The sequence below is a fragment of the Pseudoalteromonas sp. SG43-3 genome (assembly GCF_014164385.1).
GTDB classification, from domain to species: Bacteria; Pseudomonadota; Gammaproteobacteria; order Enterobacterales; family Alteromonadaceae; genus Pseudoalteromonas; species Pseudoalteromonas distincta.
Genome location: NZ_JACJFC010000020.1, coordinates 1 through 57,671 on the forward strand (window position 1 = coordinate 1; position 57,671 = coordinate 57,671).

At 38.5% G+C, this 57,671-nt stretch carries 41 protein-coding genes (1 of these 41 running past the window's edge); 15 read left to right on the forward strand and 26 right to left on the reverse strand.

Annotation, left to right across the window (positions count from 1 at the left end; all coding sequences use genetic code 11):
- Window positions 1–324: 324 nt before the first annotated feature.
- From mrcB to H5157_RS16495, 4 genes are all read right to left on the reverse strand, one after another.
- Window positions 325–2,667 (reverse strand): penicillin-binding protein 1B, encoded by a 2,343-nt coding sequence (gene mrcB / locus H5157_RS16480; protein WP_024596271.1) that lies wholly within the window; start codon window positions 2,665–2,667, stop codon window positions 325–327.
- Window positions 2,668–2,817: 150 nt separating this feature from the next.
- The gene (locus H5157_RS16485) at window positions 2,818–4,047 is read right to left on the reverse strand and encodes an ammonium transporter (protein WP_024596272.1); all 1,230 of its coding nucleotides are present in this window, start codon (window positions 4,045–4,047) and stop codon (window positions 2,818–2,820) included.
- A 9-nt stretch (window positions 4,048–4,056) separates the two neighbouring features.
- Window positions 4,057–4,395, reverse strand: a complete 339-nt coding sequence (locus tag H5157_RS16490; protein WP_004587162.1) for a P-II family nitrogen regulator — start codon at window positions 4,393–4,395, stop codon at window positions 4,057–4,059.
- Between the two features lie 211 nt (window positions 4,396–4,606).
- Window positions 4,607–5,830 carry a diguanylate cyclase domain-containing protein gene (locus tag H5157_RS16495; protein WP_002958922.1) on the reverse strand — a complete coding sequence of 408 codons (1,224 nt, stop codon included), beginning with the start codon at window positions 5,828–5,830 and terminating at the stop codon, window positions 4,607–4,609.
- Window positions 5,831–6,193: 363 nt separating this feature from the next.
- Here H5157_RS16495 and H5157_RS16500 point away from each other — a divergent pair, with 363 nt between their 5' ends.
- Window positions 6,194–7,711 (forward strand): S10 family peptidase, encoded by a 1,518-nt coding sequence (locus H5157_RS16500; protein ID WP_182725093.1) that lies wholly within the window; start codon window positions 6,194–6,196, stop codon window positions 7,709–7,711.
- 39 nt (window positions 7,712–7,750) lie between these two features.
- Here the strand turns inward: H5157_RS16500 and H5157_RS16505 are convergent, their stop codons facing one another.
- From H5157_RS16505 to H5157_RS16520, 4 genes are all read right to left on the reverse strand, one after another.
- Window positions 7,751–9,982, reverse strand: a complete 2,232-nt coding sequence (locus H5157_RS16505; RefSeq protein WP_182725094.1) for an ATP-binding protein — start codon at window positions 9,980–9,982, stop codon at window positions 7,751–7,753.
- The gene (locus H5157_RS16510) at window positions 9,969–10,778 is read right to left on the reverse strand and encodes a phosphate/phosphite/phosphonate ABC transporter substrate-binding protein (protein ID WP_182725095.1); all 810 of its coding nucleotides are present in this window, start codon (window positions 10,776–10,778) and stop codon (window positions 9,969–9,971) included. Before H5157_RS16510 ends, H5157_RS16505 begins: the two co-directional genes overlap by 14 nt.
- A gap of 87 nt (window positions 10,779–10,865) precedes the next feature.
- Window positions 10,866–11,531 carry an START domain-containing protein gene (locus tag H5157_RS16515; protein ID WP_182725096.1) on the reverse strand — a complete coding sequence of 222 codons (666 nt, stop codon included), beginning with the start codon at window positions 11,529–11,531 and terminating at the stop codon, window positions 10,866–10,868.
- A complete protein-coding gene (locus H5157_RS16520) occupies window positions 11,532–13,055 on the reverse strand; it encodes a CYTH and CHAD domain-containing protein (protein ID WP_024596277.1) in 1,524 nt (507 codons plus the stop codon). It abuts the gene before it with no gap.
- Between the two features lie 307 nt (window positions 13,056–13,362).
- On the opposite strand from H5157_RS16520, the gene H5157_RS16525 reads away from it, so the two are divergent.
- Window positions 13,363–13,968: a TIGR04211 family SH3 domain-containing protein gene (locus H5157_RS16525; protein ID WP_002958928.1), complete on the forward strand. Its 606-nt coding sequence runs from the start codon at window positions 13,363–13,365 to the stop codon at window positions 13,966–13,968.
- A gap of 32 nt (window positions 13,969–14,000) precedes the next feature.
- Here H5157_RS16525 and H5157_RS16530 read toward each other — a convergent pair whose 3' ends face one another.
- The 5 genes from H5157_RS16530 to H5157_RS16550 all read right to left on the reverse strand — a co-directional run bounded on the left by H5157_RS16530 (window position 14,001) and on the right by H5157_RS16550 (window position 19,958).
- Window positions 14,001–15,062 (reverse strand): DUF21 domain-containing protein, encoded by a 1,062-nt coding sequence (locus H5157_RS16530; protein ID WP_182725097.1) that lies wholly within the window; start codon window positions 15,060–15,062, stop codon window positions 14,001–14,003.
- Between the two features lie 55 nt (window positions 15,063–15,117).
- Window positions 15,118–16,470 (reverse strand): magnesium transporter, encoded by a 1,353-nt coding sequence (locus tag H5157_RS16535; RefSeq protein ID WP_007584828.1) that lies wholly within the window; start codon window positions 16,468–16,470, stop codon window positions 15,118–15,120.
- 315 nt (window positions 16,471–16,785) lie between these two features.
- Window positions 16,786–17,535, reverse strand: a complete 750-nt coding sequence (locus tag H5157_RS16540) for an RIO1 family regulatory kinase/ATPase (RefSeq protein ID WP_182725098.1) — start codon at window positions 17,533–17,535, stop codon at window positions 16,786–16,788.
- A 133-nt stretch (window positions 17,536–17,668) separates the two neighbouring features.
- A complete protein-coding gene (locus tag H5157_RS16545) occupies window positions 17,669–18,184 on the reverse strand; it encodes a MarR family winged helix-turn-helix transcriptional regulator (protein ID WP_231388420.1) in 516 nt (171 codons plus the stop codon).
- 106 nt (window positions 18,185–18,290) lie between these two features.
- Window positions 18,291–19,958, reverse strand: coding sequence for a methyl-accepting chemotaxis protein (locus tag H5157_RS16550; RefSeq protein ID WP_154903671.1), 1,668 nt, complete (start codon window positions 19,956–19,958; stop codon window positions 18,291–18,293).
- Window positions 19,959–20,479: 521 nt separating this feature from the next.
- On the opposite strand from H5157_RS16550, the gene H5157_RS16555 reads away from it, so the two are divergent.
- The 8 genes from H5157_RS16555 to pelG all read left to right on the forward strand — a co-directional run bounded on the left by H5157_RS16555 (window position 20,480) and on the right by pelG (window position 35,147).
- Window positions 20,480–23,185: an endo alpha-1,4 polygalactosaminidase gene (locus H5157_RS16555; RefSeq protein ID WP_182725099.1), complete on the forward strand. Its 2,706-nt coding sequence runs from the start codon at window positions 20,480–20,482 to the stop codon at window positions 23,183–23,185.
- A gap of 305 nt (window positions 23,186–23,490) precedes the next feature.
- The gene (locus tag H5157_RS16560) at window positions 23,491–26,199 is read left to right on the forward strand and encodes an endo alpha-1,4 polygalactosaminidase (RefSeq protein WP_182725100.1); all 2,709 of its coding nucleotides are present in this window, start codon (window positions 23,491–23,493) and stop codon (window positions 26,197–26,199) included.
- The gene (locus tag H5157_RS16565; RefSeq protein WP_182725101.1) at window positions 26,199–29,480 is read left to right on the forward strand and encodes a tetratricopeptide repeat protein; all 3,282 of its coding nucleotides are present in this window, start codon (window positions 26,199–26,201) and stop codon (window positions 29,478–29,480) included. Before H5157_RS16560 ends, H5157_RS16565 begins: the two co-directional genes overlap by 1 nt.
- Before the next feature lie 14 nt (window positions 29,481–29,494).
- Window positions 29,495–30,010, forward strand: a complete 516-nt coding sequence (locus H5157_RS16570; RefSeq protein ID WP_076925174.1) for a protein PelC — start codon at window positions 29,495–29,497, stop codon at window positions 30,008–30,010.
- Window positions 30,007–31,305: a PelD GGDEF domain-containing protein gene (locus H5157_RS16575; protein ID WP_182712257.1), complete on the forward strand. Its 1,299-nt coding sequence runs from the start codon at window positions 30,007–30,009 to the stop codon at window positions 31,303–31,305. The genes H5157_RS16570 and H5157_RS16575 overlap by 4 nt, the downstream gene beginning before the upstream one ends.
- Window positions 31,302–32,285: a hypothetical protein gene (locus tag H5157_RS16580; protein WP_024597303.1), complete on the forward strand. Its 984-nt coding sequence runs from the start codon at window positions 31,302–31,304 to the stop codon at window positions 32,283–32,285. The genes H5157_RS16575 and H5157_RS16580 overlap by 4 nt, the downstream gene beginning before the upstream one ends.
- Window positions 32,278–33,795 (forward strand): GT4 family glycosyltransferase PelF, encoded by a 1,518-nt coding sequence (pelF, locus tag H5157_RS16585; RefSeq protein ID WP_182725102.1) that lies wholly within the window; start codon window positions 32,278–32,280, stop codon window positions 33,793–33,795. Before H5157_RS16580 ends, pelF begins: the two co-directional genes overlap by 8 nt.
- Window positions 33,783–35,147, forward strand: a complete 1,365-nt coding sequence (gene pelG / locus H5157_RS16590; RefSeq protein WP_024597305.1) for an exopolysaccharide Pel transporter PelG — start codon at window positions 33,783–33,785, stop codon at window positions 35,145–35,147. Before pelF ends, pelG begins: the two co-directional genes overlap by 13 nt.
- A 275-nt stretch (window positions 35,148–35,422) precedes the next feature.
- Here pelG and H5157_RS16595 read toward each other — a convergent pair whose 3' ends face one another.
- The 3 genes from H5157_RS16595 to H5157_RS16605 form a co-directional block, all read right to left on the reverse strand.
- Window positions 35,423–36,424: a D-Ala-D-Ala carboxypeptidase family metallohydrolase gene (locus tag H5157_RS16595; protein WP_182725103.1), complete on the reverse strand. Its 1,002-nt coding sequence runs from the start codon at window positions 36,422–36,424 to the stop codon at window positions 35,423–35,425.
- A gap of 11 nt (window positions 36,425–36,435) precedes the next feature.
- A complete protein-coding gene (locus H5157_RS16600) occupies window positions 36,436–37,761 on the reverse strand; it encodes a murein L,D-transpeptidase (protein WP_182725104.1) in 1,326 nt (441 codons plus the stop codon).
- Window positions 37,762–37,971: 210 nt separating this feature from the next.
- Window positions 37,972–38,949, reverse strand: a complete 978-nt coding sequence (locus H5157_RS16605; protein ID WP_154903681.1) for a DNA topoisomerase IB — start codon at window positions 38,947–38,949, stop codon at window positions 37,972–37,974.
- 312 nt (window positions 38,950–39,261) lie between these two features.
- Here H5157_RS16605 and H5157_RS16610 point away from each other — a divergent pair, with 312 nt between their 5' ends.
- Both H5157_RS16610 and purU read left to right on the forward strand, forming a co-directional pair.
- Window positions 39,262–41,148 (forward strand): hypothetical protein, encoded by a 1,887-nt coding sequence (locus tag H5157_RS16610; RefSeq protein WP_182725105.1) that lies wholly within the window; start codon window positions 39,262–39,264, stop codon window positions 41,146–41,148.
- 206 nt (window positions 41,149–41,354) lie between these two features.
- On the forward strand, window positions 41,355–42,185 hold the full coding sequence (purU, locus tag H5157_RS16615) for a formyltetrahydrofolate deformylase (RefSeq protein ID WP_024597310.1): 831 nt from the start codon (window positions 41,355–41,357) through the stop codon (window positions 42,183–42,185).
- 99 nt (window positions 42,186–42,284) lie between these two features.
- On the opposite strand, the gene H5157_RS16620 is transcribed toward purU, so the two are convergent.
- Window positions 42,285–42,935 (reverse strand): response regulator transcription factor, encoded by a 651-nt coding sequence (locus H5157_RS16620; RefSeq protein ID WP_002958948.1) that lies wholly within the window; start codon window positions 42,933–42,935, stop codon window positions 42,285–42,287.
- A gap of 104 nt (window positions 42,936–43,039) precedes the next feature.
- A complete protein-coding gene (gene acs / locus H5157_RS16625) occupies window positions 43,040–44,980 on the reverse strand; it encodes an acetate--CoA ligase (RefSeq protein WP_024597311.1) in 1,941 nt (646 codons plus the stop codon).
- A 442-nt stretch (window positions 44,981–45,422) separates the two neighbouring features.
- Between acs and H5157_RS16630 the strand changes: the two genes are divergently transcribed.
- Window positions 45,423–46,589, forward strand: coding sequence for a DcaP family trimeric outer membrane transporter (locus H5157_RS16630; protein WP_182725106.1), 1,167 nt, complete (start codon window positions 45,423–45,425; stop codon window positions 46,587–46,589).
- Between the two features lie 219 nt (window positions 46,590–46,808).
- Window positions 46,809–48,932, forward strand: a complete 2,124-nt coding sequence (locus H5157_RS16635) for a TonB-dependent siderophore receptor (RefSeq protein ID WP_182725107.1) — start codon at window positions 46,809–46,811, stop codon at window positions 48,930–48,932.
- Window positions 48,933–49,122: 190 nt separating this feature from the next.
- Here the strand turns inward: H5157_RS16635 and recA are convergent, their stop codons facing one another.
- Both recA and H5157_RS16645 read right to left on the reverse strand, forming a co-directional pair.
- Window positions 49,123–50,166, reverse strand: a complete 1,044-nt coding sequence (recA, locus tag H5157_RS16640) for a recombinase RecA (protein ID WP_002958952.1) — start codon at window positions 50,164–50,166, stop codon at window positions 49,123–49,125.
- Between the two features lie 67 nt (window positions 50,167–50,233).
- Window positions 50,234–50,722, reverse strand: a complete 489-nt coding sequence (locus tag H5157_RS16645) for a CinA family protein (protein WP_024597314.1) — start codon at window positions 50,720–50,722, stop codon at window positions 50,234–50,236.
- A 21-nt stretch (window positions 50,723–50,743) separates the two neighbouring features.
- On the opposite strand from H5157_RS16645, the gene mutS reads away from it, so the two are divergent.
- A complete protein-coding gene (gene mutS, locus H5157_RS16650; protein ID WP_182693730.1) occupies window positions 50,744–53,329 on the forward strand; it encodes a DNA mismatch repair protein MutS in 2,586 nt (861 codons plus the stop codon).
- A gap of 91 nt (window positions 53,330–53,420) precedes the next feature.
- On the opposite strand, the gene rpoS is transcribed toward mutS, so the two are convergent.
- The 6 genes in view from rpoS to truD are tightly spaced (at most 41 nt apart) and all read right to left on the reverse strand, a layout consistent with a single transcriptional unit that may run on beyond the window.
- Window positions 53,421–54,395, reverse strand: a complete 975-nt coding sequence (gene rpoS / locus H5157_RS16655; RefSeq protein ID WP_002958955.1) for an RNA polymerase sigma factor RpoS — start codon at window positions 54,393–54,395, stop codon at window positions 53,421–53,423.
- Window positions 54,396–54,430: 35 nt separating this feature from the next.
- A complete protein-coding gene (locus H5157_RS16660; RefSeq protein ID WP_182695077.1) occupies window positions 54,431–55,255 on the reverse strand; it encodes a peptidoglycan DD-metalloendopeptidase family protein in 825 nt (274 codons plus the stop codon).
- Window positions 55,256–55,296: 41 nt separating this feature from the next.
- Window positions 55,297–55,875: a YqaA family protein gene (locus H5157_RS16665; RefSeq protein WP_002958957.1), complete on the reverse strand. Its 579-nt coding sequence runs from the start codon at window positions 55,873–55,875 to the stop codon at window positions 55,297–55,299.
- A gap of 9 nt (window positions 55,876–55,884) precedes the next feature.
- Window positions 55,885–56,523 carry a protein-L-isoaspartate(D-aspartate) O-methyltransferase gene (locus H5157_RS16670; RefSeq protein WP_002958958.1) on the reverse strand — a complete coding sequence of 213 codons (639 nt, stop codon included), beginning with the start codon at window positions 56,521–56,523 and terminating at the stop codon, window positions 55,885–55,887.
- Window positions 56,513–57,277 (reverse strand): 5'/3'-nucleotidase SurE, encoded by a 765-nt coding sequence (gene surE / locus H5157_RS16675; protein ID WP_024600608.1) that lies wholly within the window; start codon window positions 57,275–57,277, stop codon window positions 56,513–56,515. The genes H5157_RS16670 and surE overlap by 11 nt, the downstream gene beginning before the upstream one ends.
- Window positions 57,258–57,671, reverse strand: the 3' portion of a protein-coding gene (gene truD, locus H5157_RS16680) for a tRNA pseudouridine(13) synthase TruD (protein ID WP_182725108.1). The gene runs 639 nt beyond the window's last position; 414 of the gene's 1,053 nt are visible here — the last part of the coding sequence; its start codon lies beyond the right edge, outside the window — the gene reads right to left on this strand; it ends in the stop codon at window positions 57,258–57,260. Before truD ends, surE begins: the two co-directional genes overlap by 20 nt.

Consider the following 57,671-nt stretch of genomic DNA (forward strand, 5'->3'; position numbering starts at 1 on the left):
CAAACACTTAAAATGATTTTAGCGTATTTATTTGTATAATATAAAAATTTAAAGTGTTAATTTAAAGAAATAAAAAAAGAATATCAACCAGCAATAATTTAAATAACCGCAACGTAAACAAAATATTTACAAAATCTTTTTTTAATCTCGAATAATGCTATTTAAAAATTAGTTATACTCACTAATTTTTAAATAATTTCTAAAAAATATGGTAATAAAACCAATTAAAATTTATTTAATTACTAATTCGAACTGCTAGATAGTTAAGCTAAATATAATAAAAACCGCTGAGTTAGCGGTTTTATTATTAAGGGCTCTGTTTTATTAACGAATACATTGTGGCCTAGGCTCGAACTCACTCGCCCTAAGCGGTAGCTGAATCACCTTGCCACATCCTGGTGGTGCCTGCTTACCCGTTTGTTCATTTACAAATGCCCAGCGTATTGATGGTGGACGCGTATCAGCTATTGCTTGTGGGTTAAGTGGTTTTAAGTAACGAATATATGCTTCTAATGCGCCTACGCTACCTGTTAAACCAGTGCTTTTGTTGTCATCTCGACCAAGCCACGCAACAGTCACTGTATTTTGATCAAAGCCTGCAAACCAACTATCACGTAAATCGTTGCTGGTCCCTGTTTTACCAGCGAGCTGGATTGACGGAAAGTGTAAATTTAAGCGTTTAGCAGTGCCATCTTTCGTTACGCGTTTCATTGCGTATTTGGTCATATACATTGCAGATTTATCAAAACGAGGCTCTGCATTTACTTTATGCTTATAAAGTACTTTACCAACAGAGTCAGTTAATGCCGAAATTGCAGTGAGCTTTTTATATTCGCCATCTGCAGCAATTGTTGTATAAAGCTGAGCCACTTCAAAACTCGACATTTCAACAGCCCCTAAAAGCAGCGATGGGTATTCGTCTATCGCCCCTGTTGCGCCTAAACCTTTCAATGTATTTACTACTTTATCAACACCTACATCGAGGCCTAAATTAACCGCTGGGATATTTATACTGTTACTAAATGCTTTATAAAGTGGAATTGCACCACGGTATTGGTGGTCAAAATTTTCTGGTTGCCACACTTTACCTTGCTCATTTGTGACCTGTACTGGCGAGTCATCAAGCAAAGTAGCTAAATTATAATGTGGCAATTGCAGTGCGGTTAAATACACGGCAGGTTTTACAAGCGAGCCTATATTACGTTTTGTGTCTAAAACACGGTTAAATCCTGAATATCGAACATCGCGACCAGCAATAAGTGCAGAAACACCGCCTTTTTCTACATTAACAGAGATCATGGCTGCTTCTAGTTTTTCAGTTCTAGGGCGATTTTCCAAGTACGGTAAACTCTTTTCAATCGACTCTTCCATTGCTGTTTGCTTTTGCAAGTCAAAATAAGTAAATACTCTTACGCCTGCATCAAGTGTTTGCTGATCAGGTAATAATTCATTTAACTCTCTGTTTACTAGCTCTAAATAGCCTGGGTATGATTTTTGTAAACTGGCTTTCATTGGCGCAATATCAATTGGGCGATTAAGCGATGCACGGTACTCTTTTGTGCTAAGTAACTTATTTTCGACCATTAGACGCAGCACTAAGTCCCTGCGCTCCATTGTGCGCTCTTTATAACGACGTGGGTTGTAATAAGATGGGCCTTTAACCATTGCCACCAGCAGAGCAATTTGATCGTACTCAAGCTCGTCTACAGGCTTTGAAAAGTAAAAGTCAGAAGCAAGCCCCATACCATGGATACCTTGGTTGTATGACTGCCCTAGGTATACCTCATTTAAGTAAGCTTCTAATATCTGATCTTTTGAATAGCGATAATCTAAAATAAGGGCAATAAAGGCCTCATTTATTTTTCGTACTAAAGAACGCTCACGCGTGAGGTAAATATTTTTAGCTAATTGCTGAGTAAGCGTACTGCCACCTTGAACGGTGCGTCCCGCTTTAATATTTGAATAAAGCGCACGTAAAATAGAAAACACCGACACACCATGGTGATCATAAAAATCACGGTCTTCAACTACCAGTAGCGTATCTTTAAGCATGGCTGGGAACTTATCTAGCGGTACAAATTCTCTATCTTGTTTAGAGTCGTTGCCAATTCGCGCTATTTGCACAGGTTCTAGGCGAGCAGAGTTTAAACGCCTGCCGAACTTATCTTTAATAGTCGCAACTTTTTGCCCTGCAAAACGAAGTTCAATAATATGTGATTCTTCAAGGCCATCATAAAATTCAAAATCACGGCGATAAATCTTGATGCTATCTGCTGTTTTAACAAACTGCCCTGTTCTGCTTAATCTATTAACAGATGAATAATGTAGACGCTCTAACTCAAACACAACTTCTTGGCTTGATAAAAATTGCCCCGGATAGAACTCCATAGAACGAGCATACACTTGCGCTGGAAGTTGCCATTTATTACCTTCAAATATACGTGTAGTTTTTGAATCTAAATAAATGAAATACATTGCCATTGCAATAAAAACAGCCAAGCTGAATTTCCAAAACACTGACCATGTTTTTCTCATAAAAGAGCGTTTAACAGTGGGATTCACTGTTTTTTTACTACCCTTTGATGTGCTTTTTTTTGTCGTGCTTGACGATTTACTAGCACGTTTAGCTGCAGGTTTGCTGGTAGGTGTTTTTTTATTGTCGGCCATTTAAGTGTAATTTATTCCAAGGGTTATTCACGAGTGTGAGCTTAGCATATTGGGCATATCCTAACATCCGAAAAGTTAACCCCCCCTGAAACAAAAAAAGCCCTACCGAAGTAGGGCTTTATGTAAACACACTATTATTTAAATAAACTATTAGCTATTTCTAACAGAAACAAACTCTGGGTAGGCTTCAATACCACAATCGTGTTGATCCATACCGTTTAGTTCTTCCTCTTCAGTTACTCGTATACCCATTGTTTTGTTAAGCACAGTCCAAACAATAAATGATGCTACAAATACAAAGGCAAGAATACACACTAAACCAATTAACTGATTGACAAAGCTTGCATCACCATTGGTTAGCGGTACTAACATAATACCTAATGCACCACACACACCGTGTACAGAGATAGCACCTACTGGATCGTCAATCTTAACTTTATCAAGTGCTATAATGCTAAACACAACTAATGAGCCACCAAGTAAACCTAGTAAACATGCCATTAATGGAGAAGGTGAAAGTGGGTCAGCAGTAATTACAACTAAACCTGCTAATGCACCGTTTAATACCATGGTTAAATCTGATTTGCCCCAAAGTATCTTACATACAAACAGTGCAGCAATAGCACCCATTGCAGCAGCTGCATTAGTATTAAGTAATATTTGACCTACCGCAGTTGCGTTTTCTTTATCCGAAAGTAGTAATTGAGAACCACCGTTAAAACCAAACCAACCCATCCATAAAATAAATGTACCTAGTGTAGCAAGTGGTAAGTTTGAACCTGGAATTGGGTATATTTCACCGTTTTTACCATATTTTCCTTTACGAGCACCTAGGATTAGTACACCCGCTAGTGCAGCAGCTGCACCTGCGCCATGTACAATTGCAGAACCTGCAAAATCTACAAAGCCCATTTCAGATAAGAAACCACCACCCCATGTCCAGTAACCTTCAATAGGGTAAATAAAACCAGTTAGTACTACAGCAAAGCCAAGGAAAGCCCATAGCTTCATACGCTCAGCAACTGCACCCGATACAATCGACATAGCCGTTGCAACAAATACTACTTGGAAGAAAAAGTCAGATTCTAAAGAATGATCAGCATCAGCAGCTTGTGTGCCAATTAAAGCGCCTATTGAAGGAATAAAACCACCTTCGGCATTGTCTACATACATAATGTTGTAGCCAACTAATAAAAACATCGTACATGCAATTGAATACAGCGCGACATTTTTAGTTAAAATTTCAGCTGTGTTTTTAGAGCGAACTAAGCCCGCTTCTAACATGGCAAAACCTGCTGCCATCCACATTACTAATATACCTGATATTAAAAAATAGAAGGTATCGAGTGAAAACTTTAGTTCTATTATTGTATTTTCCATGAGACCCCCTTAAATTGCTTCTTCGTCAAGTTCGCCAGTACGGATACGAACAATTTGATCTAAGTCGTACACGAAAATTTTCCCGTCACCGATTTTACCTGTTGATGCAATTTTAGTAATTGCTTCAACAACACGTTGACAATTTTCAGTACGAGTTGCAATTTCAAGTTTGATCTTAGGAATAAAATCTACTTGGTATTCTGCACCACGATATAACTCAGTATGACCTCGTTGACGTCCAAAACCTTTAACATCAACTACTGTCATCCCCTCAATTCCTAAATCAGCGAGTGCTTCACGCACGTCGTCTAATTTAAATGGTTTTATGATTGCACTAATCATTTTCATAGCGGCCCCCTCGGACTCTTTATTGTTATCCTGTTGGGTTAAACAATCCAACCTTTGTGCCACTATTTTTATATACTTTAAAACAATAAGTTAGTGAAAAACAGAAACTAAATAACAAAAAAAACGCACCAATTAGGTGCGTTAATTTAACAAGTTATCTACATTGGTGCGTGCAATATATTAATTGCATGCTTAGCTTTATATAACAGAGCTATACCACGCAGTTTCTTCCTTGGTTTTTAGCTTCGTATAATGCTTTGTCAGCAACACGCATTGCCTGCGTCAAGCTAGTGTCTTGAAAGTCTGCCAAGCCTATACTTGTAGTAATTTTAATTGATTTATCGCTGATAGAAAAATCGTAACTAGCCAGCTTTTTTCTAAATGCTTCAAAGTATTCACGACCACGTTCAAGCTCTATCTCAGGTAATATTATGGCAAACTCTTCTCCACCAACCCGTGCAACTGTAAACTTTGAAAACGTAGTACGGATTAATGAACCAACCTGCTTTAAAGCCTGATCGCCACCCTCATGGCCTAATGTATCGTTAATATTTTTGAAAAAATCGATATCTAACAATGCGAGAGTATTTTTCTGGTTTTTACTTTTAAGGAGCTTTTCTGCATATTGATAAAAATAGCGTCGATTATGAAGCCCTGTTAAATGATCCCTATGCGCGCTTTCTTTAATATCTGAAATTAACGATAGTTGCTCCATTGTTTGAAGTACTCGACAATGAAACTCCTCATTCATAAATGGCTTTGTTAAAAAGTCATTGGCGCCATATTTGATAAATCGCGCTGATAGGCCATGTTTCCCCGCGCCCGACAAGCCAATAATTGCTAAGTCGTCTCGGCCTCTAAAGTTACGTACCGCTTTAACAAGTTCAAAGCCATCCATAGAAGGCATAGCGTAGTCGGTCATAAGTAGCTTTATATCAGGATTAGCTTTTAATATTTCGAGTGCTTGTTGTCCATCGTGGGCATCTGTCACATCAAACAATTGCTTTTCAAGCATTTGCTTCATTAACGAGCGGCTCAGTAATGAATCATCTGCTACTAATGCTTTACAACCTTGGTTTCTTAGCAATTGCGCAACGAGTTTAACGGCGTAATGGTAAGAGTCGCGATTATCTTTAATAACATAATCAACGACACCTAATTCAAGCATTTGTTGGCGCTTGTACTCATCTATTTTTGAGGTTAAAACAACCGTAGGAATCTTTTTAGATAAAGTATATTTTGCGACTTCACCGTGAGGAGCATCTGGCAAGGTTAAATCAACTAACGCAAGCGTGTAGTCGTATTTTTCTACGTAAGTGGCACATTCAGCTAAAGACCAAGCAAAATCGATTGCCACATCAAGGTATTGTGCAGTTAAGTGGCGAAGTACCTGCTGCACTACTTTACTGTCTTCAACCACTAATACTCTTTGCATAAAGCTTCTCTTTACCTTTAATTAGTTTTACCACAAAACGACAAATACCACGCAATTACTGCAATAGCATTAGTCATAAACATCCGGTGTAGAGTGCACTTATGTGCTTGAAAGCGTAATCCGTTAGATTTTTTGGTGATAGCCTGTATAAAAAATCAATACAAGTAGGCCGCAATATACCTGAATTTTGCAATTAACTAAATAAAGAAAGTAAATCCAAAATAACTATAAAAGCGATTAATACGCGCCTTTCAATGTATTAATACCTTACTTAACCAGTATTATCGGCCACTAGTCTCAATACTTTTGTTATTTAACTCATTTTTATCTTTAATGATGTATCAACAATAATAAGGACACCTAATGAAGCTTAGTCGTATTATCAGTTTACCGATAACCGTTATTGCATTAATAATTAGTACAAGCACGCTTGCCGATAACCAACGTCGTATTGATGTAGACAGCAAAGTAGTTACCCAACATAAGGCTAAAATTAATGGCCAGCGTTTTAGTTATACCGTAGCTACAGGCACACAACCTGTATGGGATGATAAAGGCGACGCGGTTGCTACACTACAATACACCTACTACACACGTGACAAAGTTGACGACAGGACAGCTCGCCCATTACTTATTTCATTTAATGGCGGGCCGGGTTCGGCTTCTGTATGGATGCATCTTGCTTATACTGGCCCTCGCGTATTAAAAATTGATGACGAAGGCTATCCAATTCAACCTTATGGCGTAAAAGACAACCCATATTCTGTACTTGACATTGCCGATATTGTTTACGTAAACCCGGTAAATACTGGCTATTCTCGCGTACTTGAAAACGAAAAAGGCGAACTGCCTTCCAAAGCAAAACAAAAAGAGTTATTTTTTGGTGTTAATGCCGATATTAAATACCTTGCTGAGTGGTTAAATACTTTTGTAAATAGAGCACAGCGCTGGCGCTCGCCTAAATTTTTAATTGGTGAAAGCTACGGTACAACACGTGTATCTGGACTCGCTCATGAGCTTCAAAACAGTCAGTGGATGTACATAAACGGTGTTGTTCTCGTATCACCTACTGACATTGGTATTAAGCGCGATGGTCCGATTAAAGCAGCTAACCGCCTACCTTACTTTGCAGCGACTGCTTGGTATCACAAAGCACTTAACGCCGATTTACAAGCTAAAGATCTTGATGAGTTATTACCTGAAGTTGAAGAGTTTACTGTAAATGAGTTAATCCCTGCGCTTGCTAAAGGTGGCTTTATTAATGCTGATGAGAAGCGACGCATAATTACAAAAATGGCGCACTACGCAGGCTTATCAGAAAAGTTTGTTGAGCAAAATAACTTAGATATTCCAACTCAGTTTTTCTGGAAAGAGCTACTACGTGAACGTGGTCAAACTGTGGGTCGCTTAGATTCTCGTTATTTAGGAATGGATAAAAGAGACGCGGGTGAATCCCCAGACTACTGGGCTGAACTTACCTCTTGGTTACACTCTTTCACTCCTGCAATTAATCACTACTTGCGTGAAGAGCTAAACTATAAAACGGATGTAAAATATAATTTATTTGGTAATGTTCACCCATGGGATAGAACCGGTAATAATACAGGCGAAAACCTACGTTTAGCAATGGCACAAAACCCTTACTTAAACGTGATGATCCAATCAGGATACTTTGATGGCGCAACCAATTACTTTGACGCTAAATATACGTTATGGCAATTAGACCCAAGCGGTAAAATGAAAGACCGTTTGAGCTTTAAAGGCTACAGAAGCGGACACATGATGTACCTTCGTCACGCTGATTTAGAAAGCTCTAATAACGATTTACGTGACTTTATACAGCACGCTTTACCCAAAAAAGGGCAAGCGGCTAAATACTAATATACCTAAAACAAAAAATGGCTCTTTAAGAGCCATTTTTTATGTGCGTTTTTCATATCGTAAACAATAGCTTTTAAGTTGTGTGACTACAGCGTTAAAGCGCTCTTCCAGCTGCTGTATATAATCACCTTTAACTATTTCACTCTCTGCCTGTGTTTCTATCTGTTGGCATATATTTGCCAACTCAATAGCCCCCACAGACTTTGAAGACGACTTTAATGCATGAGCCTGAAAAGCTAAATCAACATAGTTTTTACTTTTAGCATACGCGTTAGCTAATTTAATTTGCTCCCCTGCTGTTTGTAAAAACGCATTAAATACCATGCAATGTACGCTAGGATCATCACCAAGCATTGCTTTTAGTAGCGTAATATCTAATTGATCAAAACTATCTGAAGCTATATTTTCACCATCTGATTTTTCTGAACGTGTATTGACCATAGTTTGAGAATGCTCCATCAATAACGACTTTAATTTAACAAGCTCAATAGGCTTTGTTAAAAAGCCATTCATTCCACAAGTATAACAATTATCTATGTTGTTTTTGGTAATGTTGGCCGTAATTGCAATTATAATCAGTTCATCAAAATGAGTGTTTTCGCGTATTTTTTTGGCTAACCCTAACCCATCGAGTAAGGGCATTTGAATGTCGGTTAGTAAAATATCAAAGCGTTTATTTTGTATGGCCTCCCAAGCTTGCTCACCGTTACTTACAAAAGTAGAGCACACTCCAAGCATAGTTAATTGCTGTTTTAACACTTGCTGATTTGTAACTTGATCTTCTGCCACTAAAACCTCAAGCGTAGGAAGCGTTACCGCATTTAAGCTTTGCTGTGTTATTTGAGGGGCTTGCACTTGTGCTGGCAAGTCAGTTTGATCAAAACTGTTAAAGTTTAGCGTAAAACAAGAACCTTTGTGCTGCTCGCTTTGTGCGCTCAAAGACCCTTGCATACGCTCTACCAGCTGCTTAGTTATCACTAAACCAATACCGGTTCCATTTACTTTACTGGTTTCAGCGCCTAAGCGGTCAAAAGGTTTAAATAGGCGAGAAATGTCATCTGGAGAAAATCCACATCCGGTATCTATTACATCTATTTCGCATTGTTTATTACTTAACACCCGACAATTAATATTAATACTGCCATTTGGTTTGTTGTATTTAATCGCATTTGAAAGCAAGTTAAGCATCACTTGTTTAAAGCGGCGCTGATCAATATAAATACTCAACCCTTCTAAGGACTCAAAACCGTGAGTTTGCAGTGTTATTGATTGCCCTTTAATAAGCTCAGTGACAAGCTCTACTGACTCTTCTAATATGCTTTTAATAGGCACATAAGAAAAACTAAACTGCATATTACCCGACTCAATAGCTGTTAAATCAAGCACATCGTCTATGAGTAATAGTAAATGTTCTCCAGCTTGATAAATGCTTTTCGCGTTTTCTTTTTGTACTTTATTTGCACTCTCATCATATCCATACAGCTGGGCTAAGCCTAAAATTGCATTTAATGGAGTTCTTAATTCGTGGCTCATACTGGCCATAAAATCTGACTTTGCTTTACTTGCAGACTCAGCTTGAATTCGTAATGCATTTAATTTTTGATGGTTATTCGCAACCTCATCAACCATATTATTAAATGCATTTATTACACTGCCCACTTCATTTTGTTGTTGTTTATCTATATGGCAATCAAAGTCGCCTTTGGCTAAACGTGAAAACCCAAGTTTTAGCGTCCTCAACGGCGATGTAACCCTGTAATCCACCAGCCAAGCCAAACCTATAAAAACGATAACTAAAATAATAAATTGTATATATATTAAGGTGTAATGAAGTTTTGAAGATTCGTTAATTTCATTAGTAAAATTAACAACCAAGCTAATATTAGCCAGCGGTTTGTCTAAAAATATCACCTGTTGAGATAACAGCATGTCGCCGTTTTCATTTGCTCTAACCCAATTATCAAGCGGATACAATTGGTTTTTTGAATCAACATCAACAATTTTAATACTTTTCCAATTAGGGCGAGTTTGAAGTTGACTGTCTATCTCTTCATATAGCTCTGCATATTGCCTAGTTAACAACGGAGTCGTTATAGAAGTCGATAACTGCGCTAAAGAACGCTGAGCAGCCTTTGAAAGGCCATCGTTTACCCAACGCGCTTGTTCAGGTAATGCGTAAAACATAAAAAGACATGCCATAAGCAAGCCACAAAGCAATACAACAATAAAGCTTTGCGCCCTTAAACTACGAAACCCTCTAATTTTCAACATAAAATGAGCGCAAGCCCCACTGAGTTAACTGCTGATACTCTGCTAAAGTTGCAATACTAGGTTTAATAATTGGGATACCTGCAAGTAAATGTTTATGCTCTGCGCTTTGCCCTATATCTAAAATAGCTTGTTGCACTTTTAACTGTATTGCAGCATCAACCCTTGGGTGGGCGACAATTGGGTGGCGACTAATTTCACGCGTTTTATAAAGAATTTTGAGTTTGTTTTGTAAGCTTTCTGGTTGTTGTTTAAATGTGCCCATTACACCACCGCCCGCCATTGTTGAGTGCAGTGCTACATTTAAATATACCGATGGATGAGTTTGGACATATACAGGCTTTATTGTTAGCCCGTATAACAATGCTAAATCAGCTCTCATTAATAATGACGCACCTAATGCGTTAGGTGCAGGGAATGCTATTTCAGCGCCCTCTAGTTGGCTTAAATTATCAATATCACTGTCTTTGTTTACGAGCAAAATACCTTGCAGCTTTCGCCCTGCATCTTTTATTAGTGGTAAATACCCCTGTTTTTCGTATGCTATAACACTATGCCATGGGTTCATGTATGCAAAGTCGTACTCGCCATTAGCAAAGGCTTTTTCAAATACAGGAATAGACTCAACTGTAATTAGCTTTATTGTTACCCCTGTTTGCTTACTTACTTGTTTTAACAAAGGTTGCCAAATAGTATTTAGCTTTTGCGGCTCGTATTGCGGCACTACACCAAAGGTATATTCTTGAGCTAATAAGAATGAGCTGTGTATCAAACATAATATAGCCACTAAATACTTCATCAATTCTCCAAATAATAGCGTGTCATTATTGCTTAAGCGTAGTTAAAGACTACTCAACACACCATTAAATTATTATATATTCGATATTTAGCATTGACCTGCTTTGATTACAGGTGGTTTTGGAGTGTATTTTTTATCTGTGAGCATATGATGCAAGTTCATAAATGTGATGTAAGTACTTTTCAATCCGACCTTATTGCTTAGCCAAGTAGGTATTGCCCCATCAGGCAAAGCATATACTTGGTACTCAATATCAAGGCGGCCTTTGTCCTCACTCAGCAGCCAGCGTGCATTTAAAGTAGTAATTCTTATAACGCCATTGTTTTTGGGCTGCTTATTAGGGCGAGCCTTAATAAGCAATTGGCTTTTATTTGCAGTCAACTGTGAATAACAAGAATAAGTAATGCTATCTCTATCTCTAACAGGCCAAGGAGAATTAAAATAACTGTACACTAAATTTTCTGATGGGCTTATGTGCTTAATAACCTTTACCTGAGATATATTTTCGAGCCATTGGGGTGCGGCATCGGTATCACTAAGTAATTCTAAAAACTCATTGGTGGATACGCCTTTCACGCTCATCTGCGCTTTTACTTCAAAGGTATTATCACTGTGGCTTTGATAATACACACTTACGCCATTTTTGTTTTTATACAAATGCCATATAGGCTCAGCATAAGTGTTAAAACTAACTAATAAAAAAATAACGAATAAACACTTTTGCAACTGAATTTTATTACAAAAGCGCATCATTTATTTTTGCCAGTAAGGTTCTATGTCAAGTGAAGCAAGGCGACTTTGCTCCATGGCACTGACCAAATATTCAGACTTTTGTTCAAGCCATGACTGGATTTTAGCAAGCTGTTCGTCCTCTTGCCCTGCACATAATTGCTTTAAATACTCAAGCGTACTTAATTCATAAATACCATGAGAAATATCAAGCCAAGGCAATCTAAACTCTAGGCGTTCTTCTTTATCAAATAACGATCCTAAACAGTTACCGCTCAGTAGGCTATTTTCAAGCTGAGTTCGTAGGTTTAAATACGAAGCGACATCGAGTGTTTGCTCCTTTGGAAGCAACTCGTGCAGGTTTTTCCAGTCTTTATTGAAAAGCCTATTGGCAATAGACGACACATTTTGCTCAGCCGCTTGAAGCTCTGCTTGCCCCCAGTCTTTACGCCATTGCTTATCGATTAACCAGGTAGTTAACGATAGTAATAAACGATTATAACGTGCGCTGTGAAACAGTGCATTTATATCGTCAATGCTTGGCTGTAACTCTTTTAAGTCTCCAATGACTTGAGCAAGTGCTGGCGCCGCATTAATTTTTTTATAAAAAGCATGGCGTTTAGACGTGTACGTTTTTAATTGAATCGCGTTTTCTACCCACGCTAATTCACTTAATAACCATTTAAGTTCGGTACGTAAGTGCTCTGTACTTTCTTTAGATACTATATCGTCGTATAGCCAAAAAGTATGGCGGATTAAACTGATGCCGTCAGTTACGCGTTTAAGTGTTTTTAAACTTGGCTTATCGAAATAGCATTGCTCGTGCTTTTGTACAAAGCGAATGCCAAAGTTCATGGCTTCAACTAAAGCACGCTCTTGAGTAGTCGACTTTGGTAATTGTACAAAACCAATAGATTTGCTTGGCATTAAAGGTTTTTCATCAGCAAGCCGATAACCACGCGCGGCCTTAGAATACAAACCTAAGCGTATGCAGTTTTGGCTAACTAATATATCTGCAAATGCAAACAGCTCATTACGACTGCCCTCAACTAGCTCAATTTCTAGCTCGCTAATAATTTCAATTTTACCCGAAGCCGCAATTTCACCTTTATCGAGTACGACTTCAATTTTAGCGCCACTTTCGGTTTCAATTAACCAAGTACGACGAATGAAGTTAGTACTAAATATTGGATACAAGTTTTTTGAGATGGCGCTTATTTGCATGCCATGAGGCCAAATATCAGCATCAAACGCCATTAAATTAGGGCGGCTTGATTCAATTGGTAAATTGTACTCTGGACGTTGGTGTAAACCACCTACCACTTCACCTGCAAGCTTTATAGTTTGCTCGCATTCGCTGTCAGAACAACGCGTTCGAAAGCCTATATCAAGCGCTCTAAGCTCTCTGCTTGGCGTATCGTAGTATGCATTTTGTAAGCTGCGAGACGGTTTATTCTTCACCGTTTTTGCAAATTGAGTAATTAACGAGGGGATCAGTGGAATAACGGCATCTGATACCAAAAATTTCAGTTCTATCTCAGTATCCATTCGGTTTGCGGATTACCTTTAAAATAAATAAGTGCTCAAAATAAACAAAGCGCCTTAACAATGCAAATTTTTTAACCTTATTTTAGGGCTTGATGACCTTTGCGGATTAAAATTCGTTCTATCTAGGAGCAATTTAATCACAGCGTGAGGCTTGTAACCTAGTGGACTCGATAACTACTCCTGCGTTACCGTACTGGGTTACAATATCAGTCTTGCTATTGATCTATTTAATCCATACTATCTAACTACTTATGTGAAATAAAAATCACGTTCATAACGGACGCAGTTAGATCAACAAGGTAGATAAATGCTAAAACATTGTTTATTAGGGCTACTTTTAACAGCCACCACATTCATGAGTTATGCACAAGAAGCACAACCTGCAAATTCAACGAATGCAAACACCGCTTATATTATCGATAATCTATACACTTTTATGCGCTCTGGGGCGAGTAAAAATTATCGACTACTCGGCTCTGTAGATGCTGGAACAAAGTTAACCTTGTTATCAAATGAAGAAAACGGCTTTATAAAAATTAAAGATGATAAAGACCGCGAAGGCTGGATAGAAACTAAGTTTATTACTAAAACAGCGGGCTTACACCAACAGTACAAAACACTAAGTAGCGAAATGAGCACTATGCAAGAAAAGCTACGTCAAGCTCAAATAGAACTTCCACAGCTACAAGAACAAAACCAAACTTTAACAGATCAAAATCTGCAGTTATCTGCTCAAATTACTAAGCTTAAAACAACGCTAGAGCAAGAGCGCACTCAAAAAGAAGCTGCTAGCTCAAAAGAGAAACGCCAGCTACTTACTTACGGTGGTGCTATTGCGTTTTTAGGCCTGTTTTTAGGTATTATATTAACGATAGTGCTGTCACGTCGTAAGCGCTACGAAGGTTGGGCGTAAAGCTCCATCCAACTAAATACAAAAAAGCCGCTTTACAGCGGCTTTTTATTCTCTGTATTTTCATGCAGTTCGAGTTTTGGTGCACTCATACCTTTGAGCAACCGACCAAATATATCAGCGCCGGTAATAATGCGTTTCACATCGCTCCACAATAATACCACATCGTGATCAATGGCCCCATCAAACGATTTATCTAAAGAATGATTAGCCCGTATTTTTAAAATCACTTCACTTAAACGCATCGCTTCATCAGCAACAATTATAGGTCTGTGACAATAGTGATAAGGGTCAAACGTATCTGGCTCAAATAACGCTGATCTTAAAAAGCCGTCAGCATCTACCACTAATAAAGGCCAACCGTCTTCATTGGTAATGATCACCCAGTTATAACCTGACTTATGTAGTTTGCGTAAAAACTCATTATCAGTTGTTAATGTAAGGTCTGGGAAAATAGGCAAATCAAGCTTAGTAGGCAAAGCAATAATCGAGTCTGGATCAATTACCTCACCCTCTTTGGTTACGCTTATTTCATCTAAGCTAAAAAAGTTAAGCGCGCCTATTCCCTCAACGTGTTGAACATCAGCTTCTTCAGCCTCTATGTGTTTGCGAATAATACCCCTGAGCTCACTTTCAGCAAAGTACGTAATCCCCTCTTTACCTAACCATGCATCGAGAATTAAAGCAGTTGGCTTAGCAACTATATAAAACAGAATCTGATAAAACTTAATTAACGGCGAAAGTTGGCTCGCCATTTTTAACGCATTACGCGAAAAATAGGCCTGCGGTGTTATTTCACCAATAATAGTAATTGCGATAGTTGAGAATAAAAACGAACTTGCGCCCATTAATACCGAATCAGAAAGTAGTGTAAGTAGTACGTTAATACCTACGTTGCCCCACAAAATAGTCGACAATAAAAAGTTAGAGTCGTTTCGAAGGGCCATTACTTTTATGGCCGCCTCGTTCCCTTTTGCACTTTCCATTTCAAGCTGAAGCCTACTTAGTGAAAAAAACGCTAAGTTTAAGCCCGAAAATATTGCCGATTGTGAAATACACAAAGCAATTGCACACCAAATCATGACTTCAAAGGTCATTGTATTTTCCTGTTAGTAATACCATTTCACTTAATTAAGCGAATTGGTATAAGGCTTATAAAAGCAATAAACTGCCTAAACCTAAAAAGGTAACAAACCCAACAATATCGGTAACGGTAGTTAAAATTACCGAACCAGATAACGCAGGATCAATTTTCATTTTGTCTAAAATAGACGGAATAACAACACCTGCTAGTGACGCGGCCACTAAATTCAATAATATGGCTACCGTAATCGTAATACTAAGCATTAAGTCGTTAAACCATAAAAAGGTAAGTAGGCCGATTACAAACGCCCATACCAAGCCATTTACAGCGCCAACACGCAGCTCTTTTTTAAGCAACGCATTACGGTTTGAATCTGTAACCTGTCCAAGCGCTAAACCTCGCACAATAACGGTTAATGTTTGACTACCTGCAATTCCCCCCATAGAAGCGACCACTGGCATCAATACAGCTAATGCTACAACTTGTTCTATCGTTGCGCCAAATAAACCGATAAACCACGACGCTAAAAAGGCAGTTGCTAAATTAATACCTAACCATATACCACGGTTTTTAGCACTTTTTCGCACACTTGCGAACAGGTCTTCGTCTTCACGTAAACCACCGGCTTTAGCGGCTGCTTCATCAGCAATTTCTTGTCGTAATTCATAAGCAGAGGCAATGGTTAATCGCCCAAGTAATTTGTTATCAGCATTAACCACTGGCAGTGCCATTTTTTCACTGTGGATCACCACTTCTGCCGCTTCATATAAATCATCATCAGCATGGAGCGATGAAAAGTCATGATTTGCCAATGTCATTAAATTATCGGTGTCGCTGGCTTTTATTAAATCATTTACCGCAACCTCACCTATTAAACTACCCTTGCGGCTTACTAAATAAATAACTTCACTGTATTGCGGTAAACCTTTGTGTAGCAATTTTTTAGCACCACCGGCTGTTAGCTTCTCCGATACTTTTAAAAAGTCAAAACCTAACCAGTGACCTAATTGCTCTGGCGGGTATTGCTGCGCTAAATCATATTGTTTGGTTTGCGCTTCATCGAGTTGCTTTTTTGCATACTCAACAAATCGCTCTGGTATAACTTCTTCAAGTTCCAGTAGCTCTTCTACATTAACTTCATCAAGAAGTTTAAAAGCCTCAGTGTCTTCTAGCGTTTGTAGCAACCACAAACAACTATCTTCACTTAAATTAACAAAAATTTCGTGTTGCGTGTCTTCATCAAGCAACTGCCAAATTTCAAGTCGTTGTTCTTTTGGTATCGCCTCAAAAAGTAATGACAGGTGCTCTGTTGAAAGCGTTAACTGCGCATCTGCTAATAATTTATTTTTGCGTTCTGTTGTATCGCATTGCAATAAATCATTTATGAGCTGTGGAAGTTGGTCTACCGGATACTCAATCATCTTAAAACCTTAAAATTTAAAAGCGCACATTATTTATAGTCTACTTGAACAATAAAAAATTGCAGAAAAAACGTGAACTTATTAAGCATGCGCAAGCTATTTTTGCGCATTGTATGGGCAAACTAAATGCAGTACTAATATTTATTTTAAAAAATTAAAAAAACAGTAAAAGGAATTATTTTTGAGGGATTAAACAACAAGTAAGCAAACTAAAGGGATTACTTATAATAAAAAAAAATCCCATATTAGCTAGGCTAATATGGGCAAAATCACACAATGAATTAGGTGTTTTTAAATTACGGTTTATGCTTTAAATTAAAGTCTATCAGTAATATTTCGTACTAAGTCAGAATCTACAAATTGAGTAATAAGTGCAGCGCCCCACGCATAGCCACGCTGTATTGGGTAACCTTTAAAAATCCAGCGTTTACGCACGTGATTAAAGCGCTCTAAATAGTCTTGCTTTTTTTGTGGCAGAGGCTGCTCACCCAATTTATTCCATGCTTTATATACGCCTGACATGTCAGATCCTCGCATAAAGCGTTGCAACCAACGTGGAAAACGAGAAAAGCTAATAGTGGACTGAAAATCAATAAAGTAAGGTTTACCGTCTGCGCCGCATAAAATATTACCCATATTACGCAAGTCTAAATGCACGATGCCTTTGCGATGCATTTTTGCTACTTGACGCTCAAGCTCACTAAAAAAGTTAACAGGTAGTGTTTTGTCTTCATGAATTAAAGCGCGCAGTGGCGTGCCTTCAATATAGTTATAAGCAACCGCTATCGGCGACAATCTACAAAAGCGGTTAGCAACTGCATCAAGCTCTGCTAAACGGCTCAACCCTTTATACTCTTGATTTACCGACATTCGTGCAAATGTTTTGCGGATAAACCAGGGGCTTTGGCTAAAATCTTTAACGATTAAATCAAATTCATTATCTTTATATCGATACACAATCGCGTTAGCAAAACGTCCCTTATGGACAACACTTAAGTGATGTTGCATAAAAGTATGTTCTGGAAATTGCTGTTGTAATTGTACTAACAAATTATTTTCAATCATAACAAACCTAACAAGATGATAACTTTAATTGCCTAGGCAACTATATTATCAAAGTTAGATTCTGCGCACAATCAGATCAACTAATTAGCACGCTAACTTTCTATTGAAACAGTATCGCTATTTTATTGATAATCTACTTTTGGGGGGAGTCTGGCAGTGAATCAAGATTATTTATAGCTTTGAATAGTAAGTCGATTATTTGGTTTTTTTCTGGCTCCGAAAAACCACTTAATGCTTGCGCATAGACTTCGTTCACTACAGGCATAATTTCAGGACAAAGAGCTTTACCTTTTTCACTTAAACACAAAATAGTTGAGCGCTTATCAAGCTCACATTGCGTTTTAATAATGAGTCCTTTTTCTTCAAGTCGGTTTAGTAAGCGGCTCATAGCGCCACGATCATAAACCATATACTCGCAAAGTCCTGCAAGCGTATTAACCGACTCTCTCGCAAGTAGTACAACCACAATATATTGCGCAGAAGTTAAGTCCATAGGAAGTAACTTGGCATCAACATGAATGGCTAATCTCGAACGTAAAAAAGAGACTAAACGCCCCAAATCTTGCTCTGGCGCTAACTCTTCTCGAGTACAACGTTTAATTGATGGCATGTTTTGCATGGTTATTCCACTGTATAAGTATATTTGCATGCTGATAGACCTTAACGCATACAAAAAATTCAATAATTTTTATAAAAAATCGCCCACAAAAATAAAGCCGCTATTAGCGGCTTTTAGTGTAGGGCTTTAAGCTTTGTTAAATTTTAAATTGGCCAACTAAGTGTCCTAAGCTTTCACCACGCCCAGCTAAATGCTGACCAACTGAAGAGGTGGTTTTACTTGAAATAGTTAGCTCATTAACTATTTCTTGAATAGCAAATACATTACGGTTTATTTCTTCTGTAACGCTACTTTGCTCCAGCGCCGCTGTCGCAATTTGTGTGCTCATGTCGTTAATTGATCTAACTGAGCTTGTTACAGCGCCTAAACTTTCTGAAATAGCACGAGAGGATTCAACAGAGCGATTACAACTACTTTGGCTTGCTTGCATTGCTGCAACTGCATCTGATACTAAATTATGTAGCTCACTCAACATTTCACTAATCTCTAGTGTGCTAACTTGAGTACGACTTGCTAGGCTTCTTACTTCATCGGCTACAACTGCAAACCCTCTGCCTTGCTCACCTGCTCGCGCAGCTTCTATTGCAGCATTGAGTGCAAGTAAGTTTGTTTGCTCGGCAATTCCACCAATTACGCTTAGTACACTATTAATCTTTTTAGATTGATCACTGAGTGAATCAACCTGTTCAGCGGCTAGGTTTATCTCGCCCATTAGATTGGACACCTCACTGAGTGAAATATCAACACACTCTTGAGCTTTAGCAACTTCTTGCGTTGCCGCTTGAGTTGACTCTGCCACTTGGTTTGTATTTTGAGCCACCTCATGAGAAGTAGCCGACATTTCGGTAATAGCCGTCGCAACAAGATCTGTTTCATGATTGTGATTAAGTAACTTGTCTTCAATTAATCGTGTTTGTGTATTTATGTCACCAGAAGCTGTTTTTACATCGTGTGTTACATCAACCACATTAGCAATAATGCCATGTAGCTTACTTACAAACATATTAAATGCTTCGCCAAGTTGGCCTATTTCATCGTTAGTATCAATGTCTAGACGCTTGGTTAAGTCGCCCTCACCTTTTGCAATATCGTCAAGGCTTTGCGCCATGCGCTGTATTGGTTTTACCATTGTATTTGCGGCAACTAACGCACATATAATTGTTAAAACAACCCAAAATAAAGCAATTAATAATAAGGTCATTACCTTATCATTCATGTGCTTTTGCATTGCTGTTTGGTATTTAAGTAGCTCTGCGTCTATATCATCCATATATGCGCCAGTACCAATCATCCAGTTTGTGCCTGGTATCATTGCTGCATAGCCCATCTTTTCAACTAAGCCTGTGGTATTTGGTTTTTGAAAATGATAGTTAAAAGCGCCACCGCCTTTTCTAGCTTGCTCTAATAAGCCCACTATTATTTTTTTACCGTTAGGGTCAGTCATCCCTATTTTGTTTTGCCCTTCAATAGCATCACCTAGTAATGCATGAAAAACACTAATGCCATTGGTGTCGTATATAAAAAAGTAACCACCTTGGCCAAATGTTAAGTCTCTTAAAGCGTTTTTAGCATCTTGCTCAGAACCATTTGCTAATTGATAGCGAACAATTTTGCTAGCAATTTCAATTTCGGTACTTAGTAACGTTTGCTTGTCACTTATTAACTTAGTTTGAAATGCTTCAAAATTTTGTTGCTGATTTTTATTCTCTAAATAATAAGAACTCAGCATTAAGCTGATTAAAAGTAGCATTAGCGGTAAAATAGCTAGTAACAGCAATTTGTTTTTCAAGCTTAAATTACTCATTTTTTCTCCGAGGTGAATAAAGGTGTGTGTGCAGCAACAACTAAAATCTAGCAAAACGAATATAGTTTGCAGATTTACTTATTTGCCCAAAATAACTTCGCTCATTTATATCGCTTTAAACTTATATTAAGAAAAGCATAGGTAAAATTAGGTAGGACCAAGTTAGTTAGAAGTCAGCTTAGCCATATTATAATCCCAACTCGGCATTTTAGACACCAATAACGCAGAGACCTTAGTCTTAATAAAAATAATTCATCCAACGTTTATCCATTATTTAAAACACTCTCTATAAATAATATCCACGTAGCCTTACTGCTTTTATTTAAGTCAATTAGTTTTAATTGCAGCGAGTTAGATTATTTGTAAGCGAGTATAAACATTGACCTCAAGGTTAAATTAACATGTAGAGATTAATTTTTTATTAACATATAATAACCCTATCTTCCTAGTACCAAATAACCAGATAGATTGAAACATATTGTTTTGAGCCACTGTTATGAATTAATAAAAATGAATTACTAATGAAATATATTTTATATCTTGTGCTTTTAATCTCTAGTCAAGTATTTGCAAAGCCTGTAAATAATAGTATTGCATTTTACTATTCATACCCTATGCCTCTAGCCGAAATGACCTTTTATTCACGCGTTGTAGTTCAGCCCGAACACGTCACTGAGCACGAACTTAATTGGTTTAAACAACGTAATATTGCTGTTTATGCTTATTTAAGTGTTGGCGAGTCCTTTAATAAAAATAAGTCATCACTTAGTATAAACCCCAACTGGGATAGTCATATTGCCGATTTAGCATCAGCACATTGGCAACAACATATTCAAAGGAGCGCTGAGACATTAAAAGCACGTGGTTTTAGCGGCTTATTTTTAGATACTCTAGACAGCTATCAACTTTTAGATGACAAGCACAGTAAACCCGAACAACAAGCTGGATTAGTCACCATAATAAGTTCACTCTCTGAGACTTTTGATAAGCACCTTATCCTCAACCGGGGCTTTGAGCTATTGCCTAAACTCGCTAATTTAGCCAACGACTTAGTGGCGGAAGGTTTGTATAGCCACTTCAACCCTAACGACAATAGCTATACACTGACTAACAAAAACGACCAAAATTGGCTAAGCGCACAATTAAAAAAAGCACAAAACTTAGGCCTCAACGTCCAAATTATTGATTATGCAAAGCCCGATAACCGCCTCGCTATGGCACAAAAGATTATAGACGCAGGTTTTAATCCATGGGTGACAGATGGCCACTTGCAAACATGGGGTACATCATCAATAAAACCGGTGCCTAGGCGAATATTAATTCCTTATAATAGCGATATTTCACCATTAGTTAAAAAATCTGTTCATTCAAAGCTTGCTACAATCATAGAATACTTAGGGTATATTCCTGATTATGTAGATGTAGCTAAAGAAAGCTTACCTAGAATAGATCCGAGTTTACATGCCGGCATTATTTCTTGGACTACTAGTAATATATTTTATAGTACTGAGATTATTAAATGGCTAGAAGAAGGTTTAGAAATAGTACCGGAACTAATATTAGGGGAATTACCTCAATCAAATAAATTACTAGCTAGTTTAGGCGTAGAAAATATAAATGTTGCGCAAGCTGGCCCTTATGAAGTTAAATACTTTGCCGATTGGCTAAAAGGTGAAACTACAAAAGCACCTGTAATTATCAGACCAAATTCCCTTAAGTTAACCTCAGACGCCACAGCGTTAATTAGCATTAGTTCAGCAAATGGTAAAATCCTAGCGCAAGGAAGTAAGACTAAACTAGGTGGCATAATAGTAGCCCCTTGGCTAATTGATAATTTACCACTGGAAGGCAGTAAATGGGTGATAGACCCTAAGAACTTGTTAACAAAAGTACTAAATTTACCCACAATATTAGCTCCTGATACAACGACTCTAAGCGGAAGGCGTATGTTAACTTTGCATATAGATGGCGATGGATTTAGTAGCATTGCGCACTTCAAAGGTAAGCCATACAACTCAGAAGTAATTCGCGATGAGGTAATAAAAAGGTACAAATTGCCATTAACCTCCTCCATAATACAAGCAGACATAGAGCCTAACGGCTTACATTCAAAACAAAGTAAAGAACTTGAGCAAGTTGCAAGAGATATATTTGAACTACCTTATGTAGAGGTTGCATCGCACACATATAGCCACCCTTACTTTTGGAAAGTGCTATCAGGGATACAAAACATAGATGAAGATGATACGAAATACGGACTTAATTTAAATATTCCTGGGTATCTCTCTGTCGATTTAGAAAAAGAAATTTCAGGGTCAATTCAATATATTAATGAACGACTGACGCCAAAGAATAAAAAAACAGTATTAATTCTATGGTCAGGCGATGCGGTTCCAGGACCAAAGGCTTTAGCCATAGCAAGAAAAGCTGGCGTGCTCAACGTGAATGGTGGTAATACTTCAGTAAAAGCTGATAACCCAACTCTTACAAATGTATCGCCAATTGGACGACCTGAAGGTGACTTGTTATACCAAATTTATGCACCCATTATTAACGAGAACGTATACACCAACTTGTGGCATGGGCCTTATTATGGTTTTAAGCGCCTAATCGAAACATTTGAAATTACAGAAAAACCATACAGATTAAAACCCTATAGTATTTACTTTCATTTTTATTCTGGTGAACTACCTGCTGGACTTGATGCCCTGAAATATAATATAGACTACGTACTTGCAAGACCGAATACGCCAGTACATTTAAGCCAGTATGCAAAAATAGCTAAAGACTTTTATTTTTCAGCTCTTGCTAAAAACAGCAATAACGAATGGGTTTTTAGCTCTCAAAGTATTCGAACATTACGTATTCCCAATGATTTTGATGTTCCTAATGTAGCTCAAAGTTCAGGAATATCCGGCGTCACTCAAAAGGGTAATTACATTCATATAACTGATGATTTAGCAAAGCTTAGCTTTGATCACAGCCAAGAAAACAATGTACCGTATTTAGCTTCAGCTAATGTCTCCATGGATAATTGGCAAGTGAATGGAGCTGTCAGTTTTAAAGCCTGGGTGCCTGCTAAAATTGATTTAGTTAATGGGCGTTCTTGTGAGTTTGTTTCTAATGATGGAAAGCGCTTTAAAGGTAAATCAAATGCTGATATCACACAGTTTAGTCTGCCAAAAGGTCAATTCTACGGTTACTTAAAATGTAAAAGAGCTGCTTGATGGTGAGTAATAAAAAACTAAGCTCTTATTGTAAGTAACATATTGATACATTCTTTTATCGTTTTTCTAAGTATAGGTTTGTAGGTTGCTCTTAATAACTCGAGTGGCAAACCAATGGGTTTTATTGTGGTGAGTTAATCAAACCAGCATGTTATTATACCCCTTGAGTATATGGTTGAATTAACATGTAGAAATTAACCTTCCATTAACATATAATAACCCTATATTACTAATACCAAATAGCTAGATAAATTGGACCGCATTACTTTGAGCCACAGTTATAAATTAATTGAAATGAATTACTAATGAAATATTTTTTATACCTAGTGCTTTTAATTTCTAGTCAAGTATTTGCAAAGCCTGTGAATAATAGTATTGCATTTTACTACTCAGCGCCGATGCCATTAGCCGAAATGACCTTTTATTCTCGCGTTGTAGTCCAGCCTGATCTTGTGACTGAGCACGAACTTAATTGGTTTAAACAGCGTAATATTGCTGTCTATGCTTATTTAAGTGTTGGTGAGTCGTTTATTGAAAGTAAGTCTTCACTCGCAGTTAACCCTAACTGGAATAGCCATATTGCCGATTTAGCATCAGCACATTGGCAACAACATATTAAAAGTAGCGCTGCGGCATTAAAAGCACGCGGCTTTAGCGGCTTATTTTTAGATACCCTAGATAGCTATCAGCTATTAGATGCTACACACAGTAAACCCGATCAACAAGCTGGGTTAGTCACCATAATAAGCTCACTATCTGAGACTTTTGATAAGCACCTTATCCTCAATCGGGGATTTGAGTTATTGCCTAAACTCGCTAATTTAGCAAGTGACTTAGTTGCTGAGGGTTTGTATAGCCACTTCAATCCAACCGACAATAGCTATAAAGTGACCAACAAAAACGACCAAGATTGGCTAAGCGCACAATTAAAAACAGCACAAAGTTTAGGCCTCAACGTCCAAGTTATTGATTATGCAAAGCCCGGTAATCGCCTTACTATGGCACAAAATATTATAGACGCAGGTTTCAATCCGTGGGTGACCGACGGTCACTTGCAAACGTGGGGCACATCATCAATTACGCCGATCCCTAGGCGCATTTTAATCCCTTATAACAGTAACGTAAAACCACTCATATACACTACCGTACACTTAAAGCTTGCGACCATGATTGAGTATTTGGGGTACATACCTGATTACATAGATATGGCAAAACGCGACTTACCTTTGGTTGACCCTAGCTTACATGCCGGTATTATTTCGTGGACCTCAAGCGACGCATTTTACACCCCAACACTTACCAATTGGCTTGAAGCTAATTTAGGTGTTGTGCCAGAACTTATTTTAGGCGAGTTACCACAGTCTACTAAATTACTATTTAACATGGGTATTGAGTCGTTAAACACACTACCTGAAGGTCCATATAAACAAGATAGCTTTGCACCTTGGCTCAAAGGAGAATCCACAACACCTCCCCCTATCGTTAAACCATATTTACTAAAATTAGCAACTAATGCGACTCCTTTAATTACAATAAAATCAGCTGATAACACGATAATTGTACAAGCGGCTAAAACTAAATATGGTGCAGTCGTGGTTGCTCCTTGGCTAATTGATACATTTCCGATGGAAGGCAGCAAATGGGTTATTGATCCACGTACACTACTAACTCAGGCTATGGAACTACCACCTATATTAGTGCCAGATACAACCACCGAAAGCGGCAGGCGAATGCTTACGCTGCATATCGATGGAGATGGATTTACAAGTGTTGCCCACTATGCGGGTAGGCCTTATTCAGCAGAAGTAATTCGAGATGAAATAATTAAACACTACAAACTACCGTTAACGTCCTCAGTGATCCAAGCTGACATTGAAGAAGGCGGTATTCACTCTAAACAAAGTGCCAAACTCGAAGACATTGCGCGTAGTATTTTTAAGCTGCCTTACGTAGAAGTTGCTTCACACACCTATAGCCACCCCTATTTTTGGACTGCTCTATCTGGGCGAAAAAAAATAGATGAAGACGACACTGATTACGGTTTTCATCTAGATGTACCTGGCTACAACACCATCAGCCTTAAAAAAGAAATTACAGATTCGATAAAATATATTGATGAAAAACTCACACCTAAAAATAAAAAAACAGTGATGATGTTATGGTCAGGCGATGCAACTCCTGGTCCTAAAGCGCTTGAACTGGCTCGTGATGCTGGTGTGCTAAACATAAATGGCGGCAACACTGATGTAAATTCCGATAACCCTAGCCTTACACATATATCACCTATTGGCCGCCCTGAAAGAGATTTGCTGTATCAAATTTATGCCCCCATATTAAATGAAAATGTTTACACTAACTTATGGCATGGCCCTTATTATGGCTTTAGACGCTTAACCGAAACATTCGAAATTACAGAAAAGCCATATAGGTTAAAACCTTACACTATTTATTATCACTTTTATTCAGGTGAAGTTCTTGCGGGACTAGACGCTCTTAAACACAACATAGATTATGTTTTAGCAAGACCAAATACACCTGTGCATTTAAGCCACTATGCAAAAGTAGCAAAGGATTTTTACTTTTCTGCACTTGCAAAAAACAGTAATAATGAATGGTTATTTAGCTCAAAGTACATTCATACTTTGCGAATACCTACCGATTTTGATGTGCCAAACATAGCTCAAAGTGAAGGTGTATCTGGTGTAACTGAAAAAGGTGACTACATACATATTATAAATAACATAGCTCGCCTTAGCTTTGATCATAGCCAAAATAGTAAAAAACCTTATTTAGCATCTGCAAATGTGGTTGTTAATAGCTGGCAAGTTAACGGGCCTGTTAGCTTTAAAGCGTGGGTACCTGCTTCGCTTGATTTAATTAATGCACGCTCTTGCGAATTTGTATCTAATTTGGGTGAGCGCTTCAAAGGTATTAACCGAGGTAAATTAACACATTTCAAAATACCTGCAGGTGATTTTTATGGTTACCTTAACTGCGACGGAGCCGCACTATAATGAATGCTAAAAAGCGCCCTCAGTTAATTTCAGTAAAAACAATATTAGCGATATTAGCCGTAAGTTGTTTTGCACTTTATGCATTATTTCCACATACCTTATTTTTTGAAGATGATGCACTTTCACAAGACTATACCTTTGAGAAGTCTTACCTTAATGCAGCGCTCAATACAGAGCCCGACAACGAAAAGCTACGCGCAAAATTAGTTGAGCTACATATAGGGCTTAGTGAGTATTCACAAGCTACTAACGAGCTTGAAAAGCTACCTAGAGGCGAGCGCAAAGCAACACTTGAAATAAAGCTGCTCTACTCATTATGGCTAGCAAGCGGTGCTAAAGTTGACGACCGCTTTGAAGAGTTATCTTTAAAAATTGGTGCTCATAAAAACTGGAACGAACAAATATTAACTATTGCAAAAGCAGTTGGGTTAAATGCAAAAGTTGCTCAGTACTATCAAAAAAATAAACAGCCTCTCCTTGCAGCCGATTACTGGTTAAGCGCAGGCGAACCAGACAAAGCATTCGCTATTTATAAAACAAATATAAATGCTGATATTGCAGCTAAAGCGATTGAAACTGCACTTGGTGCAAATAACCCGATACAAGCTTATGCATGGTGGAAAACCTATGGCGACCAAGCCAATATTAAACGCACACTTTATTTGGCTAACTTAGCAGGCAATACAGAAGATGCGGCTCAAGCCATTGAAAGTTTATTAAAGACCTATCCAAATAACAGCGAGTACTTAACACAAGCAATGCACCTGCGTTTAGCAAATGCAAATGCAAAAGGAGCTGAGCAATTACTTGCAAAGCTATTACTACAAAGCCCAGCTGACAAAGAGCTACATTTATTAAATTGGAAGATAAAGCGCTGGCAAAACAAGCCTAAAGAAGCACTTCGAGAGTTTAAATGGCTAATGTCTAACAAAGCTGTAACTCCTGCGATGCTTACCGATAGTATTAACGATGCCACCGCTTTATATTTATACCAAGACGCTAATGATATATACGAATATAAAGCCCAAAATAGAAATCTAAAAGGTAATGGCTTTGCTAATTGGATGCAAGCTAACGAATTTATTGGTAACACAAAGCAAGAATTAAATAATATTGAACGCTTTGAGCAAATAAATGGTAAAAGTGCATTATCACAATATTGGAAAGCAAAAGTACTTCACGATACTGGTAATTTAAAAGCATTAAGAGCTTTGTGGCCTACATATAAAGGGCCTAAAAATGAAGAAGATTTACTTTGGATTGCCCGCGCATTTTGGCTAGAAGATGACTTTTCTACAGCTCTGCAAGTACTAAAAAACAAACATGAAAGTTCTGACGATGAGTTTTGGAGCGCCAATGTTGACATGGCAATGCGAGTTAAGGACAAAGCTCATGAGCTATATGCATTAGAAAAGTTACAAAAAATAAGTCCTTTGAGCGTAGGCGACATGCTGCACTACCAACAACTGCGCTTTGAAGGTCGGCCTCAGGAGCTTCTTGATTATTTATGGAAAAGTGAGTCGCAAACTGACCGTCAATTGATTCAAATTGCATTATTAAGCACACAAGTAAATGATGCTAAATCAGTTGCACGTATTCATGCTGAACTTGATAAGCAGCGCTACAATAAAGCTCTCTACCCTGCTTGGTTAATTCTTTCAAATTGGTATCAAAACCAAAGTGATTTAAATTCAGCTTATACAACTTTAAACCGCGCCGCTAAATTAAGTGAATATGACTCTGATGTTGTGCTGGCACAAGGTTGGTTAGCGCTGCAAATGCACGACACCGTGATGATCAGCCGCATTTTAGCTCGCTATTCTCAAAGCGACCCTTCCTATGCGTGGACCCAGCTATTAGCAAGCTTATCTATTCACGAAAAGTCATATAACAGTGCTTACTTTTATTTGCGTAAATTAGCCATTGCAGATCCAAGCGATTTAACAACACTGGTTAACTTAGCCGATGTAATGAAGCAACTTGGTTATTATGCAAATGCTGCTGAACTTAATCACTATTTACTGCAACACTTACCTAAAGATAAATATGCATACAGAGGCTTAATGTTCCGCTGGGCGGGCGCGATGGCTGTTCCTCATTTAATGCAATTAAACACAATGGAAGAACTTGCCCCCGACACTATTGGTGAGCCCCAAACAAACTGGTGGTTAGCGCGCAGGGCTGCACAAAAATTAGAGCCATGGCAAAAACTACAACTTTATATGACCAACGGCGAATTTAATAAAGCGAAACAACTATTAGCCGAAGGCTCACTAAGCAAATTAGATGAACTAAACGCCCTACTCTATCTAAAGCAGCCATACGCAACAATGCAGCGTTGGTATGAAGAACTGACTGGTGAGCTTGACGAATCACAATTGAGCTTACTTAGAAATGCACGTGCATCCTACTTTAGGGCGCTTGAAATTAACCTATCGCCAGAGGCTGGTTTAAACAGTAGCCAGTACGATGTAAACGTTTATTTTCCTTATGCTAATGGGCAATGGAAATTAAGTTTAAGTAATCAGCAAAATCTTGATAACAACGGATTACTGTTTGCGATAGAAGATAAAATGACATTTGGTCGTTGGTATTTTGATGCAAAAATAGATTCTCACCAAGGCAGCTTAGTTAGCCGCCAAGGTCTTAGCTTAGACTCTCGTTATCAATGGGATTCGCGTACACAGATAGGTTTAAAGCTTGAATATAATGTTGAAAACCGCCAATCAGAAGCGCTACTTAGTTATGCTCAACTAGATAAAGCCACGGCTTATGTTAACTACAACATTGATGGTAGACAAAACGTACAACTATCAGCAGCAGCGATGTCTTTTTCTCGAAGAGACGATGGCAGCTCACTAATAAACGGCCAAGAATATAATGCTCGTTACCAATACAGCATTTTAAAAGACCGCCCAATTTGGAACGCTTATTTTAGTGCACAATGGCAAGACTTTGAACGTGTAAATGCATTAATAAATACAGACACAAGACCTCTAAGAGTTGACCTTCAACCATTTAGGCGCTTTGCACTAGGTACCTCATTTGCCTCAACGGGTTCGTTAGAGCCGCCTTATTTAGGCGCAAACCCTTCATGGCTATTCGATATAAGTACTGGCTATCAAACACTTAACGATACAGTAGATGTATCAGTTTCAAGTGGCGCAGGTTGGTCTGTACTAGGCGATGATTTATTTAAATTACAGCTGGGTTACCAAAGTAGTAATAAAGTGGGTAACTCAGATACACAATTACAATTAGGTTATTACGTACATTTTTAATGTTAGGAGAGAGTATGTTTCGTTTAATTATACCGTGTTTGGTATTACTATTATCAGCATGTACCACCAGCAGAGTTGCTGATGATGTAGAGCTTAGCCCTTTAAAAACAGTGGCATTAATGCCACTTGTTAATCATGCTCAAACACCGCTTGCAGGTGAGCGTGCTGAAGATATTTTAGCCAGTATTTGGCAACAAAATAAATTACCAACTCTTATACGTGCACCTCGCGTTAACACCAAAGAGCTTCCACCACTGGACGATCAATACCGCTTAGACAATGCTATGCAGTGGTTAAACACTCAACAAGCTGACTATGTATTAACAGGCAGTATTGAAGAGTGGCGCTACAAAGCTGGCCTTGATGGCGAACCCGTTGTTGCACTTACATTATCACTCACTGTAACTGGACAAACAACACCGATTTGGACCGGTACTATTGCTAAAAGTGGTTGGGGCCGCGATAGCATTGCAGCAACAGCACAAGATGTGATTGCCGATTTAATTTCTTATATAGAGGTTAGTGAGTGAAAACACATTTCCTTAGACCAAGAGACGTTCCTGAGCTACAAATATGGGCTGAGGTATTTATATTTACCGCGCTTGCTTTAGGGCTGCCTGTATTATTTAACGCACAGGACCCATTTTGGACTGAGGGAGGGTTTTCGTGGCCTGTACTTGGCCCACTTTTAGTTTCTTTACGCTATGGCTTTTCAAAAGGCTTTATTAGTATTTTATGTTTGCTTGTTGGCCAACTTTTTTTACTTCAAGCAAATATTTTATCACCGCAAAGCGACTTCAATATTAACGCTATGATTGGCTACATTATTGTAATTATGATCACAGGCGAATTTAGGGATGTGTGGGAGCGTACTAATCAACAGCAAAGTATTCAGCTTGAGTACGTAACAGATCGTCTTGAAACATTTACTCGTCAGTATCATTTAATTAATTCATCTCACGATAGAATTGAGCAAATGCTAGCTGGCCATACGTTAAGTTTACGTGAATCACTACAAGCAGTAAGAACCTCTATCGGGCTATTAAAAGAAAGAAGACTTGATAGCGCAGCACAAAAAATAATCGACTTGTTTGTTGAGTACGGTTCGCTAGAAAGAGCGGGGTTATATAAAGTTGAAAACGACAGTGTTTTAGAACCACCACTTGCCTCTATAGGTAAGATGAGTCAAATAGCTAAAAACGATCCTCTTATATTAGCGATGATCGAAGAAAAAGAATTAGTATCGGTAAAAGACGAAAAAGCATCATCGGGTATAAGTAAATACCATATGGCAATCCCACTTATCGACGTAAACAATACTATTTACGGCGCTATTTTGGTTGAAAGAATACAATTTTTTGCGCTTAAAAATACCACTCTTACACTACTTGCAGTTATGGCTGGGCATATTGGCGACCTACTGCGCCATGAAATAACAAACCCAGTAATGACTTATGAAGAGTATCCATACTTTATTCGCCAAGTTAAACGTGCGAATAAAGAAGCAAAACGATACAACATTCCATCGCAGCTACTAAAAATAAAAGCTAATAATATTACTGATAAATCCACTCAACTTATGAGTTATTTAAGTGAAGCCCGTCGTGGTTTAGACATTTATTTGTACGATAATCAAAATCAGGTATTACTGCTATTAATGCCATTAGCTGATGAGCTTGAAAAAGCAGGGTTTATCGCCCGAATGAACACTTGGTGTAAAGAGCGCACTGGTAGCACTTTAGCTGAGCTTGATATTGTTATTGAGCAGCAACTTGCACTACCTATAAGCTCAGATGACATAAAGAGATTGGTTTCACTTTCATGATTATAATTATTGTAGCGGCTATATTAGGGTGTATTTGTCAGTACTTTGCACTAATAGAAGTACTGGAAACACCTGATTGGTTTTTAGCTATATTATTGCATGCTATCGCTAGCATCTTTTTTGCTATTGTTAGTTATGTTTTTATACCTAAAAAATACAAAACGACTCCTTATAGCTCTTTGCTACTCATGTTTTTATTATTGTTTACATTACCAGTACTTGGAATTATAGGTGTTGTAGTAGCGCTTACGTTTGCTCTTTGTAAACCTCTCAAGAATGACGAGATAGAAATAGAGGAGCATAAAATACCTGAGCTTCCTTTTGAAGCCAGAGCAATATCAGCAAATCCAACCTATTCAATTGGCGGACTTAAAGCAATTTTGAAGCACGCTAATGAGCCAAATAAGCGTTTAAGTGCTGTAATGGCGGCTCGTCACATGAGTGACTCACAAGCTATTCCTATTTTAAAGCTAGCACTTAAAGATTTAGAAGATGATATTCGACTACTCGCCTACTCAACCCTTGATGGTAAAGAAACCAAACTTAACGAAAAAATCAGTTTGTATCAGCAAGAAATAGCAGTTACAACTAAGCAGCCAAAATTGAGTCATTTACAAAAACAGCTAGCCGAACTTTATTGGGAACTGAGCTATTTAGGCTTAGCCCAAGGCGCACTGCGTAAATACGTTTTAGAAAAAGCAGAAGCACTTGCATTGCAAAGTATTGAGCACGTAAAAACACCTGCAACTTTTATATTTTTAGGGCGCATATCTTTAGCCTTAGACAAATACGAAATAGCCCATGAGTATCTACTTAAAGCAACTGAGTTTGGTATGGCAAGGCGCCATGTATTGCCTTATAAAGCCGAAGTTGCCTTTTGTATGAACAAGTTTGACGACTGTAAACGCTACTTAAAAGAACTCCCAGAACAACCTAAGGGCAGTGAATTACGTCATTTGCAGGAGTATTGGCATGAGTAATAAAAATGCAGACATTTTACTGCTTTTAGAAGGCACTTACCCTTATGTACGTGGTGGCGTATCTAGCTGGGTTCATCAAATAATTGAAGGGTTACCTCATTATAACTTTGAGCTTGTTTTTATAGGTGGAGCACCAGAGCATTATGGCGAGATTCAATATACTTTGCCTAAAAATGTTACAAAGCTGCATGTACATTATTTAGTGGAAAATGACACTTCTGAAATAAAAGCCAAGCATGGCGTTAAATATAAAAAAGAACTCTTTGATTTTTGGCAGCAGCTACAAAATTATTTTAGAGATTGTGATGAGCCCATCCCAACTGAGTTATTAAAGTTTGCATTTGAGACTTTGGCTAAAAAAGACGGTATTAACGAAGCCGACTTTTTATATAGTGAATCATCGTGGCAAGTACTCACCAATTACTATTCAACTTTTTGTGATGAATCCTCTTTTATTGACTTTTTTTGGTCATACCGCAATTTATATAAACCGCTATTTAAAATAGCCGAAATTGCACGTGGACTTCCAAAGGTTAAACTTATTCACTCAATATCTACCGGGTATGCTGGTATTTTAGGATCTGGTGCCAGTGCAATAAGCGATACTCCCTTTTTGTTGACCGAACATGGTATTTACACCAAAGAGAGAAAAATAGATCTTATTCAAGCCAGTTGGATTAAAGAGTCTGAGCAAAGCCTAGGTAAAAACTTAAATACCGAGATGGGCTTTATTCGCCGTATGTGGATCAGCTTTTTTGAGCAAATCGGCCGAACAACATACCAAGAAGCAGATAAGGTCATTTCGCTATACGACGGTAACAGGCAGCGCCAAATAAAGGATGGTGCAGCGCCTGAAAAAGCATTTGTTGTACCTAATGGAATTAAAACAGTGCGCTTTATTGAAGCGCTTAAGCAGCGTCCAAAACAGATACCATCGGTTGTTGGATTAATTGGACGTGTAGTGCCTATAAAAGATATTAAAACCTTTATACGTGCGATTAAAGAGGCACAATCGATGCTGCCTGAAGTAGAAGGCTGGATCATCGGCCCTTATGAAGAAGACCCGCAATATTACAAAGAGTGTGAACTACTTGTAGGCAGTCTTGATTTACAAAGCAGTGTAAAGTTTTTAGGTATGCAAGATATTACCAAAATTTTGCCTAAGCTCGGAATTGTAGCTTTAACCTCGATTTCCGAAGCGCAGCCTTTAGTACTTTTAGAAGCAATGGCGGCCGGTGTGCCTGTACTTGCTAGTGATGTTGGCTCGTGCCGCGAAATAATCGAAGGCGGAACCGATGAAGATAAAGCATTAGGTAAAGCCGGTGAAGTTGTCTCAATTGCTTCACCTAGCGAAACAGCACAACAAATATCAAACATGCTAAGAAATGATCAAGTTTGGCTTGAGTATCAAAAAAGTGGTTTAGACCGCGTACAAAAATTTTATGACGAGAGCCACATGTTTGCCCGTTACGATAAACTTTATAAGGATACAATGGCATGGCCGGAATAGGTTTTGAGATACGAAAAATTCTCAAAAAAAATACCCTGCTCTCAGTTTTTGAAGCATACGGCTACGCGGGCTTAATAGGCTCAGGTCCTTGGCTGCTCTCTATTGTAGCGTTAATGCTAATTGGTATTTTAAGTTTAGGCGTTGTATTACCTAAAGTACTTATTATTCAGTTTTTAACGCTTGTTACCTACATGATGGCAGCTTCACTTATTTTAACGGGTGGCTTGCAGTTATTATTAACTCGATTTATTGCTGATTTGTTTTTTCAAAAAGAAGAGGCAAAAGTACTTCCTAATTTACTTGGTGCGCAACTTATAACAACAATAGCCGCATTATTGGTGGGCTTGGCTGTATGGCCTATGCTCCCTATACCCGTTGTTACTAAGATTATAATTTTAGGTGCCTTTGTAAGCTTATGTAATCAGTGGCTTGGCGCTATTTTTCTATCGGGTATGAAAGAATACCGGTTGATTTTGATTACCATGCTAAGTGGTTATGCCTTTATGGTATTGCTTGCATATTTATTAAGAGACTGGCAGTTAGACGGCTTATTTTTTGCGTTTTTTGCAGGCGAAGCTCTGCTCTTTTTTAGCTTTTTGTTTATGATTATTCGCCGCTACCCAGGTGAAAAACTTATAAGCTTTGACTTTTTAAGCAATAAAAAAGTGTATTACAGCCTATTCTTTTGTGGTCTGTTTTATAACATTGGTGTGTGGGCTGATAAAATCATTTTTTGGTATTCACCAAGCACATCAATTCAAATTATTGGCACGTTAAGAGCCAGCCCAATTTACGACTTGCCTATATTTTTAGCCTATTTGTCTATTATTCCCGGTATGGCAGTATTTTTAGTAAAAATGGAAACCGACTTTGTAGAAGAATACGACCGTTTTTACACAGCTATTCGAGAGGGTTCATCGTTAGAAGAGATTTACTATTTAAAAGATAATATGATCCAAACTGCACGTGCCGGTTTATACGATATATTTAAAATTCAAGGTATTACCGTAGCGTGCTTATTATTATGGGGCGAGCAAATACTTACCTTTATTGGTATTGATCCAAACTATAAAACGCTTTTATTTATTGATGTAGTTGGTGTGGGTGTACAAGTTATATTTTTGTCTATTTTAAATATTTTGTTTTATTTAGATAAACGCTCAACCGTCCTATTTTTAGCGGGGCTATTTTTGGTAATAAACGTTGTTTTAACTTTGCTATCAATCGCTTTTGGGCCGCAATTTTATGGTTACGGCTTTGCTCTCTCAACTATTGTTACCTCTGTTGTTGGGTTATTTTGGCTTTCTAAACAATTTGAAGATTTAGAATACGAAACGTTTATGCTGCAATAGCATAATATAAAGGCTGCTTATGCAGCCTTTATATTTAAAGCTTTTCGTACAAAATTAAAATAATTAATTATTGGAAAGCGGCTGATACACACCATGTTTATAGCTCATATAAGCGCCTCAGTTTAAAGCAAAAAAGACTAGCTCAGTAAATGTATAAAATGTTTATAAAACAAAGGGCTTATAAAAACCAAGCCACCCTACCTTGGCTTAGCTAATCTCTTATACAATTAGACTTAACTAGTTTAGCTTTATACTAAATGAGGTAGCCGTTGCAATTACTTACTCACCCATCGCGCTTTAAAACCACGCGTATCAACATGTATAAATGCGCCTCTGTGCGACTTAGGCCCATAAATACCTAAACCACCTAGCAAACCTTTAAATGATTCACGTCTAGCTAACGACTCCACTATATCGGCCATCTCTTTAGCGTCACCAATTGAATGCTTACCGTCATTATTTATATCATCCATACGGTAGTTGCCATCGTTATCTATAAAAATATCGGCAGCATCACCAAATACATGTCGGCTAAGTTTTACATTGCCAATTGATTTGTTGTAGTACGGAGTTCTATAACCGCTCATAACCACCATATTACTAACCGGTATACCTTCTAAAATCAGTTCTTTGCGTATTTTTTCTAGTTTAAGTAACAACTTATTTTGTAAAAATAAATACTTTGGGTACTTACTTCGCTGCTTACTAACAAATTCCTTTAGTGAAAAGTGAGGTGATATTTTTACGTTTTCATTTTCAGGCGTTACCTTCACAAAGCCATCGGGCACTATGTAGTGTGAAGCGTCTTTAATCTGTGAAGGTTTAGGGTAGTGCCCAATGTGGTAATACTTGAGCTTTCCTCCTTCAACATTGTCTGCCGGTACTTTTACAAATACGTTGATTTTCATACGCTGTTTTTTATCGGGCGACTCAATAATTACCGTTGTTAAACCGGGCTCTTTGGGTGCTTGCCATTGCCAACGGTTGGTGTCTGTAAGCTTAGATTTCCCCTGAGTGTTAATTAGCGTGTAAGCATTTTTTGATTGCGCAAAAAGCACTTCAAACTCAACTTGCTCTTTGGGCATTACAAATACTGAAAACACCGAATATGGCATAACTATATCGTTAATTTTTAGGCTAAATTCTGCATCTTCAAAGTTGGCTTTGTTTTTTATATCAACTACCTGATGCGCAGGCTTTGTAGGCGCGGCAGCAAATACACTATTGCTAAATATAATTGTAAATATGGCGATAGAAATATAATGAATAAATTGCATAAACCCTCTCATTATTTATTTTTTAATAAAGCGGCAATCACCGACTGTTCATCATTTTTTAATAGTGCTTTTTTATCGCGTTGATATATGTCATCTCTAAAGTTAACCAGCTTATTTTCGTCAACCCATGCAGTCCAATAAACTAAATGAATAGGAAGAGGCTCATCTAAATAAAACGTCTGAGTACTATTTTGAGCAAGTGCGCTGTCCATATTATTGAGTGTTTGCACTTCTCCTTCGTGCTTAATAATTTCACGCGCTAACGAAAAAGGCTTTTCTATTCTTATACAGCCATGCGATAAAGCTCGGTTTGCTTGGCTAAAACGGTGCTTTGCTGGTGTATCGTGAACATAAATTGCTTCGGGATTGGGGAATAAATACTTAACTTCCCCTAGGGGGTTTTCTTCACCAGCACGTTTTACTAAAAAGTGATCAAATTGGTACGGCTTAATAGAATCCCAATCAATATTGCTTGGATTAACAGTTTGTGGGTCTAGGTAGCTGTTTTTTCTAATTTCAATATTATTTTTTACAAGATAGTCAGGATCCTCGGCTACCTTTGGAGCAATTTCTTTGGTGGCAATTGAGGTGGGTATACGCCATTCAGGATTAACTACAAACTTTTCTATTTCGTCGCTAAATGCAGGTGTTTCCCAACTTGGTTTACCTACAATTACGTTATTTTTTAATTTTACATCGCCAGCTTTTACAAATCGTAAGCTGTATTCAGGAATATTTACATACACATATTGCTCATCACTTGCGCCTGCAAAGTTAGTTATTCTATAAAAGTTAAGTTTTAATTTATCGAGTTTTTGCTGTGCGGGCACATTAAGCGATGCAAAAGTACGCTTACCCACTCGGCCATCAACTTTTAAACCATGGCGGCTTTGAAATTGCTTAACAGCTTGCTCTATATCTTTATCAAACGTGCATATAACTTCGTCGCACACATTAGTTTTTAAGTCACGCTCTTGGTATAAACGCTGTGCAAGTAAGCTCACTTGTTTATTATTACTGCCTAGTTCAAGCAATTCATCGTTATATAAGTGTGTAAAACCACCTTTGTTAACTATTTCTTGATACCAATTAATGGCTTTTTCTGTACGTTCAATTAACTGCGCTGAATATTGGTCAAAGTAGTAGGTGTCATCTGCTTGCACGTACTTTTGTGAGTTGTAAGTAGTTAGTGAAGAGTTAGCGAGTACCACACTTTCAAGCTCATTGGCAGCGAGTGTTGGTGCTGAGCATAAGCCGCTCATGCCAATAAACAATGCAGTTTTTAAAGTAAAACCCTTTGCTTTAGTAAGCGCTTGATTTGAAAATGACCCCTTCACTGTGTACCTCCTCGCTAAATATCGTTGATAAATGCTTATGTACTTACCACTAAGTAGTACACTGGAGGTGCAACGGTAATGCCAAATTAAAGTTTAAAAATAAACAATTGAAATTTAATGACTTTTTAAAAAATCTTATTCTAAACGTTAATAAATTAAACTAGAGAATATGTAATTACTATGCTCAAGTGTGTAAAGTTGCTATGGCAATTAATCTTTTAAAAAAGCTAAAAAACCACGTTCATAACGACTCAAGTACTTTGTTTTTCGTGGTAATGAAAGAGACTCTCTCCACGCAGTTTGAGTATCTTCATCTTCTTTACACAGCGTAATTAAATCGGGATGCACATAAGATTTGCGTGCTATAGCGGGAGTATTACCAAGTTGCTCAGATACGCTATCAAGCATGTTTTTTAAACTAAGCGCCCCTTTAGCTTTAGCTAATTGTTTGAATGCAATAACGCTTGCTCGCCAAGTTCTAAAGTGTTTTGCACTAAACTCCTCGCCCATTATTTGCTGAATGTATTGGTTTATTTCACTTGATGTAACATTTGTGCGCTCACCTTCATTTATATACTGAAATAAATGCTGCCCGGGTAAATCTTGTAAGTCTTTTATAACATGGCTAAGCACCCTGTCGGTTATATTTACTTCACGTTCTTTACCTGATTTGGCACGATATTTTAGCTGAATATTTTTGCCCGTGAGTTGTGCATGGCGTGTTCGTAATGTTGTCGCACCAAAACTTTTATTTTGCTTTACGTTACGCTCGTTACCTACCCTCAGCGCACCTAAATCCATAAGTCTTACAACTGCTGCTAAAGTGCGTTCAATATTAAGCTCATCGCCTTGTAAGTCTGTTTCTAAACGCGCTCTTAACAAAGGGAGTTTATTACCAAATACTCCACATGCTTGGTATTTTTTTGCTTCTTGTTGCGCCCTAAATTCAGGATGGTAACGGTATTGCTTTCGCCCCTTACTATCAAATCCTGTCGCTAAAATATGTCCGTTTTCTTCTGGGCAAAACCAAGCGTTTTTATAGGCAGGCGGAAATGCCAATCCATTCAAACGATCAATCACATTTTGCTCTTTTATTTGCTTACCGATTGGATCAAAGTAAAGCCAACTTTTCTGTTTAAGTTTACGAGTGATCCCTGGTAAATTATCGTCTACATAAATTAGCTTCATTAACCCTCCAGTTATATTTAAGCATGCGTCGGAATACAAAATGTATCACTTTAAAATAACCTTAAACTGAACAAGATTATTGATATATAATAAAAAACCAACAACAATTATAAATACTTAATATATATTAATAATTCTATTTAGGTTTTCGTAAAAGTAGGTCGAACTTACGCGCCAGCAACAAGCCTATTACGATTAAACTCGATGCACTTAGCGCTAAAAAAAGCTACTTGAGATAGATTTATTACCCTAAGTTCAGATTAATTACACTTTGTCCCCCGCAATTGGGGTGCTGTTTAAATGGAGAATTCAATGGCTTTTGATTATGGATCGATTGATCTTGGACTAAAAAACCCCTTCAAACTGGAAGGTAAAGTAACAGCATTAAGAGGACTCATTGAGTCTATAGCAGGTATTAGTTTACTTGTTATTGCTGCGGGCTCTGTGAAAGAAGATACAACCGCAGGTTGGATTTTAATGGTGTTTGGCATGCTTATTTTAGCATTCGGCATTCGCTCACTATCGGCAGGTATTTATGCAACACTTAAATACTTTGTAGGTAGAAACCACCCAACTTCACTTGCTTATAACTACAGTAAATCGCAAGCATCAACCGCTCAAGAAGAACAAAAAGAAGTAGCCTACACAGCGCAATCACTTGAAGAAATGCTGGTTGGTCGTAAAAACAGTACATTTAAAGAGCCTAATGGTTTTTTATCACGCTTACTTCACAGCTTAATCCCTAAGTTATTGTTTCTACCATATCCTATTCGAAATGTTGCCCAGCGATTATTTGGCTCATGGGTAAGCACCTTTGTCGCCCTTATTGCTTATGGCCTTGTTGCATTTGTATCTTTGTCGGGCTTTACCGGTGAAGCTGGGGAATTAGCATTTCCGGTCTATAGTGCAATATTAATGTTTTACGTGCTTTTTTCGTGGCGCTCTACAGGTAAACCTATCTCTCGAAATGCAGAAAAGAATATTGAAGCACTTGGTACTGGTGCACTCGCTAAAATTATTTCTTTATCTTTTATTTTACCCATCGCTATTGGTCTTTCTATGTCATGGTTGATGAAAGAGCAGCACATTAGTAAACAAGAAATAGATAACTGGCTTGAGCAACTGCCTAGTCTTCATGCTGGAATGTACTTAATTGCAATTATTGTATTAGCAACTCTAAGCTGTGCGCTTGCTTTTATCATGATTAAAGCGCGTTTAAATTCAGTTACCCCTTCAGCTGAAGTATCTGAACTACGTGAAAACTGGCAAGAGTCTGTTCATCCAGACGAGATTTTCATAAACCTCGATAACCTAGTAATGGCTAATCGCCGTTATAAAGAAGTACCTAACAGAGTTTACAGAGAATTAGACCCTAAGCTTCAAGAACAAATAGAAGGTAAAGGCGGTTTTAAAGGTGAAATGATCCAAGAGATTCAGCCTAAACTGCACTCAATGGACTTAGGTAAAAACTTTACACTCGCGAGATTACTTGCTTTGGTGAGCGGTAACTTACTTTATATTGTAGCGTTAGCATTTACTGTACTTTTAGCGTATTCGTTTATTAATATTTACCATTACATTGATGCGGCAAATATTAATAGTTTTAAACAGGCATTTAATAACCAACATGTCATTCAATTTAGTGAGCTATTAATGACAAGCTTTCACTTATTGCTAATAGGCGTACTTATTAAAGCATTTGCGCAGTTACTTGCAAACACAGCGCATCTATTTTTTGCAGAAATGCAATTTGAGTCACTGCTTGTGTACTTTAAATGTGAAGGCACTTTTACTGAGTCTAAAATATCAACAGGTACTGGTATTCACGATAGCACCCGCTCAGAAAATACTTTAGTACGCAGTAGCATAACGCCTTGGATTATTGTTTCTCGTGTTATCTCTACTACGTTTGCTGCAACAGGTATGAAAAACCTTGAACATCCTCGCCACATTATGGAAATGCATAAAGACGAAGGACAATTACAAGCAATCAAAAAAGACGTTATTTCATTCTTAAAAGACCGCGAATCTATCGCCTCAATCACCAGTGAGCGTGATTTAGGTAATGCGTCACAAATACATCAACTAAACCAACAAACGCGCGCTATACCTACTCAGCAAGCGATAACGAAAGATGATGAAGAAGCTGCCGGGTATTTAAGACAAGAAGAAAACTTATCTCCCGAGCCCAAGGGTTAATTAACCTCAAACCTAGATAACTTTTATTAATGCCACCTTGTTAACTTAGGTGGCATTTTTTTTAACCTCTATTCAATACTTTTTAACTTTATTACCTCTTTTGCACTCAACAACATGATTAATATTGGATTAGTTCACAAAGCCCTTGCTTTATGTGCCAAAACACAAATAATGAAAGGATTAATTACAGGGTAAGAATGAGGACAATGAGCTATATACTAACCACCCAATGTGCTGATGATGTAGGCTTAATAGCTAAAATTACAGGGCTTTGCCATAAAAATAATTTAAACATTACGCGTAACAACGAATTTGTAGATAAAGACGCGCAGCGATTTTTTATGCGTACAGAGCTTACAGGTGAGCCACAAAGCGACTTTTTAGATCAATTACGCGCACTGTTGCCACAAGGCGCTAAACTTGCGCTACATTGCGGCGCAAAAACTAAAGTAGTTTTACTGGCAACTAAAGAAGCTCATTGTTTAGGTGGTATGCTGTTAAAGCAATTTGAACAAACTCTTAATATTGAAGTACTCGCTGTAATTGCTAACTATGCTGATTTAGAGCCGCTAGCTAAAGGGTTTGGTGTGCCATTTCATGTTGTATCGCACGAAGGGTTAACCCGTAGCGAACATGATAAAAAGGTAGGCGATTTAATTGCCAGTTACAATCCTGACATTATTGGTCTTGCTAAATACATGCGTATTTTAAGTCCTGAATTTGTGGGTCGATTTGAAGGTAAAATAATTAATATTCATCACTCATTTTTGCCAGCATTTATAGGGGCTAAACCTTATCATCAAGCATTTGAGCGCGGTGTAAAAATTATTGGTGCTACCGCTCACTTTGTTAATAATGAGCTTGATGAAGGGCCTATTATTTTGCAAGATGTAACCAGCGTTACACATGCTAATACCGCCGAAATGATGGCTAAAATGGGCAAAGATGTTGAAAAAACAGTGTTTTGTAAAGCACTTCAACTTGCTTCAGAGCATAAGCTATTTATTAATGGTAATAAAACCGTGGTGTTTTCTTAGCATTAATCCAACTGCTTAATTATTCTACATATAAAAAATGCCAGCATTGTTGCAGGCATTTTTTTATCATAAATAAGCTAATAACTTTTTAAATGTAAATTATGCCTGCTCTATTGGTTCGAGCTTTAATTTAGCGGCAATTAAAACGGCTTGGGTACGATTGTACACACCGAGTTTTCTAAATATGGCTGTAATGTGTGCTTTTACTGTCGCTTCTGATATGTGTAGTTCATAAGCAATTTGCTTATTAAGTAAACCTTCGTGCAGATATTGCAGCACTCGGTATTGTTGAGGCGTTAATGAGGCAACTTGCGCTGCTATTTCTCTATCTTCACCTTCAATTTCAGCTACTTTGTTTTTTAGCTCTTTTGGTAGCCATGTATCGCCTTCAAGTATTTGGTTAATTGCACTGGCAATATCATCAGACGATGATGATTTAGGAATAAAACCCATAGCGCCGTAACCCATTACTTTAGAAACGATATTCACGTCTTCACTACCCGAAACAACGGCAATAGGTAAGCTTGGGTATTCTTCTCTAATACGAATAAGACCATATAAATCACCATTACCTGGCATGTGAAGGTCTAGCAGTAATATATCAAGATCCTCTTGCTCGCTTAACACTTGCAGTGTGCTGTCAAAATCGGATGATTCAAAAACCTCTAAACCCTCAAATTTTGCGCTCAGTGCGCCCTTTAGTGCTTCACGAAATAACGGATGATCGTCCGCTATTAAAAACTGACTCATGGTTCACTCCTAATAAATTCGGCTGCCAGTTAGGTTTAAAACCTTTACTGACAGCCGATATACTACGTTTAGAATCAACTTGTAATCAAGTTTTTAACGCACATTTAACGATTTAATCTGTTCTCGATTAGTTCATCGACAACTGAAGGATCGGCAAGCGTTGACGTATCACCGAGTTGTTGGTGCTCATTTGCAGCGATTTTACGTAAAATACGACGCATAATCTTGCCTGAACGTGTTTTTGGCAAACCCGGTGACCATTGAATCATATCTGGAGATGCAATTGGGCTGAGCTCTTTACGAACCCAATTACGTACCTCTTTAGTTAATTCATCGCTTACAGTTACACCTTCGTTAGGCGTAATGTAAACATAAATACCTTGGCCTTTAATATCATGCGGGTAACCTACAACAGCAGCTTCTGCTACCGCTTCATGCGCAACTAACGCACTTTCAATTTCGGCAGTACCAAGGCGGTGCCCAGACACATTAAGTACATCGTCCACACGGCCTGTGATCCAGTAATAACCATCTTCATCACGACGACAACCATCGCCTGTAAAGTAAACTCCTGGGTAGGCGCTAAAATAAGTTTGTTCAAAACGTTCATGGTCGCCATAAACAGTTCGAGCTTGCGATGGCCAACTATCTAAAATAACTAAATTACCATCTACGGCACCTTCGAGTGTATTACCTTCAGCATCAAATAATGCAGGCGCAATACCAAAAAATGGATGTGTTGCAGAACCTGGTTTTGTATCAGTAGCGCCCGGAAGTGGTGTGATCATAATGCCACCGGTTTCTGTTTGCCACCATGTATCAACAATCGGGCAATTAGATTTACCAATACTCTCGTAATACCATGTCCACGCTTCTGGATTTATTGGCTCACCTACTGAACCTAAAATACGTAAACTATCGCGATGTGACGAAGCTGTAGGCTCATCACCTTTAGCCATTAGTGCTCTAATTGCTGTAGGGGCGGTATATAAAATAGTAACACCGTGTTTATCAACTACTTCGCCCATACGCCCTGCAGTTGGATAAGTGGGGACTCCTTCAAATAAAACCTGAGTACAACCGTTTACTAATGGCCCGTACGCAATGTAACTGTGGCCTGTGATCCAACCTACATCGGCACTACACCAATACACATCATCTTCTTTTAAATCAAATACGTATTCATGTGTCATTGATGAGTAAACTAAGTAGCCACCTGTAGTATGTACAACACCTTTAGGCTGACCAGTAGAACCTGATGTATACAATATAAACAAAGGATCTTCAGCATTCATTGGCTCTGGCTCACACTGTGCCGGTAAGTCAGCAACTAGCTCGTGCCACCATATATCATGCTCATTCCAATCAACTTCACCGCCTGTTAATTGATGCACAATAACGTGTTCAATTGTGGTTACAGTTTCTTGCGCTACCGCTTCATCTACATTTGCTTTTAATGGAACACAATTTCCTGCTCTGCGTCCCTCATCAGAAGTAATAACAACCTTAGCACCAGAATCTCTAATACGATCAGCAATAGCCGATGGTGAAAAACCACCAAATACAACAGAATGAATAGCACCAATACGTGCACAAGCTTGCATTGCATACACCGCTTGTGGGGTCATTGGCATATAAATAGCTACGCGGTCACCTTTTTGTACACCCAGTTTTTTTAAACCATTGGCAAATTTAGCCACTTCGTCATGAAGTTTTTGATAAGTAATGTTCTCACTTTGAGAAGGATCATCTCCTTCCCAAATAAGCGCAATTTTGTCTGCTTTCGTTTTTAAGTGGCGGTCAATACAGTTGTAAGACGCATTTAAATAGCCATCTTCATACCATTTAATACTGATGTGGCCTTTATCAAAAGAGGTGTTTTTAACTTTAGTGTAAGGAGTAGACCAATCGAGGCGTTTGCCATGCTCACGCCAAAAACTTTCTGGGTCATCAATAGATTGCTTATAAAGCGTATTATATTTATTTTTATCAATGAGAGTCGCATCTTTAATATGCGCAGGAACTGGATAGATACTTTGTGACATCTTCGTCTCCATTTAAATTACTTGCCTTAAGCTTTTATCAAGGATTACTCAGCAGTACTTTATTAAGTATTAGACCTTAGTTGTACTCTACTCCAATTTACTCATTTGTAGTTTATAATCCACCTGCTTTCAATTTTTTACATAAATAATACAACGCGTTAAATGTAAGTAAATGCAAACTAATCAACTCTAAAACCTTAGTCTTATAGACCAATAGATAATTGAGTAAATATTGCACATATTCAAAAGTGTTTGTGTACTTTAATAAAGATATTTGCGGTATTACTTGCCAAAGCTTTATTTAACGAATGAAAACAATATGTGTATTGAAAAGCCAAACTAACACCCTTTTTTATTCGTAAGTAATACTAGTAGCAAGTAATACAACCTTACATGAAAAAAAAAAGCAACAAACAACAAGTAGCCTATAAAGGACACCACAATGAAATTTACCCCATTAAAAACATTAGCAGCAAGCGCTGTATTATGTGCACTATCAAGCACTGCTTATGCAGCGACTGCCGCAAAAATTGGTGATACGGAATTTACTTACGGTGGATACATTAAACTCGACTCTATGTGGAGTGATTATTCAGCGGGTGCGCCTGCAGGCTCAAACGTAGGTCGTGACTTTTACGTACCAAGTACGTTAACAGTTGGCGATGATAACAGCTCAGATGCTGTATTTGATATGCATGCTCGTGAGTCACGTTTTAACTTTGGCACAGCCACTGTTATGGATAACGGTAAAACCGTTAATACTAAAATTGAAATTGATTTTTTGGCCTCGGCTGCTGGCGGTAATGAGCGAGTTTCAAATTCTTACGCCCCGCGTATTCGCCATGCGTTTGTGACTTACGATGGTTGGTTATTTGGTCAAACATGGTCTAACTTCCAAAACGTGGGGGCGCTTGCTGAAACGCTTGATTTTGTAGGCCCTGCTGAGGGCACTGTGTTTGTGCGTCAATCGCAAATTAAATACACCACTGGCGCATGGTCGTTTTCATTAGAAAACCCAGAAAGTACAATTTCTACTACTAGCGGTATGGTAGTAACTGATGATGCATCATTGCCTGACTTTACAGCTCGTTACACACACAAAGCCGATTGGGGTAACATTGTGGTTGCAGCGCTTGCTCGCCAACTTACTTATAAAGTAGGCAGTGTTGATGCAGATGAAACTTCTTTTGGTATTAGTGCATCAGGTAAAATAAACCTTGGTGAAGACAACCTTAAATTTATGCTTAATCAAGGTAAAGGCTTAGGCCGTTACGTAGGCTTAAACGTTGCTCACGGTGCTGTACTTAATGGTGATGAACTAGATGCAATTGATTCGACTTCTGGTTTTGTTGCTTACCAGCACAAGTGGACAAGCCAATGGCGTTCAACGTTCTTATATTCATTCTTCAGTGCTGATAACAACACTGATTTATTAGCTATTTCTGGTGATCCGACTGAATCAAGCCAAAGCTATAGCGCTAACATTCTATACTCACCGGTTAAACGTCTAACTTTTGGTGCTGAGCTAAAGCATGCTGAGCGTGAAACTGAAAGCGGCGTTGATGGCGATTTAGACCGCTTACAGTTTTCTGTTAAATACTCTTTTTAATAGCTAAAAAGCTAACTACTTTAAAAAGCGGCCTAGGCCGCTTTTTTTATAAGCGAGATTGAGTTCTATATAATTCATCAATTCGTACCTAAAATCTTTATATGTGGCGCTAAAATCCAAAAAAATAGAATTATTATTGATAAAAACACCAAACACAATTGCAAATCGATATCATTTAGATTAAGTTACGCACTTCTTTTGAACTAACTGGAAAAACTTATGTCGTCCCCTCAAGTTTTGCGTTTATCTAAACTAAGCTTTGCTACTTCTTTAATTTTATCTGGTTATGCACTTGCTGATGAGGCAAATGTAAAATCTGAACCTCTCGAAAAAATTGCGGTATATGGTCAGCATCATAAAAACTACATTACTGAAGAAGCGCAATCGGCTACCAAACTAGGTTTAACAATTAAAGAAACACCACAATCAATCTCGGTAGTTTCACGCGCATTAATGGACGACTTTTCACTAGACGATATAAACTCAGTACTTGAAAGCACGCCAGGCGTAACAGTAGAGCAAATAGAAACAGATCGTACTTACTTTAAGGCCCGTGGTTTTGAAATTACGAACTTTCAAGTTGATGGCTTAGGGATCCCACAAAGCTCAGGCTCTATTCAAGGCAGTCTTGATACATCAATTTATGACCGTGTAGAGATAGTTCGCGGTGCTAATGGTTTAATGACTGGCGCTGGTAATCCTTCTGCAACTGTAAACATGGTTTTAAAAAAGCCAACTTATACAACACAGGCAAATGCATCAGCATCTTATGGCTCATGGAATAAAAAACGTTTAGATTTAGATGTATCTACGCCAATAAATGAAGACCACGCTGTACGCGCTGTATTTACAAAGCAAAAAGCTGACTCATATTTAGATCGCTACGAAACAGATAAAACCATTGTTTACTTAGCCTACGAAGGCAAATTAACAGACAACACATTATTAAGCGTTAACTACGTTAACCAACAAAAAGACGCAGATAGCCCGCTGTGGGGTGCACTATCTCTTTATTATACAGACGGAACAGCAACCGATTACGACGAATCAACCAGCACCGCTGCTGACTGGTCTTACTGGGATAACAGTGCTGAGCAAGTATATGTAACACTTGAACAAAACTTATCGGCAACATGGGTAGCTAGAGCACGTTATGCTCACATCGAAAACGAACAAGACTCAGAGTTGTTCTACGTATACGGCACCCCTGATAAAGATACTGAACTTGGTTTAACAGGTTATGCTAGCCGTTATGATTACGAAGATAAGCATGACTTATTTGATTTATATGCCAGTGGTAAGTTTGATTTATTTGGCCAAGAGCACGACCTATCATTTGGTGTTAGCCAAGCTAAAATGGATTACAACGAGCAGTCTCTTTACGATTATACTACAGGCAATGGTTTTCCAGCTATGCCATCACTTAAAACGTGGGATGGTGTAGTACCAGAGGCAACACTTGCTGATGGCTTAAATGGTAGTGATATTACTAACGAGCAAAAATCAGCTTACATATCTACTCGCATTAGATTAAGTGAGCCTTTAAGTGTGCTCGCTGGTGTGCGTTATACCGATTGGAAAACAAAAGGGAGTGCTTACGGTGTTGAGCAAACAAGAAGCGACTCTGAAGTTATTCCTTATATTGGCACGGTGTACGACTTTAACGAGTCTCTATCAGCTTATGCAAGCTACACAGAAACATTTGTACCGCAAAAAGAGCTTGATATTAATGCCAACCAATTAGCTCCCGTAATAGGTAAAAGCAGTGAAGTTGGTATAAAAGCACAGTTACTTGATGACCAAATTTTCGTAACTTTTGCTTACTTCGATGCAAAGCAGGAAGGGCTTGCCATAGCTTTACCCGACTCACTACCTAGTGATACGCGTTATTATGCAGCAGATGGTATTAACAGCAACGGCTTTGAAGTTGAACTAAGTGGTCGAATAACCGATGATTTAAGCGCAAGTGTAAGTTTTAGTAACCTAACTATTGATGGTGATGATTTAGTTAAAGATTACACACCTGAAAACCAACTTAAAGTGGCCGCAACCTACCAAGTACCTTTAGTTGATGGTTTATCATTTGGTGCAAACTATCGCTGGCAGGATTCAACTAGCCGAGTTCAAGTCGAAGATGCAAATGGTATTGCAAGCGTCACTACTCACCAAGATGCATACGGGTTACTTGATTTAATGGCCACTTACGAAATTACAGATAACGTAGGAGTCACTTTCAATGTAAATAACACCACCGGTGAAAAATATTTGCACAGCCTGTACTGGGCACAAGGTTACTACGGTGCACCTCGTAACTACGCCCTATCTGTAAACTGGCAATTATAAATATATTTGATTAATTAAAGACTCTAGATTTTTTTAATTCAATAGAAAAAAACGACACATTTTTAATGTGTCGTTTTTATTTTATCTAACCTGATGTAAGTTTTTAATAACAAAAAAGCGCTAATCATTACTGATTAGCGCTTTTCAAAGCTCGGGTCAAATCAAGCTTAAAAACTCATTTGGGTGCAGTTTAAAGGTCTGGATCGTCGCCTAACTTATCTTCACCGTCTTCAGGTTCAATAGTTGCTTTTAGTAAAAGCATTTCGCGTAACTTACCTTCAATCTCATCTGCAATTTCTGGGTTTTCTTTCAAAAACTTAATTGAGTTAGATTTACCTTGGCCAACCTTGTTGCCACTGTAACTGTACCAAGCACCTGCTTTTTCAACAATTTTATGCTTAACACCTAAATCAATTAACTCGCCTTGCTTAGAAATACCTTCGCCATACATGATGATAAATTCAGCTTGTTTAAATGGCGGCGCTACTTTGTTTTTAACAATTTTAACACGGGTTTCGTTACCAACAACTTCATCACCTTCTTTCACAGAACCAATACGACGAATATCAATACGTACCGATGCGTAAAACTTAAGTGCATTACCACCCGTTGTTGTTTCTGGGTTACCAAACATAACACCAATTTTCATACGGATTTGGTTAATGAAAATACATAACGTGTTAGAACGTTTAATATTACCAGTAAGCTTACGTAATGCTTGTGACATTAAACGTGCTTGTAAGCCCATGTGCGAGTCGCCCATGTCGCCTTCAATCTCAGCTTTTGGTGTAAGTGCAGCAACCGAGTCAATAATAACGACGTCTACTGCGCTTGAACGTACTAACATGTCACAAATTTCTAGTGCTTGCTCACCTGTATCAGGTTGAGATACAAAAAGGTCATCAATATTTACACCTAGTTTTTGTGCATATACAGGATCAAGAGCATGCTCAGCATCAATGAAGGCACATGTTTTACCTTCTTTTTGAGCTTCTGCGATAACTTGTAAAGTAAGCGTTGTTTTACCAGATGACTCAGGACCATACACTTCAACAATACGTCCCATAGGTAAGCCACCTATGCCTAAGGCAATATCAATACCTAGTGAACCTGTAGATACAGATTCAATGTTTAACGCTTTGTTGTCACCCAATTTCATAATTGAGCCTTTACCAAATTGACGTTCAATTTGTGATAGTGCTGCGTCTAACGCTTTTTGTTTGTTATCGTTCATTTTGTTCTCCAATCCAGCTAATGCGAACAAGTATACTGTATGAAATCACAGTATCAAGCTAATTTTTTCATTTTATCTCATCTATTACACTTTTTAATGCAAATACAATAGCTTGCAGTCTTACTTGAGCCCTATCACCAGTAAATATTTGTTTAAAGGTCAGTACTTTGTCATCAATTTGTATGCCAAACCATACAAGTCCAACAGGTTTACCTTCTGTCGCCCCGCCAGGCCCTGCAATGCCCGATACAGCTATAGATATATTAGCGTTTGTTGCTTTAATAGCACCTACTGCCATTTCATGGACTGTTTGCTCGCTCACAGCACCGTATTGATTTAATGTACTAGCACTAACATTGAGCAAATCTTGCTTTGCTTGGTTACTATAAGTGACAAATGCACGGTCGATATAAGCTGAGCTTCCAGGTGTATCGGTAAGCGCATAACTCACTCCGCCACCAGTACATGACTCAGCAGTAGTGATCCATAAGCATTTATCCGTTAAAATAGCGCCTAATTGCGCAGCAAGTGTTTTAATCTCTTGATGTAATTCCATATTCAGCCTTTGGGTAAATACATGTCGTTTGATCTTTATGCACCACACACTATAAAACAACAAACCCCTATGATGCAGCAGTATCTAAAAATAAAATCAGAGCATCGCGATATTTTATTGTTTTATCGTATGGGCGATTTTTACGAACTTTTTTTTGATGACGCTAAACGCGCCGCTCAATTACTCGATATTTCGCAAACTCATCGTGGTAAAGCTGGCGGCGATCCCATTCCTATGGCTGGCGTACCCTACCATGCGGTAGAAAACTACTTAGCACGTCTAGTCCAAATGGGTGAGTCAGTCGCTATCTGCGAACAAGTGGGAGACCCTGCAACCAGTAAAGGCCCTGTTGATCGTAAAGTAGTGCGTATAGTTACACCCGGTACAATTTCTGATGAAGCGCTTTTACAAGAACGACAAGACAATCTCCTTACCAGCGTTTGGCAAAGTAAAAAAGGCTTATACGGGATTGCTTATTTAGACATTAACTCTGGTCGTTTTAATATTGTCGAGGTAAATACCGACGAAGCCTTTAGCTCAACTATTCAGCGCCTATCACCAGCCGAACTTCTGTATAGCGAAAGCTTTGAAAACGTTCATTTAATTGAACATATAAAAGGCGCTCGCCGTCGCCCAGAGTGGGAATTCGACTTAGATACGGCTCAGCATTTATTATGCGATCAGTTTGGTACTAAAGATTTAGTTGGCTTTGGTGTTGATAAAGCCCATAGCGCGCTTGTTGCTGCAGGTTGCCTAATGCAATACGTAAAAGATACACAACGTATTGCACTGCCGCATATTCGTGCAATTACGCTTGAGCACAACGAACACGCTGTTATTTTAGATGCCGCTACCCGTAAAAATTTAGAATTAACTGTTAATTTATCAGGCGGGTTTGAAAATACACTTGCTCAAGTACTTGATAAAACAGCCACACCTATGGGTTCTCGCTTACTTAAGCGCCGTATTCATACACCAATTCGTAATAAAGACGAGCTAAATTCACGTTTAAATGCCATTAGCGCTATTTTAGATGCGCAGCTTTGCGGTGAATTACACGAATCATTAAAAGAGATTGGTGATGTAGAGCGTGTTATTGCACGCCTAGCTTTATGTACTGCACGCCCGCGTGATTTAACTCGCCTGCGCAGTGCGCTACAAGCACTTGCACCACTGCATACTTTGTTAGCTGACGCTAACGATCCTCGTATAGCAGGTATCATCAAGCACTCGCCTGAACTCCCTGATTTACAAGCGTTATTAGAACGAGCTGTGATAGAAAACCCACCGGTACTTATTCGTGACGGTGGTGTTATTGCTCCAGGTTACAATAGTGAACTTGATGAGTGGCGTAACTTAAGCAAAGGTGCCACTGATGTCCTTGAGCAATTAGAACTGCGAGAGCGCGAACGTACGGGCATTAGTACGCTTAAAATTGGTTATAACCGCGTACATGGCTTTTTTATTGAAGTAAGTAGAGCTAATGCGCACTTAGTGCCAGCCGACTACATTCGTCGCCAAACGCTTAAAAATAACGAACGCTACATTATTCCAGAGCTTAAAGAGCACGAGGATAAAGTACTCGGTAGCCAATCAAAAGCTCTCGCGCTTGAAAAACAACTATACGAGGAGCTGTTTAGATTTATTGCTCCACATATTGAGCAGTTGCAAATGATGGCAGCAGCATTGGCCGATTTAGACGTTTTAAACAATTTAGCTGAGCGTGCATTCGCACTCAATTATGCAAAACCAGAATTGTGCGATAACGACAATATAAGCATTAAGCAAGGTCGTCACCCTGTTGTTGAACAAGTAATGAAAGAACCGTTTATTGCTAACCCTGTTGAATTAAACAGCCAACGTAAAATGCTAATTATTACCGGTCCAAACATGGGCGGTAAATCAACCTATATGCGCCAAACGGCACTTATTGTTTTAATGGCTCACATTGGCAGTTATGTACCCGCTGACAGCGCTAAAATTGGTAATATCGACCGCATATTTACACGTATTGGTGCAAGCGATGATTTAGCATCAGGGCGTTCAACCTTCATGGTAGAAATGACCGAAACAGCAACGATTTTAAATAATGCAACTGCGCAGTCTTTAGTATTAATGGATGAGATTGGTCGCGGTACAAGTACTTACGATGGACTCTCTCTTGCGTATGCAACAGCCGATCATTTAGCATCAAAAATATCTGCTAAAACATTGTTTGCTACGCACTACTTTGAATTAACAGAACTTGCTGAGCAAACTACGGGCCTTGTAAACGTACACCTTGATGCAATAGAGCATAATGACACGATTGCGTTTATGCATACAGTTCTCGACGGTGCAGCAAGCAAAAGCTTTGGTTTACAAGTAGCAGCTCTTGCAGGTGTGCCAAAAGCTGTGATTGCACAAGCAAAGCAAAAACTTAAGTTGCTTGAAAATCATCAAAGCGTTACTGCACCAAATACAGAGCAACAAGCCTTTACTTTTAATAACGAAATTGCACAAAGTACACCTTCAGAAGTTGAAGAGCAGTTAAGCGCAATCGACCCTGATAATTTATCGCCACGCCAAGCGCACGATTTGTTATATAAACTAAAAGCATTGCTGTAATTTATATCACCTAATTTACAAGCATAAAAAAAGCCGAAGAATAAACTCTTCGGCTTTTTAACACACATAGTCTCTTAAACTATTTAACTAGTTACGAAAACTGATTAAACAAGCTATCTGTACTTAAACCTTCTTGTTGCAAAATGTCTTTTAGACGACGTAATGCCTCTACCTGAATTTGTCTTACTCGCTCACGTGTTAAGCCTATTTCACGACCTACATCTTCAAGTGTAGATGGCTCATAGCCAAGCAGTCCAAATCGACGTGCTAGCACTTCACGTTGTTTAGGGTTTAATTCACCTAACCAATCAACAATATGTTTATTAATATCATTATTTTGTACTTCGCCTTCAGGACCAGCACTTTTTTCATCAGGAATGATATCAAGTAGTACACTGTCGTTTTCGCCACCAATAGGCATGTCTACTGATGCAATTCTTTCGTTTAAACGTAGCATTTTAGTAACGTCTTCAACGGGTCTATCTAGGCAAGCTGCAATTTCGTCAGCTGTTGGCTCATGGTCAAGCTTTTGAGTTAACTCACGCGCTGTACGTAAATAAACATTAAGCTCTTTAACTACATGAATAGGTAAGCGAATGGTACGCGTTTGGTTCATAATGGCACGTTCAATTGTTTGACGTATCCACCATGTAGCGTAAGTAGAGAATCTAAATCCACGCTCAGGGTCAAATTTTTCAACTGCGCGAATTAAGCCTAAGTTACCCTCTTCAATTAAATCAAGTAGAGCAAGGCCGCGATTATTGTAACGACGTGCTATTTTAACAACCAAACGTAAGTTACTTTCAATCATACGTTTACGTGAGGCTTCACACCCTCGAAGTGATTTGCGAGAAAAAAACACTTCTTCTTCAGCACTAAGCAAAGGAGAAAAACCAATTTCGCCTAAATAAAGTTGAGTTGCGTCAAGATTTTTAGTTACTTCTTCTTTAGCAAAGATTTCATCGTCGTCTACTTTATCTAGTAGAGCTGTGCTTTCATCAACATCGATGTCATCGAACTTTTCGTCAGTCGTAGTATGTTTGTCAAGTTTTGCTGCGCTAGCCATAAGCCTTCTCCCGAGCAATTATCAATACCTAAAAATTAGGGTAGGTATTTAGCAGGATTGACAGCTTGCCCTCGGTAGCGGATTTCAAAGCGAAGCGCGGTGACCGGAGATTCTGAATTACCAATTTCTGCTATTTTTTGTCCTGCCTTAACTTTCTGCTTTTCTTTAACAAGTAATTTCGAGTTATGTGCATAAGCACTTAGGTAATCATCATTATGTTTCAATATGATTAAACTACCATAACCTCGAAGGGCGTTACCCGCGTATACCACTGTTCCTTGTGCCGCAGCTAAGACTGAAGCCCCTTTGCGATTAGTAATCTGTAAACCTTTATAACCGTTTTCCTTATTAGAAAAGCGTTTGGTAATTTTGCCCTGTGCAGGCCAAAACCACTTAACTTTACTGCTCGACAAACGTTTAGTATTACTAATTTTGTTACTGGCTTGTTTCTGAACATACTCTCGTTGTTTTGGGGGATCAAGCTCTTTCTTTAAAATTTTGTTATTTTTTTGTAATTTTTTTATAGACTTTTTACTCGAATTCGTATAATTTCCATCCCTTTTTGTTTTTTCGGGCTTAGGGAGTAAGGAGATGTTTTGCCCAGGGAAAATTGTGTAAGGTGATGGAATTGAATTGTTTTTTGCCAACTCCCTAAAGTCTTGCCCAGCACTAAAGGCAATAGAGTAGAGCGTATCTCCTTTTTGTACTTTATAGCTAACCCCATTAATGTTAACAGTATGACCTAAATCATTAACATTATTATTTAAGCTACTAACAGGTGCAGGAACATGGCGAGAAGAGCAACCAAAGAGAAAAATACTAATAAATATAGTTACATACAGTAAACACTGTTTATTCATTGTATTTTTCCCCTAAATTAGAAAATTGATATTTTTAACGCTTAACGCAATAAAAAGTAAGCTAGCGCAATTAATACCACTAATCCCCAACCAAGTATTTCAATATACTGACGTAATTTTCGCTCCATTTGAGCTCCGCCCCACTTCATTAAGGCTGAAACTAAAAAGAATCGCGCACCGCGCCCAATGGCTGATGCTATTAAAAATGGCAAAAATGCCATTTGTAAAACACCTGCGCCAATCGTAAATACTTTATATGGTATAGGCGAAAAACCGGCTAAAAACACAACCCAAACACCGTAATCCTTAAACCAGTTTAGTGCTATATCAAACTTTTCTTGCCAGTGCATTTGTGCAATCAATGGCTCTACAACGGGTTCAAATAGCCAAAAACCAAGTAAGTAACCAACCACTCCACCAATAACCGATGCTATTGTGGCAAAGCTTGCAAATCGCCATGCTTTGTTTGGTTGCGCAAGTGACATAGGTGCAAGCATTACATCAGGTGGTATCGGGAAAAAAACTGATTCTGCAAAGCTCATAGCAGCTAAGTAACGTTCCGCATGACGGTGTTTTGCCCACACTAGGGCCATATCGTATAACTTGGTAAACAACTTCAAAATGAATTCCTATTCAATATCGCCAGGTACTAACGGCACAAATCTAACGGGAGCAATAACATGCTCTTTATAATTATCGCCTTTGCGGATAACCATTACTAATTTTTGATCGCTCTCACCAATTGGGGCTAATAACACGCCACCATCGGCCAACTGAGCAAGTAAGTCTTGCGGAACTTTAGAGGCCGCAGCAGTCACTATAATACCATCAAACGGCGCTTGTGATTGCCAGCCTTGCCAACCATCGCCATGCTTCATGGTTACATTATATAAATCGAGTTGCTGCAAACGTCTTTTTGCCTGCCACTGAAGTGTTTTAATACGCTCTACCGAGTAAACCTTTGTAAACGTTTTGGCCAATATTGCAGTTTGATACCCAGATCCCGTACCTATTTCTAGCACTTTATTGCGCACACCAGCTAAACGAAGTAGCTCTGTCATGCGCGCTACTATGTAAGGCTGAGAAATTGTTTGCCCTTGCCCAATAGGGAGCGCTGTATTTTCATAGGCTTTGTGTTTTAGCACATCATCTATAAAAATATGGCGCGGAATATCAGCTATAGCACTAAGTACTTGCGTATCTTCAACACCTTCACGCTTTAGTAAGTCAGAAAGCGCTTTAGCACTGCGGGTATAATTAGCGAGCACGATTAATCTCCAAATCGGCTAACCATTCTCCTACTGCCTTTAAGCTATCTTTAGCTGTCATATCAACACTCAGTGGCGTAACTGAGGCATAGCCATTATTGATTGCGTAAAAGTCGGTGCCTTCACCAGCATCGCTTTCGGTGCCAAGCGATCCGTACCAATAAATATCACGCCCCCAAGGATCGGTTTGTTTCGTCATCGTTTCAGCTTTATGACGAGCACCTAAACGTGTTACTTGCACCCCTTTTAATTCACTTAATGGAATATCTGGCACATTAATATTTATTATTTGATCTTTTGGAAGCGGATGCGAAGCCAAGCCTTTAATAATATTTACGGTAACAGCAGCGGCTGTTTCAAAATGATCGCCATTATGTGAGCAAAGCGATACCGCAATTGCAGGCAGACCTAAATGGCGACCTTCAGTTGCAGCGGCAACAGTACCGGAATAAAGCGTGTCATCACCCAAATTGGCACCATGGTTAATACCTGCAACAACTAGATCTGGCTTTTCATCAGCTAGCTGATTTACACCTAAATGTACACAATCAGTGGGTGTGCCATTAACTGACATAAAACCATTTTCGAGTGTAGTCGCTCGTAGCGGGTTCATAAGTGTTAAAGAATTACTCGCACCACTACAGTTGCGATCAGGTGCAACAAGGGTTACATCTGCAATTTGTATAAGCGCCTGATATAAAACCGCAATGCCTTTGGCATTTACGCCATCATCGTTACTTAACAGTATCTTCATTTATGCCATTATCCTTTTCTTTGCGCTCTCGAGGGCTAGCATCAGTGTAATCCACCAGCTCACGTAATAATGCAGTTGCAAAACACCCTTTTGGCAAACCAAAGCTTAGTTTTAGTGTGGTTTCATCAAGTGTTTCAACGGTTAAGTTTTGTGGAATTAAGCGCAGCATTCGGCGCTCATTTTTAAGGCCTAACTCACCTAAACCATCACACCATGTTTGGAAAGGTGCAAGCCATACTTTTTCTTGCTCGGTTAAGCCTTTTTCGCTTTTTCCCACCATAGGTGCCGACATCATAATATCGCCGGTAGCTAATCGCTCTATGTTTTCGTCATTAATTGCATCTTCAAAAAATGCATTGCTGCCGCTGAGCATAAATACTTCACGGTGCATTGT

Coding starts and splice junctions, on each gene's coding strand:
- H5157_RS16510 (WP_182725095.1), bottom strand. CDS start 10,778: ATGAAGTATTTAGTGGCTATATTATGTTTGATACACAGCTCATTCTTA.
- surE (WP_024600608.1), bottom strand. CDS start 57,277: ATGAAGATACTGTTAAGTAACGATGATGGCGTAAATGCCAAAGGCATT.
- H5157_RS16595 (WP_182725103.1), bottom strand. CDS start 36,424: ATGCAATTTATTCATTATATTTCTATCGCCATATTTACAATTATATTT.
- H5157_RS16540 (WP_182725098.1), bottom strand. CDS start 17,535: ATGATTGAAAATAATTTGTTAGTACAATTACAACAGCAATTTCCAGAA.
- H5157_RS16560 (WP_182725100.1), top strand. CDS start 23,491: ATGAAATATTTTTTATACCTAGTGCTTTTAATTTCTAGTCAAGTATTT.
- H5157_RS16505 (WP_182725094.1), bottom strand. CDS start 9,982: ATGTTGAAAATTAGAGGGTTTCGTAGTTTAAGGGCGCAAAGCTTTATT.
- H5157_RS16515 (WP_182725096.1), bottom strand. CDS start 11,531: ATGATGCGCTTTTGTAATAAAATTCAGTTGCAAAAGTGTTTATTCGTT.
- rpoS (WP_002958955.1), bottom strand. CDS start 54,395: ATGGCTAGCGCAGCAAAACTTGACAAACATACTACGACTGACGAAAAG.
- H5157_RS16565 (WP_182725101.1), top strand. CDS start 26,199: ATGAATGCTAAAAAGCGCCCTCAGTTAATTTCAGTAAAAACAATATTA.
- H5157_RS16490 (WP_004587162.1), bottom strand. CDS start 4,395: ATGAAAATGATTAGTGCAATCATAAAACCATTTAAATTAGACGACGTG.
- H5157_RS16630 (WP_182725106.1), top strand. CDS start 45,423: ATGAAATTTACCCCATTAAAAACATTAGCAGCAAGCGCTGTATTATGT.
- H5157_RS16495 (WP_002958922.1), bottom strand. CDS start 5,830: ATGCAAAGAGTATTAGTGGTTGAAGACAGTAAAGTAGTGCAGCAGGTA.
- H5157_RS16570 (WP_076925174.1), top strand. CDS start 29,495: ATGTTTCGTTTAATTATACCGTGTTTGGTATTACTATTATCAGCATGT.
- H5157_RS16550 (WP_154903671.1), bottom strand. CDS start 19,958: ATGAGTAATTTAAGCTTGAAAAACAAATTGCTGTTACTAGCTATTTTA.
- purU (WP_024597310.1), top strand. CDS start 41,355: ATGAGCTATATACTAACCACCCAATGTGCTGATGATGTAGGCTTAATA.
- H5157_RS16530 (WP_182725097.1), bottom strand. CDS start 15,062: ATGACCTTTGAAGTCATGATTTGGTGTGCAATTGCTTTGTGTATTTCA.
- H5157_RS16520 (WP_024596277.1), bottom strand. CDS start 13,055: ATGGATACTGAGATAGAACTGAAATTTTTGGTATCAGATGCCGTTATT.
- mrcB (WP_024596271.1), bottom strand. CDS start 2,667: ATGGCCGACAATAAAAAAACACCTACCAGCAAACCTGCAGCTAAACGT.
- H5157_RS16525 (WP_002958928.1), top strand. CDS start 13,363: ATGCTAAAACATTGTTTATTAGGGCTACTTTTAACAGCCACCACATTC.
- H5157_RS16500 (WP_182725093.1), top strand. CDS start 6,194: ATGAAGCTTAGTCGTATTATCAGTTTACCGATAACCGTTATTGCATTA.
- H5157_RS16645 (WP_024597314.1), bottom strand. CDS start 50,722: ATGGAATTACATCAAGAGATTAAAACACTTGCTGCGCAATTAGGCGCT.
- H5157_RS16580 (WP_024597303.1), top strand. CDS start 31,302: ATGATTATAATTATTGTAGCGGCTATATTAGGGTGTATTTGTCAGTAC.
- H5157_RS16555 (WP_182725099.1), top strand. CDS start 20,480: ATGAAATATATTTTATATCTTGTGCTTTTAATCTCTAGTCAAGTATTT.
- H5157_RS16620 (WP_002958948.1), bottom strand. CDS start 42,935: ATGAGTCAGTTTTTAATAGCGGACGATCATCCGTTATTTCGTGAAGCA.
- acs (WP_024597311.1), bottom strand. CDS start 44,980: ATGTCACAAAGTATCTATCCAGTTCCTGCGCATATTAAAGATGCGACT.
- pelF (WP_182725102.1), top strand. CDS start 32,278: ATGAGTAATAAAAATGCAGACATTTTACTGCTTTTAGAAGGCACTTAC.
- H5157_RS16610 (WP_182725105.1), top strand. CDS start 39,262: ATGGCTTTTGATTATGGATCGATTGATCTTGGACTAAAAAACCCCTTC.
- H5157_RS16485 (WP_024596272.1), bottom strand. CDS start 4,047: ATGGAAAATACAATAATAGAACTAAAGTTTTCACTCGATACCTTCTAT.
- H5157_RS16660 (WP_182695077.1), bottom strand. CDS start 55,255: ATGAATAAACAGTGTTTACTGTATGTAACTATATTTATTAGTATTTTT.
- mutS (WP_182693730.1), top strand. CDS start 50,744: ATGTCGTTTGATCTTTATGCACCACACACTATAAAACAACAAACCCCT.
- H5157_RS16635 (WP_182725107.1), top strand. CDS start 46,809: ATGTCGTCCCCTCAAGTTTTGCGTTTATCTAAACTAAGCTTTGCTACT.
- pelG (WP_024597305.1), top strand. CDS start 33,783: ATGGCCGGAATAGGTTTTGAGATACGAAAAATTCTCAAAAAAAATACC.
- H5157_RS16605 (WP_154903681.1), bottom strand. CDS start 38,949: ATGAAGCTAATTTATGTAGACGATAATTTACCAGGGATCACTCGTAAA.
- H5157_RS16545 (WP_231388420.1), bottom strand. CDS start 18,184: ATGCAAATATACTTATACAGTGGAATAACCATGCAAAACATGCCATCA.
- H5157_RS16535 (WP_007584828.1), bottom strand. CDS start 16,470: ATGATTGAGTATCCGGTAGACCAACTTCCACAGCTCATAAATGATTTA.
- recA (WP_002958952.1), bottom strand. CDS start 50,166: ATGAACGATAACAAACAAAAAGCGTTAGACGCAGCACTATCACAAATT.